General features: G+C 68.9%; 55 protein-coding genes, 2 tRNA genes, 1 other RNA gene and 1 pseudogene (1 of these 59 cut by a window edge). 25 read left to right on the forward strand and 34 right to left on the reverse strand.

All coding sequences use genetic code 11. The features are described from left to right. The 3 genes from A5700_RS06000 to ffs form a co-directional block, all read right to left on the reverse strand. On the reverse strand, positions 1-1234 hold a 1234-nt coding region (locus tag A5700_RS06000; protein WP_068204538.1), incomplete at its 3' end, for a DNA polymerase III subunits gamma/tau. A gap of 51 nt (positions 1235-1285) precedes the next feature. Beyond that, complete coding sequence (locus tag A5700_RS06005; RefSeq protein ID WP_068071433.1) at positions 1286-2581, reverse strand: aminotransferase class I/II-fold pyridoxal phosphate-dependent enzyme; 1296 nt, start codon at positions 2579-2581, stop codon at positions 1286-1288. Between the two features lie 50 nt (positions 2582-2631). Then, positions 2632-2728, reverse strand: an RNA gene (gene ffs / locus A5700_RS06010) — signal recognition particle sRNA small type. Between the two features lie 77 nt (positions 2729-2805). Between ffs and A5700_RS06015 the strand changes: the two genes are divergently transcribed. Then, a tRNA-Ser gene (locus tag A5700_RS06015) sits at positions 2806-2894 on the forward strand. Positions 2895-2950: 56 nt separating this feature from the next. After that, positions 2951-3778: an SPOR domain-containing protein gene (locus A5700_RS06020; RefSeq protein ID WP_068071431.1), complete on the forward strand. Its 828-nt coding sequence runs from the start codon at positions 2951-2953 to the stop codon at positions 3776-3778. Positions 3779-3788: 10 nt separating this feature from the next. Here A5700_RS06020 and A5700_RS06025 read toward each other — a convergent pair whose 3' ends face one another. Both A5700_RS06025 and A5700_RS06030 read right to left on the reverse strand, forming a co-directional pair. After that, entirely contained in the window at positions 3789-4538 is a 750-nt protein-coding gene (locus A5700_RS06025; RefSeq protein ID WP_068071429.1) for an enoyl-CoA hydratase/isomerase family protein, read from the reverse strand. A 5-nt stretch (positions 4539-4543) separates the two neighbouring features. Then, positions 4544-4921 carry a hypothetical protein gene (locus A5700_RS06030; protein WP_068071427.1) on the reverse strand — a complete coding sequence of 126 codons (378 nt, stop codon included), beginning with the start codon at positions 4919-4921 and terminating at the stop codon, positions 4544-4546. Between the two features lie 146 nt (positions 4922-5067). Here A5700_RS06030 and A5700_RS06035 point away from each other — a divergent pair, with 146 nt between their 5' ends. Beyond that, entirely contained in the window at positions 5068-6135 is a 1068-nt protein-coding gene (locus tag A5700_RS06035) for a dihydrodipicolinate reductase (protein ID WP_068071425.1), read from the forward strand. 7 nt (positions 6136-6142) lie between these two features. On the opposite strand, the gene A5700_RS26535 is transcribed toward A5700_RS06035, so the two are convergent. Continuing rightward, positions 6143-6301, reverse strand: a complete 159-nt coding sequence (locus tag A5700_RS26535; protein WP_197502870.1) for a hypothetical protein — start codon at positions 6299-6301, stop codon at positions 6143-6145. 62 nt (positions 6302-6363) lie between these two features. Here A5700_RS26535 and A5700_RS06040 point away from each other — a divergent pair, with 62 nt between their 5' ends. From A5700_RS06040 to A5700_RS06050, 3 genes are read left to right on the forward strand one after another with little or no spacing between them, the layout of a single operon-like run. After that, complete coding sequence (locus A5700_RS06040; RefSeq protein WP_068071423.1) at positions 6364-6537, forward strand: CsbD family protein; 174 nt, start codon at positions 6364-6366, stop codon at positions 6535-6537. Continuing rightward, on the forward strand, positions 6537-7238 hold the full coding sequence (locus tag A5700_RS06045; RefSeq protein ID WP_082960549.1) for a cutinase family protein: 702 nt from the start codon (positions 6537-6539) through the stop codon (positions 7236-7238). The genes A5700_RS06040 and A5700_RS06045 overlap by 1 nt, the downstream gene beginning before the upstream one ends. Before the next feature lie 31 nt (positions 7239-7269). Continuing rightward, positions 7270-8259 carry an NAD-dependent epimerase/dehydratase family protein gene (locus A5700_RS06050; protein ID WP_068071421.1) on the forward strand — a complete coding sequence of 330 codons (990 nt, stop codon included), beginning with the start codon at positions 7270-7272 and terminating at the stop codon, positions 8257-8259. A gap of 3 nt (positions 8260-8262) precedes the next feature. Here the strand turns inward: A5700_RS06050 and A5700_RS06055 are convergent, their stop codons facing one another. Together A5700_RS06055 and A5700_RS06060 are read right to left on the reverse strand one after the other, a co-directional pair. Next, on the reverse strand, positions 8263-8646 hold the full coding sequence (locus A5700_RS06055; RefSeq protein ID WP_068071419.1) for a PPOX class F420-dependent oxidoreductase: 384 nt from the start codon (positions 8644-8646) through the stop codon (positions 8263-8265). Positions 8647-8700: 54 nt separating this feature from the next. Further along, positions 8701-9288 (reverse strand): TetR/AcrR family transcriptional regulator, encoded by a 588-nt coding sequence (locus A5700_RS06060; RefSeq protein WP_068071417.1) that lies wholly within the window; start codon positions 9286-9288, stop codon positions 8701-8703. Between the two features lie 96 nt (positions 9289-9384). On the opposite strand from A5700_RS06060, the gene A5700_RS06065 reads away from it, so the two are divergent. The 5 genes from A5700_RS06065 to A5700_RS06085 all read left to right on the forward strand — a co-directional run bounded on the left by A5700_RS06065 (position 9385) and on the right by A5700_RS06085 (position 13970). Then, positions 9385-9942, forward strand: coding sequence for a PaaI family thioesterase (locus A5700_RS06065; protein WP_068071415.1), 558 nt, complete (start codon positions 9385-9387; stop codon positions 9940-9942). Then, a complete protein-coding gene (locus tag A5700_RS06070; protein WP_068071413.1) occupies positions 9939-10874 on the forward strand; it encodes an NmrA family NAD(P)-binding protein in 936 nt (311 codons plus the stop codon). Before A5700_RS06065 ends, A5700_RS06070 begins: the two co-directional genes overlap by 4 nt. Before the next feature lie 23 nt (positions 10875-10897). Beyond that, positions 10898-11674 carry an SDR family NAD(P)-dependent oxidoreductase gene (locus A5700_RS06075; protein ID WP_068071411.1) on the forward strand — a complete coding sequence of 259 codons (777 nt, stop codon included), beginning with the start codon at positions 10898-10900 and terminating at the stop codon, positions 11672-11674. Positions 11675-11805: 131 nt separating this feature from the next. Beyond that, complete coding sequence (gene lysA / locus A5700_RS06080; protein ID WP_068071409.1) at positions 11806-13140, forward strand: diaminopimelate decarboxylase; 1335 nt, start codon at positions 11806-11808, stop codon at positions 13138-13140. Further along, entirely contained in the window at positions 13140-13970 is an 831-nt protein-coding gene (locus A5700_RS06085; RefSeq protein WP_231973835.1) for a rhomboid-like protein, read from the forward strand. Before lysA ends, A5700_RS06085 begins: the two co-directional genes overlap by 1 nt. Here A5700_RS06085 and A5700_RS06090 read toward each other — a convergent pair. Together A5700_RS06090 and ligD are read right to left on the reverse strand one after the other, a co-directional pair. Next, positions 13960-15927 carry a glycoside hydrolase family 172 protein gene (locus tag A5700_RS06090; RefSeq protein ID WP_231973836.1) on the reverse strand — a complete coding sequence of 656 codons (1968 nt, stop codon included), beginning with the start codon at positions 15925-15927 and terminating at the stop codon, positions 13960-13962. The two genes, A5700_RS06085 and A5700_RS06090, sit on opposite strands and share 11 nt — an antisense overlap. Before the next feature lie 65 nt (positions 15928-15992). After that, positions 15993-17027 carry a non-homologous end-joining DNA ligase gene (ligD, locus tag A5700_RS06095; protein WP_068071407.1) on the reverse strand — a complete coding sequence of 345 codons (1035 nt, stop codon included), beginning with the start codon at positions 17025-17027 and terminating at the stop codon, positions 15993-15995. A gap of 26 nt (positions 17028-17053) precedes the next feature. On the opposite strand from ligD, the gene A5700_RS06100 reads away from it, so the two are divergent. Beyond that, entirely contained in the window at positions 17054-18118 is a 1065-nt protein-coding gene (locus tag A5700_RS06100; RefSeq protein WP_068071405.1) for an ATP-dependent DNA ligase, read from the forward strand. Here the strand turns inward: A5700_RS06100 and A5700_RS27375 are convergent. Both A5700_RS27375 and A5700_RS06105 read right to left on the reverse strand, forming a co-directional pair. Beyond that, positions 18115-18483, reverse strand: a complete 369-nt coding sequence (locus tag A5700_RS27375) for an HNH endonuclease signature motif containing protein (protein WP_369828233.1) — start codon at positions 18481-18483, stop codon at positions 18115-18117. The genes A5700_RS06100 and A5700_RS27375 overlap by 4 nt on opposite strands. Positions 18484-18607: 124 nt before the next feature. Next, a pseudogene (locus A5700_RS06105) lies at positions 18608-19657 on the reverse strand (DUF222 domain-containing protein); the annotation flags it as partial. Between the two features lie 122 nt (positions 19658-19779). On the opposite strand from A5700_RS06105, the gene A5700_RS06110 reads away from it, so the two are divergent. Then, entirely contained in the window at positions 19780-20148 is a 369-nt protein-coding gene (locus A5700_RS06110; RefSeq protein WP_068071403.1) for a hypothetical protein, read from the forward strand. Between the two features lie 32 nt (positions 20149-20180). Here A5700_RS06110 and A5700_RS06115 read toward each other — a convergent pair whose 3' ends face one another. From A5700_RS06115 to A5700_RS06130, 4 genes are read right to left on the reverse strand one after another with little or no spacing between them, the layout of a single operon-like run. Further along, a complete protein-coding gene (locus A5700_RS06115) occupies positions 20181-21446 on the reverse strand; it encodes a cytochrome P450 (RefSeq protein ID WP_068071401.1) in 1266 nt (421 codons plus the stop codon). A gap of 35 nt (positions 21447-21481) precedes the next feature. Next, positions 21482-22387 (reverse strand): haloalkane dehalogenase, encoded by a 906-nt coding sequence (locus tag A5700_RS06120; protein ID WP_068071399.1) that lies wholly within the window; start codon positions 22385-22387, stop codon positions 21482-21484. Position 22388: 1 nt separating this feature from the next. After that, entirely contained in the window at positions 22389-22874 is a 486-nt protein-coding gene (locus A5700_RS06125) for an NUDIX domain-containing protein (RefSeq protein WP_068071397.1), read from the reverse strand. Positions 22875-22880: 6 nt separating this feature from the next. After that, complete coding sequence (locus A5700_RS06130; RefSeq protein ID WP_068071395.1) at positions 22881-24236, reverse strand: wax ester/triacylglycerol synthase family O-acyltransferase; 1356 nt, start codon at positions 24234-24236, stop codon at positions 22881-22883. A 129-nt stretch (positions 24237-24365) separates the two neighbouring features. On the opposite strand from A5700_RS06130, the gene A5700_RS06135 reads away from it, so the two are divergent. The 4 genes from A5700_RS06135 (at position 24366) to A5700_RS06150 (ending at position 28857) form a co-directional block, all read left to right on the forward strand. Continuing rightward, positions 24366-26279, forward strand: coding sequence for an ABC transporter ATP-binding protein/permease (locus tag A5700_RS06135; protein WP_068071393.1), 1914 nt, complete (start codon positions 24366-24368; stop codon positions 26277-26279). Positions 26280-26367: 88 nt separating this feature from the next. Then, positions 26368-27447, forward strand: a complete 1080-nt coding sequence (locus A5700_RS06140; RefSeq protein ID WP_068071391.1) for a dihydrodipicolinate reductase — start codon at positions 26368-26370, stop codon at positions 27445-27447. Positions 27448-27457: 10 nt separating this feature from the next. Continuing rightward, on the forward strand, positions 27458-28231 hold the full coding sequence (locus tag A5700_RS06145) for an SDR family NAD(P)-dependent oxidoreductase (protein ID WP_068071389.1): 774 nt from the start codon (positions 27458-27460) through the stop codon (positions 28229-28231). After that, entirely contained in the window at positions 28228-28857 is a 630-nt protein-coding gene (locus A5700_RS06150) for a TetR/AcrR family transcriptional regulator (protein ID WP_068071387.1), read from the forward strand. The genes A5700_RS06145 and A5700_RS06150 overlap by 4 nt, the downstream gene beginning before the upstream one ends. Before the next feature lie 58 nt (positions 28858-28915). On the opposite strand, the gene A5700_RS06155 is transcribed toward A5700_RS06150, so the two are convergent. The 4 genes from A5700_RS06155 to A5700_RS06170 form a co-directional block, all read right to left on the reverse strand. Then, positions 28916-29920 carry a D-2-hydroxyacid dehydrogenase family protein gene (locus A5700_RS06155; protein ID WP_068071385.1) on the reverse strand — a complete coding sequence of 335 codons (1005 nt, stop codon included), beginning with the start codon at positions 29918-29920 and terminating at the stop codon, positions 28916-28918. A 21-nt stretch (positions 29921-29941) separates the two neighbouring features. Then, on the reverse strand, positions 29942-31402 hold the full coding sequence (locus A5700_RS06160; RefSeq protein ID WP_068071383.1) for an aldehyde dehydrogenase family protein: 1461 nt from the start codon (positions 31400-31402) through the stop codon (positions 29942-29944). Beyond that, positions 31399-32313, reverse strand: coding sequence for a zinc-binding alcohol dehydrogenase family protein (locus A5700_RS06165; RefSeq protein WP_231973834.1), 915 nt, complete (start codon positions 32311-32313; stop codon positions 31399-31401). Before A5700_RS06165 ends, A5700_RS06160 begins: the two co-directional genes overlap by 4 nt. Before the next feature lie 116 nt (positions 32314-32429). After that, positions 32430-33851, reverse strand: coding sequence for a short-chain fatty acyl-CoA regulator family protein (locus A5700_RS06170; protein ID WP_156671099.1), 1422 nt, complete (start codon positions 33849-33851; stop codon positions 32430-32432). A 109-nt stretch (positions 33852-33960) separates the two neighbouring features. Between A5700_RS06170 and prpD the strand changes: the two genes are divergently transcribed. Genes prpD through A5700_RS06190 form a run of 4 tightly spaced genes read left to right on the forward strand, consistent with a single transcriptional unit; the run spans position 33961 to position 40896 of the window. Further along, positions 33961-35469, forward strand: coding sequence for a 2-methylcitrate dehydratase PrpD (gene prpD / locus A5700_RS06175; RefSeq protein ID WP_068071377.1), 1509 nt, complete (start codon positions 33961-33963; stop codon positions 35467-35469). Then, complete coding sequence (gene prpB / locus A5700_RS06180; RefSeq protein ID WP_068071375.1) at positions 35466-36383, forward strand: methylisocitrate lyase; 918 nt, start codon at positions 35466-35468, stop codon at positions 36381-36383. Before prpD ends, prpB begins: the two co-directional genes overlap by 4 nt. Continuing rightward, complete coding sequence (locus A5700_RS06185) at positions 36380-37507, forward strand: bifunctional 2-methylcitrate synthase/citrate synthase (protein WP_068071373.1); 1128 nt, start codon at positions 36380-36382, stop codon at positions 37505-37507. Before prpB ends, A5700_RS06185 begins: the two co-directional genes overlap by 4 nt. Before the next feature lie 5 nt (positions 37508-37512). Next, entirely contained in the window at positions 37513-40896 is a 3384-nt protein-coding gene (locus A5700_RS06190; protein ID WP_068071371.1) for a pyruvate carboxylase, read from the forward strand. Here A5700_RS06190 and A5700_RS06195 read toward each other — a convergent pair. From A5700_RS06195 to A5700_RS06205, 3 genes are read right to left on the reverse strand one after another with little or no spacing between them, the layout of a single operon-like run. Continuing rightward, entirely contained in the window at positions 40893-41804 is a 912-nt protein-coding gene (locus A5700_RS06195) for a CoA ester lyase (RefSeq protein ID WP_068071369.1), read from the reverse strand. The genes A5700_RS06190 and A5700_RS06195 overlap by 4 nt on opposite strands. A 13-nt stretch (positions 41805-41817) precedes the next feature. Next, a complete protein-coding gene (locus A5700_RS06200; protein WP_068071446.1) occupies positions 41818-43002 on the reverse strand; it encodes a CaiB/BaiF CoA-transferase family protein in 1185 nt (394 codons plus the stop codon). Continuing rightward, positions 42995-44368, reverse strand: a complete 1374-nt coding sequence (locus A5700_RS06205; RefSeq protein ID WP_068071367.1) for an LLM class flavin-dependent oxidoreductase — start codon at positions 44366-44368, stop codon at positions 42995-42997. Before A5700_RS06205 ends, A5700_RS06200 begins: the two co-directional genes overlap by 8 nt. Positions 44369-44426: 58 nt before the next feature. Here A5700_RS06205 and A5700_RS06210 point away from each other — a divergent pair, with 58 nt between their 5' ends. After that, complete coding sequence (locus tag A5700_RS06210) at positions 44427-45074, forward strand: GntR family transcriptional regulator (RefSeq protein ID WP_068071365.1); 648 nt, start codon at positions 44427-44429, stop codon at positions 45072-45074. Positions 45075-45080: 6 nt separating this feature from the next. Here A5700_RS06210 and A5700_RS26540 read toward each other — a convergent pair whose 3' ends face one another. From A5700_RS26540 to A5700_RS06240, 7 genes are all read right to left on the reverse strand, one after another. Beyond that, positions 45081-45365: a hypothetical protein gene (locus A5700_RS26540; RefSeq protein ID WP_197502869.1), complete on the reverse strand. Its 285-nt coding sequence runs from the start codon at positions 45363-45365 to the stop codon at positions 45081-45083. A gap of 64 nt (positions 45366-45429) precedes the next feature. After that, entirely contained in the window at positions 45430-46401 is a 972-nt protein-coding gene (locus A5700_RS06215) for an LLM class flavin-dependent oxidoreductase (protein WP_068071363.1), read from the reverse strand. A gap of 10 nt (positions 46402-46411) precedes the next feature. Continuing rightward, positions 46412-46885 (reverse strand): VOC family protein, encoded by a 474-nt coding sequence (locus A5700_RS06220; protein ID WP_068071361.1) that lies wholly within the window; start codon positions 46883-46885, stop codon positions 46412-46414. Positions 46886-46901: 16 nt separating this feature from the next. Next, entirely contained in the window at positions 46902-47651 is a 750-nt protein-coding gene (locus A5700_RS06225; protein ID WP_068071359.1) for an SDR family NAD(P)-dependent oxidoreductase, read from the reverse strand. Next, positions 47648-48904 carry an MBL fold metallo-hydrolase gene (locus tag A5700_RS06230; RefSeq protein WP_068071444.1) on the reverse strand — a complete coding sequence of 419 codons (1257 nt, stop codon included), beginning with the start codon at positions 48902-48904 and terminating at the stop codon, positions 47648-47650. Before A5700_RS06230 ends, A5700_RS06225 begins: the two co-directional genes overlap by 4 nt. A gap of 14 nt (positions 48905-48918) precedes the next feature. Beyond that, on the reverse strand, positions 48919-50187 hold the full coding sequence (locus tag A5700_RS06235; RefSeq protein ID WP_068071357.1) for a sulfotransferase: 1269 nt from the start codon (positions 50185-50187) through the stop codon (positions 48919-48921). 10 nt (positions 50188-50197) lie between these two features. Next, positions 50198-50584: a DUF2237 family protein gene (locus A5700_RS06240; protein ID WP_068071355.1), complete on the reverse strand. Its 387-nt coding sequence runs from the start codon at positions 50582-50584 to the stop codon at positions 50198-50200. A 173-nt stretch (positions 50585-50757) separates the two neighbouring features. Between A5700_RS06240 and A5700_RS06245 the strand changes: the two genes are divergently transcribed. Genes A5700_RS06245 through A5700_RS27380 form a run of 3 tightly spaced genes read left to right on the forward strand, consistent with a single transcriptional unit; the run spans position 50758 to position 54163 of the window. Continuing rightward, positions 50758-51891, forward strand: coding sequence for a cellulase family glycosylhydrolase (locus A5700_RS06245; RefSeq protein ID WP_068071353.1), 1134 nt, complete (start codon positions 50758-50760; stop codon positions 51889-51891). A 60-nt stretch (positions 51892-51951) separates the two neighbouring features. Beyond that, the gene (locus A5700_RS25135; protein ID WP_082960545.1) at positions 51952-53601 is read left to right on the forward strand and encodes a DUF4185 domain-containing protein; all 1650 of its coding nucleotides are present in this window, start codon (positions 51952-51954) and stop codon (positions 53599-53601) included. 40 nt (positions 53602-53641) lie between these two features. Next, on the forward strand, positions 53642-54163 hold the full coding sequence (locus A5700_RS27380; RefSeq protein WP_369828234.1) for a hypothetical protein: 522 nt from the start codon (positions 53642-53644) through the stop codon (positions 54161-54163). A gap of 142 nt (positions 54164-54305) precedes the next feature. Here the strand turns inward: A5700_RS27380 and A5700_RS06250 are convergent, their stop codons facing one another. From A5700_RS06250 to A5700_RS06265, 4 genes are all read right to left on the reverse strand, one after another. Beyond that, positions 54306-54770, reverse strand: coding sequence for a CAP domain-containing protein (locus A5700_RS06250; RefSeq protein ID WP_197502868.1), 465 nt, complete (start codon positions 54768-54770; stop codon positions 54306-54308). A gap of 153 nt (positions 54771-54923) precedes the next feature. Further along, the gene (locus A5700_RS06255) at positions 54924-55739 is read right to left on the reverse strand and encodes a phosphohydrolase (protein WP_156671100.1); all 816 of its coding nucleotides are present in this window, start codon (positions 55737-55739) and stop codon (positions 54924-54926) included. Positions 55740-55901: 162 nt separating this feature from the next. Beyond that, a tRNA-Ser gene (locus tag A5700_RS06260) sits at positions 55902-55991 on the reverse strand. A gap of 29 nt (positions 55992-56020) precedes the next feature. Beyond that, a protein-coding gene (locus A5700_RS06265; protein ID WP_068071351.1) for a nucleoside deaminase crosses the window boundary here: on the reverse strand, positions 56021-56164 show its 3' portion. It continues 315 nt past the right edge of the window; only the last 144 of its 459 coding nucleotides appear in the window; its start codon lies beyond the right edge, outside the window; its stop codon occupies positions 56021-56023.

Below are 56164 nucleotides of genomic sequence, written 5' to 3' on the forward strand. Positions count from 1 at the left end.
GCGCCTCGGCCGCGGGGGCGGCCGGCGTGGCCGCCGGTGCGGGGGCGGGCCGCGCCGGGGCGTCGGAGGCCGGAATCGACAGGTCCAGGCGGGTCTCGATCCGTTCGACGCGCTGCAGCAGCGCCGACTCGGTGTCGCTGGCCGACGGCAGCAGCAGGCGGGCGCAGACGACCTCCAGCAGCAGCCGCGGCGCCGTCGCGCCACGCATCTCCCCCAGCCCGGCCTGCACCACCTCCGCGTAGCGGGTCAGAGTGGCCGGCCCGATGCGGACCGCCTGCTCGCGCATCCGCTCCAGCACGTCCTCGGGCGCGTCGACCACCCCGCGGCTGACCGCGTCGGGCACGGCCTGCAACACGATCAGGTCGCGGAACCGCTCCAGCAGATCGGTGGCGAAGCGCCGCGGGTCGTGGCCCGCGTCGATCACCGACTCCACCGCCCCGAACAGCGCCTGGGCGTCCGCCGCGGCCAGGGCGTCCACCGCGTCGTCGATCAGCGCGACGTCGGTGGCGCCCAGCAGGCCCAACGCCCGCTGATAGGTGACGTGGGAGTTCTCCGCGCCGGCCACCAGCTGGTCCAGCACCGACAGCGTGTCGCGCGGCGAGCCGCCGCCGGCACGGATCACCAGCGGGTACACCGCGTCGTCGACGACGACGCCCTCCTGCTCGCAGATCCGCCCGACCAGCCCCCGCATGGTCTTGGGCGGCAGCAACCGGAACGGGTAATGATGCGTGCGCGACCGGATGGTCGGCAGCACCTTCTCGGGCTCGGTGGTGGCGAAGATGAAGATGAGGTGCTCGGGCGGCTCCTCGACGATCTTGAGCAACGCGTTGAACCCGGCCGTGGTGACCATGTGCGCCTCGTCGACGATGAACACCCGGTACCGCGACTGCGCGGGCGCGTAGAACGCCCGGTCCCGCAGCTCCCGGGTGTCGTCGACGCCGCCGTGGCTGGCGGCGTCGAGCTCCACCACGTCGATGCTGCCGGGCGCGTTCGGCGCCAGCGCCTGACACGAGTCGCACACCCCGCACGGGCTGGCCGTCGGGCCCTGGGCGCAGTTCAGGGACCGGGCCAGGATGCGGGCCGAGGACGTCTTGCCGCAGCCCCGCGGGCCGGAGAACAGGTAGGCGTGATTGATCCGGCCGGCTTCCAGCGCGATCGACAGCGGTTCGGTGACGTGCTCCTGCCCGACCACTTCGGCGAAGGTTGCCGGTCGGTACTTGCGGTAGAGAGCCACGGTGAGCAGGCTACCGGCGCGGCCCGACGACGGCCCGCCGCGCGGCGGTCGTCAGTGCACGCCCGACGCCGACGGCGCCAGCAGCCGCTCGGAGGCTGCCAGCAGCGCGCAGGTGGCCAGCCCGTCGACCGCGTCGCGCAGGTCCGGCAGCGAGGGGAACGTCGGGGCGATCCGGATGTTCTTGTCCTCGGGGTCCTTGCGGTAGGGGAACGACGCGCCCGCCTCGGTGACCGCGATCCCGGCGTCCTTGGCCAGGGCGACGGTGCGCCGGGCGGTGCCGGGCAGCACGTCGAGGCTGATGAAGTAGCCGCCCTTGGGTTCGGTCCAGGAGGCGATCTTCGAGTCGCTCAGCCGCTGCTCCAGGATCTCCGCCGCCAGCGCGAACTTGGGCGCCAGGATCTGCTGGTGGCGCAGCATGTGCAGGCGCACCCCGTCGGCGTCGCGGAAGAAGCGCAGGTGCCGCAGCTGGTTGACCTTGTCCGGGCCGATCGACTTCTTGCCCGCGTACTGCAGGTACCAGGCGATGTTGCCCAGCGAGCCGCCCAGGAAGCTGACGCCGGCCCCGGCGAAGGTGATCTTGGAGGTGGAGGCGAACACGTAGGGCCGGTTCGGGTTGCCGGCCTTGGCGGCCAGCCCCAGGACGTCGACCTGGCGCAGGAAGTCGTGCGTCAGCGTGTGCACGGCGTACGCGTTGTCCCAGAACAACCGGAAGTCGGGGGCCGCGGTCCGCATCTGCACCAGGCGCAGCACCGTGTCCCAGGAGTAGGTGACGCCCGTCGGGTTGCCGAACACGGGCACCGCCCACATGCCCTTGATCGCGGGATCGGCGGCGACCAGCTCCTCGATCAGCCCCACGTCGGGGCCGTCCTCGAGCATCGGCACGGCGATCATCTCGATGCCCATCGTCTCGGTGATCGCGAAGTGGCGGTCGTAGCCGGGGGCGGGGCAGAGGAACTTGACGACCGGTTCGTCCTTCCAGGGCCGCTGCGAGTCCACGCCGCCGTAGAGCATCGAGAACGCGACCAGGTCGTGCATGAGTTCCAGGCTGGAGTTGTTGCCGGCGATCAGGTTCTGCACCGGGATGCCGAGCAGCTCGCCGAAGATGGCGCGCAGCTCGGGCAGTCCGTGCAGGCCGCCGTAGTTACGGGTGTCGGTGCCCTCGCTGTCGCGGTAGGAGTCACCGGGCAGGCTGAGCAGCTGGTTGGACAGGTCGAGCTGGGCCGGCGACGGCTTTCCGCGGGTCAGGTCGAGCGACAGCTTCTTGGCTTGCAGCTCCGCGTAGGCCTGCTCGTTGCGGGCATGTTCGGCGGCAAGCTCGGTAGCTCCGAGGGACTCCAGCGACACCATGGACCCATTCACTCCTCGACCGTGGTTGCGGGGTCAGCGCGGGCCCCAGACGATAGGGGACCCCGCGCACCCGACAGAGCCCATTGACCCTTGCTGCCTTCCGGCCCTGGGGGAGTTCACAGGATAGACGCCGCGCGGGGTCCGGCAACGAGTCTAGTACCCGGTTCCGCGCGACAGGCGAGCGACTGGCAGCAACCGACGTGGCCTCGGTTACCATGGCCCACGGAGGATTCGCCTAGTGGCCTATGGCGCTCGCCTGGAACGCGGGTTGGGTTAACAGCCCTCGCGGGTTCAAATCCCGCATCCTCCGCCAATTGGCCGGGTCGGTCACCTTTAGGCTGACCCGTGCCGATCAGCTTGAGGAGGCTTATGGGGCGCAAGGTCGCCGTCTTTTGGCACGCGTCGTTCTCGATCGCTGCCGGCTTCCTCTACTTCTTGTTCGTGCTGCCCCGCTGGCTCGAGCTGATGGGTGACACCGCGCATTCCCTGGGGACGGCGCTGCGGATCGTCACCGGTGCGGTCATCGCGCTGGCGGCGCTGCCCGTGGTGTTCACGCTGCTGCGCACCCGCAGGCCAGAGTTCGGCACCCCGCAGCTGGCGCTGACGCTGCGGGTGTGGTCGATCGTGGCCCACGTCCTGGCCGGCGTGCTGATCATCGGCACCGCGATCAGCGAGATCTGGCTCAGCCTGAACGCCGCCGGGCGCTACCTGTTCGGGATCTACGGCGCGGCCGCCGCGATCGCCGTGCTGGGCATCTTCGCCTTCTATCTCTCCTTCGTCGCGGAACTTCCGCCGCCGCCACCCAAACCGATCAAGGGGAAGAAGCCGAAGAAGCGTCGGGACAAGAAGCGCCTGGCCGACTTAGACGAAACGGCCGACGACGAAACGGCCGACGACGAAACGGCCGACGACGAGGTGGTTGCCGACGCCGCGGACGTCGACGACAGCGAGACGGAAGCCCAGCCCGAGACGGAAGCCGAGCCCGAGCCCGACACCGTCGTGGCCGACGCCGAGGCGACGCCACCCGCCGAGCCCAAGCAAGAAGCCCCCGACGAAACCCCCGAAGACCCCGAGCCGGCCGACGAGCCCGATGCGGACGTCCCGGCGCGGCTGCGCAACCGGCGCCCCACGGGCAAGGGGTCGCACCGGATGCGTCGCAGGCGCACCCGCAGCGGCGTCGCCCTCGACGAGGACTGAAACCCCTCGATCAGCCCTTGTGCCGCATCCGCGCCACGTAGTCCCCGAGCAGCCGCTGCGTGTGCTCGGCGCCCCACAGCCGGCGGACCTCGTCGTCGGTGACGCCGCGGGCGCGCAGGCGCGCCATCGTCGGCTCCCGCAGCTGGGCCTTGGTGTGCCGATACGCCTCGGCGGGGATGGCGCCGAGGTCGGCCGCCTCGGCCACCGCAGCCTCGAGCAGGTCCTCGGCGACGACGCGGTGCGCAAATCCGGCGGAGATGGCGTCGGCTCCGCGGTAGATCCGGCCGCCGAGCAGCGCGTCCTCGGCGTGCCGCCCGCACGCGTAGCGCAGCACCTCCAACGCGGCCACCGGGAAGGGCACGCCGACGCGCACCTCGGTCGCGCCGATCTGGGCGTCCGGTCCGATCAATCGCCGGTCGCAGGCGCAGGCCAGCACGCAGCCACCCGCGATGGCGGCGCCGTTGATCGCGGCCACGGTCGGGCCCTGGTAGGCGAACACGGCTTCGAAGGCCGCGGACAGCGCGGGCACCAGCCGGTCGGTGTAGTCGGCGCCGCCGTCGACCACGCGGTTCAGGTCCACCCCCGCGCTGAAGACGCGACCCGCCCCGGTGATGACGAGGGGCCCGGCGCCCGAATGCGCCAGCTCGTTCACCGATCGGGCCAGCTCTTCGAGCAGTTCGACGTCGAGGGCGTTGACGCGCCCGGCGGTCAGGGTCAGGATGCGGACGTCGCCGGAGCGTCGGGCCTCGATCATGGTCATGCCCGTCAGCTCGCCGCGACCAGGACGACGGGGATGTCGGTGTTCTCGTCGGTGTGGTAACTGGCGCACACCCGGTGGTAGCCGTCGGCGATCTGCAGGGGGACGCCCTTCGCGAAGTTGCCGCGCACCAGCAGGATCGGCGACAGCGGCTGGCCTTTCTCGATCTTGGCGAGGTCGTCGGCCACGTGGGGATTGCCGACGTCGAGCAAGCCCAGCTGGGCCGCCCGCAAGATGTCCTTGGCCTTCTTGTGCGCGACGGTTCCCGCCTTGAGCTCCTTGATCAGCTTCTTCACCGTCTTGCCGTCGGCGAGCATGGCCAGGTAGTCGGCCGCCGCCGGGAAGTCGTGAGCTTCGGGCTTGCTCAGCCACTGCACGCCTGCCATCGATGATCTCCCTTTCGTGGCGCCTCGACGGCGCTTCCGCGGCGCCGATCACGACGGAGCCTACCGGCGCCGGGGGCGTTTTCGGCCGACATATTGGCCGCCGAATCCACCTATTGGGGCAGACCGAAAACCCCTATGCTGAGCGAGTGCCAAACACCTATCGCGTCGTCCAGTGGAACACCGGAAACGTCGGCAAGAGCTCGCTGAAATCGATCGTCACCAACCCCACCCTCGAGCTCGTCGGGTGCTACGCCTGGTCCCCCGCGAAGGCCGGCCGCGACGCCGGGGAGCTGGTCGGCATCGCCCCGGTCGGCGTCACGGCCACCAACGACGTCGAGGAGCTGCTGGCCCTCAAGCCGGACTGCGTGGTCTACAACCCGATGTGGATCGACGTCGACGAGCTGGTCCGCATCCTGTCCGCGGGGGTCAACGTGGTGACGACGGCGTCGTTCATCACCGGGCACAACCTCGGCGCGGGCCGCGACCGGATCCTCGAGGCGTGCGGCAAGGGCAACGCGACCATCTTCGGGTCCGGCGTCAGCCCGGGCTTCGCCGAGCTGCTGGCCATCGTGTCCGCCATGGTGTGCAACCGGATCGACAAGGTGACGGTCAACGAGGCCGCGGACACCACGTTCTACGACTCGCCGGACACCGAGAAGCCGGTGGGCTTCGGCCAGCCGATCGACAATCCGGAGCTGCCCGCGATGGCGGCCAAGGGCACGGCGATCTTCGGCGAGGCCGTCCGGCTGGTGGGTGACGCGCTGGGCGTCGAGCTCGACGAGGTGCGCTGCGTGGCCGAATTCGCCCAGACGACGGCCGATCTGGAGATGGCCTCCTGGACCATTCCGGCCGGCTGCGTCGCCGGCACCTACATCAGCTGGCAGGGGCTCGTCGGCGACACGGTCCTGATCGACCTCAACGTGCGCTGGCGCAAGGGACAGACGCTCGAGCCCGACTGGAAGATCGACCAGGACGGCTGGGTCATCCAGATCGACGGGCAGCCCACGGTCACGACGAAAGTCGGCTTCCTGCCGCCGCCCTACTTCGAGGCGACCACGCTCGAGGAGTTCATGGACCTCGGTCACATCATGACCGCGGTGCCCGCGCTCAACGCGATCCCGGCAGTCGTCGCCGCGCCGCCCGGCATCGCGACCTACGCCGACCTACCGCTCACCCTCCCGCGGGGGAATGCCCACGTCAGCCGGGCCCGCTGAACGGCGCTCAGGGCGGGCCGTCCGCCGGCGGCTCGTCCGGGCCGGGCGGCCGCTGGGGCGGCGACTCGCCCAGGTACCGGCGCAACCGCAGCAGCTGATTGACCACCATGCCGATGCCCACCAGCATCAGCGCCGCCACTATCACCACCACGACCGCGGTGCTCACACCGTCCATGATGACAGGGCCATGGGTTTGGGCGGCTCCCGTCGCCGGGTAGATACCCCGGCATGAGTGCCGAAGACAAGCTGAAGAACAAGATCGAAGACCTCGGCGGCCGGGCCAAGGAGGCCATCGGTAAGGCCACCGGCGACCACGAGACCAGGGACGAGGGCCGGGCGGACCAGGCGAAGTCCAGCCTCAAGGACGCCGGCGAGAAGGTAAAGGACGCCTTCAAGAAGTAATGGGAACCGTCAAGACGGGGCGCCGGTTGCTGGCGTCCGGTGCCCTCGCGCTCGGACTGGCCGGCACGCTGGTGGCCAGCGTGCCGCCAGCGTCCGCGGACCCGTGCCCGGACGTCGAGGTGGTGTTCGCCCGCGGTTCGGGTGAGCCCCCGGGCGTCGGCGGAATCGGCCAGTCGTTCGTCGACGCGCTGCACAACCGCGTCGGCGGCAGGACCTACGCGGTCTACCCGGTGAACTACCTGGCCAGCACCGACTTCGCCAACAGCAACTTCCCGTCGACGGTCATCGACGGCATCCGCGACGCCAGCTCCCACATCGAGGCGACGGCGGCCAATTGTCCCAACACCCGCGAGGTGCTCGGCGGCTATTCGCAAGGCGCCGCCGTGCTGGGCTACGTCACGGCCGCGACCGTGCCGCCGGGCGTGCCCGCGTCGGCGGTGCCCCCGCCGATGCCCCCGGAGGTGGCCCGGCATGTCGCCGCGGTCACCCTGTTCGGCACCCCGTCGGGTCAGTTCCTGGACAAGTACCACGCGCCCCCTCTCGTCATCGGGCCGTCGTATCAGCCCAAGACCCTCGAGCTATGCGCCCAGGGCGACCCGATCTGCGGCAGCGGGGACGGCAGCGACCCGGCGGCGCACGTCTCCTACGGCCTGAACGGCATGACGAACCAGGCCGCGGACTTTGCCGCGAGCCACCTGTAGGCGCCGCGGACCCGGATAGCAGAATCACACCATGCGCGTTCTGATCACGGGCGGTACCGGATTCGTCGGCGGCTGGACGGCCAAGGCCATCGAGGACGCCGGTCACACCGTCCGGTTCCTCGTCCGCAACCCCAAGAAGCTCGACACCACCGTCGGCACCCTGGGGGTGGACGTCTCGGACTTCGCCGTCGCCGACATCACCGACCGGATGGCGGTGCGCGACGCGCTGCAGGGCTGCGACGCCGTCGTGCACAGCGCCGCGCTGGTCGCCACCGACCCGCGGCAGACCGCCGACATGCTGGCCACCAACATGCAGGGCGCGCAGAACGTGCTGGGCCAGGCCGTCGAGCTCGGGCTGGACCCGATCGTGCACGTCTCGAGCTTCACCGCGTTGTTCCATCCGGGCCTCGAGACCATGACGGCGGATTTGCCGGTCACCGGCGGGGCGGACGGCTACGGGACGTCGAAGGCCCAGGTGGAGATCTACGCCCGCGGGCTGCAGGACGCGGGCGCGCCGGTCAACATCACCTATCCGGGGATGGTGATCGGGCCGCCCGTCGGGGACCAGTTCGGCGAGGCCGGCGAGGGTGTGCGGGCCGCAGTGCAGATGCACGCGATCCCGGGGCGCAGCGCCGGGTGGCTGGTGGTCGACGTGCGCGACCTGGCCGCCCTGCACGCGGCGCTGCTGGAGCCCGGCCGCGGGCCGCGCCGCTACACCGCCGGCGGCCACCGGGTGTCCGCCGGTGAGCTGGCGAACATCCTCGGCCAGGTGGCGGGGACGCCCATGCTGGCGGTGCCGATCCCGGACACCGCGCTGCGCGTCGCCGGGGCGGTGCTGGATCGGGCGGGCCGGTTCCTGCCGTTCGAGACCTCGATCACCTGGGCCGGCATGCAGTACTACACGCAGATGCCCGCCTCCGACGATTCGCCCAGCGAGCGGGAACTCGGCATCACCTACCGGGACCCGCAGCAGACCATGGCCGACACGTTCCAGGCCATTCGCGCGCAGGTCGCCGAGTAGGCGTCAGGCGGGCCGGATCTCCAGGCCGACGTGCACCTTGTCGATGCCGCCGCGCACGATCGAGTGGGCGTAGAACCACCAGGCGTGATACCAGTACCGCTTGAGCACGGCGTTGTAGACCCGCCGGGTCTCCGACTTCGGCAGCACCCGCGCGACGCCTTCGACCTCGTCGCTCTTGGGCTTGCCCAGCGCGGCGCTCTTGGCGAGGGTCACCCGCGGGGTGTTCTTGATCCGCTTGGTCTTCCACGAGCCGTCGTCGGTGATGACCAGGAGCTTGTCGCCGTCGGGCACCCCCCAGATGGGCGTGGGCTTGGGCCGGCCGTCCTTGGTGAAGGTCGTCAACAGCAGGTACTTGGACTTGATGACGTCCGCGAAGGTGATGGCCACGGTCGGTCCTTATCTGTCTGGGTTGCCAGGACCATTTCCCAATAGTTCACATTTTTAATCATTCAGTTCCGCGGCGTCGATCAGCGCGGCGGCGGCCGCCCGGGCGTGCACGGCGGGCGCGGTGTCGTTGAGCGAGGTCGCCAGCGCGGCCGCGCCCTCGAACAGCACGGCGAGCTGCTGGCCGAGCAGATGCGGGTCCGCCGCGCCGGCGTCCTGCGCGACCGCGATCAGCCGGCGGATGAAGTCTCGCTTGTGCGCCCTGACGATCCCGTCGGTGCTGGCCAGCGCCCCGGCCGATTCCACCGCCGCGTTGTGGAACGGGCAGCCGCGCACGACCTCGCCACGGCCCACGTCGAAGATCGCCAGGAGCCGTTCGCGGGGGGACAGCGTGTTGTCGTCGAGGCAGCGCTCGAGCGGCGAGCCACCGCGCTCATCGATGGCGCGCAGGTAGTGGTCCACCAGGTCGTTCTTGGTGGCGAAGTGCTGGTAGAGCGTGCGCTTGGACACGCTGGCCTCGCGGGCGATCAATTCGACGCCGGTCGCGTGAATTCCGTTGCGGTAGAACAGCCGCGCCGCGGCCCGCTCGATGCGCTCCCGCGCGCCCCGCCCGGGCCGGGTCTGCGCTCTGCCGACGTCGCTCATCGGTTCATGCTACACCGTTCGGTTTACAACGGCGGGCGTTGCGATTAGGGTGAGGCCAACCAAGTAAACCGATCAGTTTCATTCGAGAGGAAGCGGATGCGCAGTTCCCCCGAGGCGCGGCCCGGCACCCAAGACGGCTGGGGTGAGCAACAGTCACGGATGCTGACCTGGCACGACCCGATCGCCACCCAGGCCAGCGTCGCGTCGATGTCCGGCCTGTCCTACTGGCGCGCCGTCGCCGACGGCCAGCTGCCGCCCCCGCCGATCGGTGAGCTGATCCGGATGCGGGTCACCGACGTGGAACACGGCCGCATCGCGTTCAGCTGCGAGCCCGACGCGTCGATGTACAACCCGCTGGGAATGGTGCACGGCGGCGTGGTGTGCACCCTGCTCGACACGGTCACGGGCTGCGCGGTGCACACCACCTTGCCCGAGGGGGTCGCCTACACCTCGGTCGAAATCAAGGTCAACTACCTCAAGGCCGTGACCGTGGCGAGCGCTCCGCTGACCGCGGTGGGCACGGTCATCAAAGCCGGCTCGCGCATCGGGTTCGCCGAGGCCACCGCCAGCGACGCGGCCGGGAACCTGGTCGCCACCGCCACCAGCACCCTGTTGATCTTCCAGGCGCCCGGCCGACAGAACGGGTCCCGATGACCGCCCCGATCCTGGTGATCGGCGCGACCGGCCGGCACGGCGGCACCGGCGCGACCGTCGTCGACCAGTTGCTGCGCCGCGGGCATCCGGTGCGCGCCCTGGTGCGGACCGACGACGAACGCGCCGCCGAGCTGCGCCGGCGCGGCGCCGTGACGGTGCTCGGCGACCTGCACGACCGGGCGTCGCTGGTCCCGGCGGCGGCGGACGTGGCCGCCGTCTACTTCACCTACCCCGTTGCGGCCGGCGCGGTTTCGGCCGCCGCGAATCTCGCGTCGGCGCTGCGCGCCGCCGCGCCCGGCGCGCACCTGGTCGTGATGTCGATGGTGGTGTCCTCGGTCGAGAGCCCCAGCAAGCTGGGGCAGGCGCAGGCCGTCGCCGAGGAGGTGTTCGCCTGGGCCGGCCTCGATCCGACCGTGCTGCGGTTCGCCGGACTCTTCCACGAGAACGTCCTGCTGTTGCACGGGGCGACGATCCGGTCGGACCGTTTGATTGCCAACAGTTTTGGTGACAGTCCGGCGCCGTGGATCGGCGGCCAGGACGCCGCCGAGATCACCGTGGCGCACCTGCTCAGCCCGCGGCCGCCGGCCCCGGCCATCAGTTACCCGCCACCGGCCGAGGTGATCACCCACGCGCAGATCGCCCGTGTCATCGCCGAGCACACCGGGCGCGACGTCCGCTACCAGCCGCTGTCGGCCGCGGCGTGGCGCGCTGAACTCGAGCGCGCCGCCGAGTCAGACCCGGCCTCGCCCATCAACGCCGCCATGGCTCAACACATTTCAACGTTGGGCGCCGCGCTGTCGCAACGTTGCGAACCGATGGTCGCACCCGATCCGGACGCGCTGGCCGGCGTGCTCGGCCGGCCGCCGACCCCCTTCGCGGATTTCGTCAAGCGAAACCTGCACCGCTTCCTGCCGTCATCCAGCACGACCTGACACCGTCAACAAAGGAGCACACCATGTCATCGGTATTCATCACCGGAGCCAGCCGCGGCATCGGCCGGGCGCTGGCCACCGAATTCGGGCGCCGCGGGCACCGCGTGGTCGCCACCGCCCGCGACCCGCGCACGCTCGCCGACCTCGACGTCGACGCGCGCCTCGCGCTCGACGTCACCGACGACGCCAGCGTCACCGCCGCCGTCGCGGCCGCCGGCGACGTCGACATCCTCATCTCCAACGCAGGCTTGATCTTCTATGCCGCCGTCGAGGCCACCCCGCTGCCGGAGTTGCAACGCCTGCTCAACCTCAACACCGTCGGCGCGATCCGGGTGGCCCAGGCGGTGTTGCCGGGGATGCGGGCCCGCGGCGGCGGCAAGCTGCTGTTCATGTCCAGCGTGATGGGGCGCCTGGTGTTGCCGCCGGGGGCCGCCTACGCCGCGACGAAGTGGGCGCTGGAGGCGCTGGTCGAGGCGTTGGCCATCGAGGTCGCGCCCCATGGCGTGCAGGCCGCCCTGCTGGAACCCGGCGCGGTGAGCTCCGGGGCGCTCGACGACGTGACCACCTACACCCTGCCCGACGACCCCTACGCCGCGATCCTGCGCAACGGCGGGCCCCGCGCGGGCCTGATGACCCCACAGCGGGTCGCGACCGAGGTGGCCGACGCCGCCGAGCGGCCGGACCTGCCGTTGCGCATCCCGATCGGCGACGCCGCGCGGGCGGTGCTGGCCGCGCGCCGCACGGCTCCCGACGATGCGCCCTTCGACGCGGCGGCCGCCGCGGGCGAATCGGCGGCCTGATCACGGTCCTGACCGGCACCGATCGGGACGGCTCGCGGCGGGCGCAGCGGATCCGTGAAGTTTTGTCTCGAGGGTGTGAAAGCTTCGTTAAGAACGTGGCCGATCCTTCGGCCGGCCCGCACCGTAGAGGGATGACGCTCTTCGAGCTCCTCCCCTCGCTGCGGCACGGGTTGAACCCGCACCTCGACCGCGCGATCTGGCCGTTGAGCTCCTATGTCGACGACGTGGGCCGGCTGTGCGTCGGCGGGGTGGCGACGCCCGAGATCGCCGCCCAAAGCGGCACGCCCTGCTACGTCGTTGACGAAGAGGACTTTCGCGCCCGCATCCGCTGCTACCGCGCCACGCTTCCCGACGTCGAACTGCTGTACGCGGGCACGGCGCTGCTCAGCGTCGACGTGGCCCGCTGGGCCGTCGCCGAGGGCGCCGGGGTCGACGTGTGCTCGGGCGGCGAGCTGGCGATCGCCCTGGCCGCCGGCGTCTCGCCATCGAGGATCATCCTGCACGGCAACGCCAAGACGCCGGGCGAACTGCACGACGCGGTGGCGGCCGGGGTGGGGCGCATCGTCATCGACTCGCCGAACGAGATCGCCCTGCTGGCCGGGTGGCGGCGCCGGCAGAAGGTGCTGGTGCAGGTCATCCCGGACGTCGGCGCCGCGGCGCCCGAGCAGAAGTTCGGCTTCACCCTGGCCGGCGGTCAGGCGACGGCCACGGTCAAGCGCGTCGCCGACCAGCGGTGGCTGCAGCCGGTCGGGCTGCACTGCCAGCTCGGCTCGCAGCTCACCGACGCCGCGCCGTACGGCGCCGCAATCCGGCAGATGGTCGCCACGATGGCCGCGGTGCGCGACCGCCACCAGATCGTGCTCACCGAGCTCAGCCTCGGCGGCGGCCACGCCGTGCCGTACCTGTCCGGCGACCCGGAGTTCAACCTGCGCGAGCTGGGCGCCGTCATCGACGCCGCGCTGGGCGACGCCTGCGCCGACCACGACTATCCCCGGCCGAGGGTGGTCATCGAGCCGGGGCGGGCGATCGCGGCGCGAGCCGGGATCACCCTGTGCCGGGTGGTGACGGTCAAGCGGGGCCCGGGCGGGCGGACCTTCGTCGCTGTCGACGGCGGCGGGATCGATCACCCGCGCGAGGCCGTGCAACACACGAAATACACCGTCGCGCTGGCGAATCGTCATCAGCCTTCGGCGACCGCTCAGGTCACGGTCGTGTGCCGCGACTGCGGCGCCGACGACGAGATCGCGCGCGACGTCCAGTTGCCCGCCGACATCCGTCCGGGTGATCTGCTGGCGATCGCGTGCACCGGCGCCTATCACCACTCGGTGGGATCGAGCCGCAATATGGTCGGTCGACCGCCGCTCGTCGGGGTGTCCGGCGGGCGGTCCCGCGAATTGGTGCGCCGAGAGACCATCAGCGACCTCCTGGCCCGCGACAGCGGCTGGCCGGGATCGGGTGGTGACTGATGGTGTCGCTGGGCGCCGTCCGCGACGCGGCGAGCCGCGGCGCAACCACGCTGCGATTGGACGCGCCCACCCGGGCCTGGGGCGGCGCGGCGTCGCTGCGCGTCACCTCCGCGTACGCGGTCCTGCTGATCGCGGTCTACGCGGGCCTGAACGCCCTGGGTCCGCACGCGCGCCACGTCGCCGTCAGCCGCATGAGCACCAACCTGCACAATCTGGCGCGCGGGCATCTGGGCACCCTGATCGGCAGCGCGTTCGTCGACGACGGCGGTGAGCTGTGCCTGTGGCTGCCGGGGCTGGTATGCCTGCTCGCCCTGGGGGAAATGCTCTGGCGCAGCATGGGTTTGCTGATCACCTTCGCGGTCGGCCACATCGGTGCCACGTTGATCGTGGCGGTGGGGTTGGTCGCGGCGGTCCAGTCGGGGTGGTTGCCGTTCTCGGTTGCCCGGGCCAGCGACGTGGGCATCAGTTACGGCGCGGTCTGCGTCCTGGGCGCCCTGACGGCGTCGCTACCGCCGCGGTGGCGCGCGGCGTGGGTGGGCTGGTGGCTGGGCACCGCGACGCTGGCCGCGGTGGCCGCCGACTTCGACTTCACCGCCGCCGGGCACGTAGTGGCGCTGCTGCTCGGCATGGGCCTGTCGTTCCGGCTGCGCGCGACGACCGCGTGGACGCCGGTCCATCTGGCGTTGCTCGTCGTGGGCGGCACGTTCGGATTCTTCCTCGTCTCGGGGCCGTCCGTGCTGGCGCCGTGCGGCGGGCTGGCGGGTGCCGCGGTCGCGTGGGTCGCCACCCGCAACCGCGTGTCCGCCGGCCCACCGCCGATCAACCCGTGAGTGTCTCGACTCGGTAGCGGCTGGCGGTCCACGGTGGGCCGTCCGCGGCGGGTGTCAGCGTGATGGTGATCCGACTTTTTCCGGCTGTCGCGGCCGGCGGCAGCAGATAGGTGTCGTCCAGCCAGCGGTGCACGGTGTTGCTGCGCGGCTGGAGCCAGTCGCCCACCTGCGCCCCGTCGACGGCGACGCCGGCCGACTGGAAGCCGGCCGCCTGGTCGGACGTGCGGCGCAGCGCCACACCGCGGTTGCCGGGGTCCACCGCGACGTCGAAGCTGATCGGTGCCACCGTGGCGCGCACGAGGCCCGCGACCGGGCGGGTGTCTTCGACGCCCTCGTACTCGCTGACCAGCAACTGGTCACCGGCATCGGTGTCGGTGTAGGCGTGCTGGAACCGGCTGAGCGGATCGGCGGGGTCCACCTCGTCTCCGTCGGCGAGCGTGTCGCCTGGCTGGGTGTAGAGGAAGGCCGTTGAGCTGTAGTCGGGTTGGACCATGTTGCGTTTGCCGTGCTCGATGCCGAACCGCAGCGCGTCGTGGTAGCCGACGGCCTCGGCGAGCATGAGCCGGTAGGCGGCGACGCAGTAGTCGGCGCAGCCCCCGGTCGCGGTGCGCTGGTCCGGCTGGCCGGTGAGGGGATCGCTGAAGTTTGTGCCGTTCTTGAAATACCAGCCACCCTCGTACAGGTCTTCGGTGCCGGTGCCGTACCACTGGGGAGAGGCGGCGCCGTCGGTATAGACGCGTTCGGCACCTTCGAGGAAGTAAGGCGCGTCGTCGCTGAACGCCGTCTTGGTTCGCTGGCCCCGGATGGTGTGGCTGACCCCGACGAACTTGCCGTGCCCCCGCTCGTCGGCGAACACCCAGTCCTGTCCCAAGGTGGTCGCTCCGGCGTGCGAGCGCGCCGTGAAATAGCCGGCGCGGCCGTCGGCCAGGGCGGCGGCCCAGTGGGCGTCGGGCGCCGTCTCGACCTGCGTGCCGACGGCCGTCGCGGGCTCGGAGCCGGTGTTGTCCAGGCTCAGCCGGACGGTATTCGCGAACGGCATCGGCCACCAAGACGACAGCTCGACGCCAGAATCCCGTGGGGCGGCGGCGAACATCAGCGACTGCACGGGGTTTGCACCGAGCCCGGCGCCAAAGAACTCCCCGAGCGGGGAGTCGACCGTGGTGCGGCCGTCGAACTCGATTCGCAACCGCAGGTCCGACAGCAATCGGTCGGTCGGTTCGGGCAGCCGCACGCGCAGCGCCGAGACGGTGCCGGGCCCCGAGGATTCCGCGAGCACCACGCTGGCCCCGGCGGGCACGTCGACCACGCGTTCGCTACGCGCCGCCGCCCTCGACGCCGGTTTGGGGTCGCCGGTTCCCGCGGCGCGCAGGGTGGCGAGCACGTCGAGGGCGGGGTCCGACGGCGAGAAGGTGCTGATCCCCTGGGGGCTGGGGAACTGGCGGTAGTCCACGTGGTAGTACTCCAGATGCGACGTGACGCTGATCCGCATCGAATTGCGGTATGGCATGGGGACTTTGACGTAGACACCGCCCGGCGATTGCGCGGCGTTGGCCACCAACGGCCACACGAACGGCGCGCCCAGCGCGCCGTCGACCAGCGACTGCAGTTCGGTGTCCACGACGGTGCGCCCGTCGAGCTCGATGCGCACGTTTCCCAGGGCGCGCACGTTGCCGCCGTCGCGGGTCAGCCAGATCGAGTCGATCTCGCCGGCGCCGTGATCCTCGGCGATGACGCAGCCGGCGCCCCCCGGCGCCAGGCACCCGCCGTTGCCGTTGTGGTTACCGGTCGAGATGTCGTAGTCGCCGCCGCCGCGATCGAAGCTGGACACCTGCAGCGTCTGCGTGTCCGCGCTGAGGTAGGGCAGCCGGTCCAGTTGCCGGTAGGTCTCCCAGCCGACCAGCCGGTCGGCGAGCCCCGCGGCCCCCGGCTCGGCCACGGCGAGACCGGCGGTACCCACTCCGACGAGCAGGGCCAGCAGCGTCGCGCAGGACGCGGACAGCGCTCGCACCGCCGCGGCACCGCTCACTCATGGTCCTTGTGTTTGAGGTCGGTGTCCTTGCTCGGCTGCACCCGTTTGGGCTCCCCGGGCATCTTCGGATAGTTGGGCGGGTAGGGCATGTCACCGAGCCCGCGTTCGGCGTCGGCGGCGGCCATTTCCAACAGCGGCGCCAGCGATTGGTCAACGTCGTCCATTGCGGCCCAGGGGTTTTCGCGGTCCTTCAACAGGCCGGGAACGGTGGCCATGGTGTAATCGTCGGGTTCGGCGCTCGCCAGCTCGTCCCAGGTGAGCGGGGTGGAGACGGTGGCGATCGCGGTGCGCCGCACCGAGTAGGCCGACGCCATGGTGCGGTCGCGGGCGTTCTGGTTGAAGTCGATGAAGATGCGCTCGCCGCGTTCCTCTTTCCACCAGGACGTGGTGACCGCGTCCGGCGCCCTGCGTTCCACCTCACGCGCCAGGGCGATGCCCGCCCGGCGCACCTCGATGAAGTCCCAGTCGGTGGCGATCCGCAGGAAGACGTGGATGCCGCGGCCGCCGGACGTCTTGGGGTAGCCGACCAGGCCGAGCTCGTCGAGCAGCGGCCGCAGCACGTCCACCGCGACGGCGCGGGCCTGCGGGAAACCGACGCCAGGCTGCGGGTCGAGGTCGATGCGCAGCTCGTCGGGGTGGTCGGTGTCCGGGCACCGCACCTGCCACGGGTGCAGGGTCACGGCCCCCATCTGCGCTGCCCACACGATGGCCGACGGGTGCGTCACCTGCAGGGCGTCGGCCGTGCGCCCTGACGGGAACGTCACGCGGCAGGTCTTCAGGTAGTCGGGGTGATGCTGCGGGACCCGCTTCTGGTAGATCTCCTCGCCGTCGATGCCGTCGGGGAAGCGCTGCAAGTGCGTGGGGCGGTCGCGTAGCGCGTCGAGCATCGGGCCGCCGGCGACGCTCAGGTAGTACTCGACCAGTCGGCGCTTGGTGCCCTTCGACCCCAGTTTGGGGAAGTAGACCTTGTCCGGATTGGTCAGGCGCACCGCGACGCCGTCGACATCGAGCTCCTCTGCCGCAGCCATAGGGTCGATTCCAGCACAATCGGGGTATGGACCTGCCTGTCATGCCGCCGGTGTCGCCGATGCTGGCGAAATCGGTGCGTGCTATCCCGCCGAACGCGTCGTACGAGCCCAAGTGGGACGGCTTCCGGTCCATCTGTTTCCGCGACGGCGACGGCGTCGAGCTGGGCAGCCGCAACGAGCGGCCGATGACGCGCTACTTCCCCGAGTTGGTCGACGCGGTCCGCGCGGAGCTGCCGCCGCGCTGCGTGATCGACGGGGAGATCGTGGTCGCCACCGACCGGGGACTGGATTTCGAGGCGTTGCAGCAGCGCATCCATCCGGCCGACTCGCGGGTGCGCATGTTGGCCGAGAAAACGCCGGCGTCGTTCATCGCCTTCGACCTGCTGGCGCTCGGCGACACCGACTACCTGCGGCGGCCCTTCACCGAGCGCCGGGCGGCGCTCGTCGACGCCCTGCCGGAAACGGGCCGGTCAATCCACGTCACGCCGGCGACCACCGATCTCGACCTCGCGCAACGCTGGTTCGACGAGTTCGAGGGCGCCGGCCTCGACGGGGTCATCGCCAAGCCGCTGGACATCACCTATCAGCCGGACAAGCGGATCATGTTCAAGATCAAGCACGAGCGGACCGCCGATTGCGTGGTCGCCGGCTACCGGGTCCACAAGTCCGGCGGCGAGTCGATCGGCTCGCTGCTGCTCGGGCTGTACCAGGACGACGGCCAGCTGGCGTCGGTCGGCGTGATCGGCGCCTTCCCGATGGCCGAGCGACGCAGGCTCTTTGCCGAATTGCAGCCGTTGGTCACCGATTTCGAAGGTCACCCGTGGAATTGGGCGGCCCACGAGGCGGGTGAACGCACGCCCCGCAAGAACGAGTTCTCCCGCTGGAACGCCGGCAAGGACCTGTCCTTCGTCCCGCTGCGCCCGGAGCGCGTGGTGGAGGTGCGCTACGACCACATGGAGGGCCAACGGTTCCGGCACACCGCGCAGTTCAACCGGTGGCGGCCGGACCGCGACCCGCGCTCCTGCACCTACGAACAGCTCGACCAGCCCGTGACCTTCAGCCTCGCCGACATCGTGCCCGGCCTCGGTTAAAACGGCGGCGGCTCGTTGCGTCGCGCGACGCGTGCCGCGTTGAGCGCCCGTTCGGCGTCGATTCGGCGGGCGCGGTCCTGCCGCCGGGTGCGGCGGCGCGTCGGCATCATGACCCCACGGTTCCCGGCTGGCGGGGAAGCTGTTGCCGCCAAGTGCAATTCGCCCGTCGGCTGACAGAGGGCAGGGTACAGCAGGCGGCTGCCCGGGTGGGTGGTGTAGGTGCGCCCTGACGGTGCGGTCCAGACGACGGTGCCGTCCGGGCACTGCTCGTCGGTCCAGCCCGGCCAGAACGTTTTCAGCAGATGATGTTTTCGGCACAGACATTTCAGGTTGGACGCGTGGGTCGGCCCGATCGGATAGGGCACGGTGTGGTCGATGTCGATGAACTCCGCGGGCGGGGCGATCGCAATCCGGGAAGCGGCACGTCATGTCCCGGCACCGGACGAACCGCTCCAACTCGGCCGACGGCCGGTACCTCGGCTCGGGTGGCGCGTCGCCGGGGTGCCACACCGGGCGGACCTTGGCGCCGCGATGGACCAACTCGGCCACCAGCGCCGGTGGTACCAGGCCGCCGCCGGGAATGACGGCGGACGGCGCAGGGGCGGCCGGAACGTCGGGTTCCGGATCCGGCGCGAGCACCTCACCGAGCACAGTCTCGGGGGTGACGACGATGCGTTCCGAAGGCCGTTCGCCGGACATGTGCGGGTCAGGAGCGACGGCCAGTGCCGACTCGTCGGCCACCACGTGGACGACCACGGCGGCGGACCGCTCGTCGGGGCCCGTACCAATCGGGCAGGTGGCGCTCCCGCATCCGCACGAAAGGTGTTGCGCTCCAACGGCGAGAGCGCCGAGCGCGTCGGCGCGCCGCTGCGCGAGGGTGCGCGGGTCATCGGGGCACACTTGTTCGGCGAGCTGGGTGAGCCGCCGGTCCAACGCGGCGGCGTCGGTCGCATACAGGCGGCCCCACAGGCTTGCGGTTCCCGACGCGTCGTCGGACTGATCGATGACGACCCGGCGGCTGCGCGCGGCGGCGATCGCGCGCAGCACAGCGCCGGGATCGTGTTGGTCGACGATCGCGTCGATGGCTTGCGCGGTCTTGCCAACCGACAGCGGGCCGAAACGCACGGCGGCATCGGCCAGTCGCGCGTCGACGAGCCGCAACGCATCGGGATCCTTGATCAGGTCGGTGTGCCACACGATCGTCGAAGCCAATCGGACGCCGATATCACCGCGAGCCAACAGCGCCGCCACCTGGGGCAGCCGGTTACCGAGCGCGACAGCCAGATACATCTGCGACGACGCCATCGCGTGGCTGATGCCCTGTGCCGCAGCGACTTCCGCGGCCATTGCGTCCCAATTGTCACAGGACCAGTGCGCGCAATCGGTGGGACCGTCGGCGTGGCGACGCACGAACTCCGCCGTTGCCGCCAGCCGGCGCGCGGCGGCGACCGCCTCCGCGCGGGCGCCCGACGCGATCGGCGCCACGACGGCGGCGTCATCGGCACTACCCAGCGCCGCGGTACTCGACAAATCGCACATACGTTCGAAGATAGTCGCCCGTGCCGTCCACACCCACCTCTCGACGGCAATCTGTGGATAACTCCCCGACTGTGCATAACCAGGCGGTTTGGCCGCAGCACCCAGAGGGCACGCCAGAAGACATGTCAGTGACAGCGTTTCAAGACCTCCCGCTGGCCGACCGCGACCGCAAGTGGGACGGCGATGCCGCCGAGAAGCGGGTGCGTAAGTGGGCGGACGCGCAGGACGGGCCCAACCAGAAATACCGAGACGCCCACGTCTGGTACGACGGCGACAAGAAGGACAACTTCACCGCGTACAAGCTGCTCATCGCCGACGTGATCGACGGCGACCTGAAAGCCGTGCCCCGTGGGGTGATGGCCGCCGGGGCCATCATGGACGGCGCCCGCGGCGGTATCGACCTGCCCGACAACGACGTCGACCGCGTCAAGAGCCACCTGGCCAAGTACTACAAGAAAATGGGCGAAACCGCGCCCTGGGAACGGAGCTGACTGCGCCGGGGCCGCCCTGGTAGCGGGGCTGATTACACCGCGATCCGCAGTGCCGCCAACCCGCGCAGCGTCACATTGGTCTTGTAGACCGGGATGCCGTCCAGTCGGGCGTGCGGGAAGCGCGCCGTGACGGCGGACAGCGCCACGCCGGCCTCCAACCGCGCCAGCGGTGCGCCCAGGCAGTAGTGGGCACCGCGCCCAAAACCCAAGTGCCGCAAGCCTGTCCGATCGGGGTCGAAGACATCCGGCCGATCGTATTCAGCCGGATCGCGCTGGGCCGCGGCGGTCAGCAGCATCATGATGTCACCGGCGGGCACAGTGACCTCGCCGACCGTCATGTCGGCCGCCGCCGTCCGAGCGATCATCTGCACCGGCGGGTCATACCGCAGGGTCTCCTCGATGACGGCCGGTGCGCGGCCGGCGTCCGCGCCGAGCGCGGCCCATTGGGACGGTTCGCGCAGCATCGCCAGCACGGCGTTGCCGATGAGGTTGACGGTGGTCTCGTGGCCCGCGACCAGCAGCAGCACGCACGTCGACACGATCTCCTCGGCGCTCAGCTGGTCACCCGACTCCTCCACCGCGATCAACCTCGACATCAGGTCGTCGCCGGGTTGCGACCGGCGCCGCTCGATCAGGCCGCGCAGATAGGAGCGCAGCCACATGCCGGCGTCCATCCGCTCGGCCAGGTTGTCCGACGGCGTCCCGGTGAAGGCCACGAACGGATCCAGCGATTGCGCCAGCAGCGCCGACACCCGGCTGAATTGCGGTTCGTCTTCCAGCGGCACCCCCAGCAGGCGGCAGATGACCGCCACCGGCAGGGGGTAGGCCAGGTCCTCGACGACGTCGAAGTGCCCTCGCTCGGCGATCCGGTCGAGCAATCCGTCGATCAGGGCGGTGATGTCGGGCCGCAGCGCGTTCACCACCTTGGGCGCAAAGGCTTTGCTGACGAGTTGGCGCAGCCGGGTGTGATCGGGCGGGTCGAGGAATAGGAAGCCGGGCGGCGTCTGGGGCGGCACCGCGGCGCCCGCCGCGACCAGCTCGCGGGTTTGCTCCTCGATCTGGCGCCGGGCGGCCGTCGACTTCAGCCGGTCGTTGCTCGATGACGGGTGCCGCAGGGCCTCGTCACAATCTCGGTAGGTCGCGAAGACCGCCAGGTTGCCCTCGGCCAAGCGAAACGAGCCGCGGCCGCGGAACCGGGCGAACAACGGGTAGGGGTCCGCCCGCGACGCGGGGTCCAGCAGTTGCAGCAGCAATCCTTGCGATTCGGCCTGCTCGGGCTCCGTGGGCGCGGTGGGCATGCCGACATTCTGCCCGCAGCCACGCCGCGCCGCCCTCAGCGCCGCAGGAACTCGACGATGTGGCCGGCCAGCTCCGGCCCCGCGTCCTCCTGCACGAAGTGCCCGGCACCGCGGATCACGGGATGCTCGATCCCTTGCGCGCCGCGCATCGTGCGCTGGAAGACCGGGCCCATCGGCCCGGTGATCGGATCGCCGTCGCTGAACGCCACCAGCATTGGCGTCGGGCTGGCCGCCAGGGTCGCCCACGCCGCCTTGTTGGCCAAGGCCGCGGGATCCTCCGGTGACGTCGGCACCAACGCCGGCATGGCGCGGGGGCCGGCGCAGTACTCGTCGGCGGGAAACGGCGCGTCGTAACCCGCGCGAACCTGCGCGCTCATCGGCCGGCGGCACCCGCCCTGCACGAACGCGCCGATGTCGAGCGTCGGCGCCTTCGTGATGGCCTCGCGGAATCGCCACCAGACGTCGGCCATGGGTTGCTCGCCGTCGGGCAGGCCGGTGTTGGCCACGACCAAGCCGGTGAAGCGCTCGGGATGCTCTGCGGCAAGCCGCAATCCGATGAGACCGCCCCAGTCCTGACCGACCAGGGTGACGCCGTGCAGGTCGAGCACGTCGAACGCCACGGCCCGCATCCACTCGACGTGGCGCGCGTAGCTGTGGTCCTCGCGGCGCGCAGGTTTGTCCGAACGGCCGAACCCCACGAGGTCCGGGCAGATGACGCGATGCCCGGCGGCGGCCAGCGCCGGAATCATTCTCCGATACAGGTAGGACCACGTGGGCTCTCCGTGCAACATCAACACGGGCTCGGCGTCGCGCGGGCCGTCTTCGACCCAGGCGACGCGCAGCGTGCCGCCCTCACCGTCCGGCACGTCGCAATAGTGTGGCGCGTAAGCGAAGTCGGGCAGACCGTCGAACCGGTTCTCCGGTGTCCGCAGCGTCAGCATGTCACGTCCCTTCCCGCAAGTGCGCCAAAGCCGGATCAGCCAGCAACCGATCCAGGAAGCCGACCTGGCCCTTCAGCAGCTTGGCGCGCGCCTGCGCCACCGAAAACCATTGCACCTTGTCGACTTCCGGGAACTCGCGCATCCGCCCCGAACCCTTGGGCCATTCGAGTTCGAAGGTGTTGCTCCGGGCGTCGGTGATGTCGAGGTCGCTGCCCACGGCGAAGGCGGTGACCACCTTGCCGCCGGATTGTTTGATGGCCCCCAGGTCGACGCGCGGCCCGGCGGGCACCGGCAGCCCGAGTTCCTCGAGGAACTCCCGTTGCGCGGTCGGCCACGGGTCCTCGCCCTCGGCGTACTCCCCCTTCGGAATCGACCACGCCCCGTCGTCCTTGCGGGCCCAGAACGGGCCGCCCGGATGAGCGATCAACACCTCGAGGATACCGTCGCGCGCCCGGTGTAGGAGCACTCCCGCGCTCAATTTGGGCATCGAATCTCACAGTCCGACAGCATGTTCCAAGTCTTTGAGCGACGATTCCAGGTGCGCGAGCAGCCGCTGCAAATGCGGCACGCTGCGTCGGCAACCCACCAGGCCGAAGTCGAGATTGCGGGCGTTGTTGGCCAGCGTGATGTTAAGGGCCTGGCCGTCCAGCACGATGGACAGCGGGTAGTTGCCGTCCAGCCTGGCGCCGCCGCAGTACATCGGCTGGGTGGGCCCCGGCACGTTCGAGATGATGATGTTGAACGGCGGCGACGTCGAGTTCACCCAGCCCGGGACGGCCGCCAAGGCCAGCGCGGAGGTGTTGACCGCGGACAGCGCCAGCGCCTGAAACCGGGGCAACTGCGAAAACACCGTCTTATTGCTGCGCATCGATTCGTTGATGGTTCGCAATCGTTGCGCTGGATCGTCGGTATCGGTCGCCAGGTTGCACAGGATGGCGCCGACGAGGTTGCCGCCGGCGTCGGCCTCGTCCTCGGTGCGCAGGCTCACCGGAACCATCGCGATCAGCGGCGCGTCCGGTAACGCATTCTGCTCCAACAGGTAATAGCGCAGGGCACCCGAACACATCGCCAGCACCACGTCGTTGACCGTCACCCCCGCCGCCCTCTTGACGGCCTTGATGCGCTCCACCGACCACGACTGCGCCGCGCACCGGCGGGCGCCGCCGATCTTGACGTTCAACATCGTTCGCGGCGCTCCGAAGGGCAGGGTGACCTGCTGCTCGAACAGCGCCGCCCGCGCCAACGACACCGTCGAAGGGCCAAGCGCGACAAGCGATCCCGCGGTGCGGCGCAACGAGGCCAGCGGTGCCGAGGAGCTCCGCGGCCGGGGCCGTTTCGGCAGGGTCCACGGCGCCCGGATCTCGGTGTCGTCGGGGTCGGTCGACAGCGCGCGCTGCATCAACTTCTGCGCCGAGACGCCGTCGATCAGCGCGTGGTGGATCTTGGTGTACACGGCGAACCGGCCGTCTTTGAGACCCTCGATGACGTGCGTCTCCCATAGCGGGCGGTGCCGGTCGAGCAGGGCGCTGTGCCACCGCGACGTCAGCTCCAGCAGTTCGCGGACCCGCCGCGGCGACGGCAGCGCCGAGCGGCGCACGTGATAGTCGACCTCCACGTGCTTGTCGTATGCCCAACCGAGGTTGGCGATTCCACCCACGAACGTCGCCGGGTGTTTGCGGAAGGTCGGTTGAAAATCGTCTTGGGCGGCCAGCCGGTCGTAGAACTCCCGGACGAAGCCGCGGCCGGCGCCCTGCGGCGGCTCGTACAACTGCAGGCCACCGACGTGCATCGGGTGCTCCCGAGACTCTCCGAGGAGAAATATCGCGTCGGTGGGCGCCATCAAGTCCATCCACCCATTACACCCATTTCGGCTGGTTACCGAAAGCACACCGTGGCCGGACACGCGCCGGCCCGCCGCGTCCCCATACTGGGCTCAACAGACGTGCCGCCGATACGCCCCGCGAGGAGCCGGACCGCGATGGAAAAGTTCACCCCGTCGATCGACTGGGATCACGAGCTGGCGTCCTCGACCCTGTGGATCGCCCAAACCTGGACGATCAGCGCCGGGTGCCTCGTGCTCTTCGGGGTCGCCGTCGTTCACCTCACCCGATGGGGCGAGCAGTTCTGGCGCGTGACCGGCCGCTACTTCACCGGCCGGCACAGCGTCCCGGTATGGGTCTTGTTGGGCGCGCTGTTGCTGTCGGTGATGATGGCGGTGCGCATCGAGATCCTGCTCAGTTACTACAGCAACGACCTGTACTCGGGGTTGCAGACCGCGTTTCAAGGCGCCGGTGCGGGCAATAAAGCGGTGCGCGACTCCGGGATTCACGGCTTCTGGGTGGCGGTGTGGATTTTCTGCATCATCGCGACCGTGCACGTGTGCCGGGTGATGGCCGATTTGTATCTGACGCAACGGTTCGTCATCCGGTGGCGGGTGTGGCTCACCGAACGGTTGACCACGGACTGGCTGGACGGCCACGCCTACTACCGCGCCAGATTCATCGACGCGACCATCGACAACCCGGACCAACGCATCCAGCAGGACATCGACATCTTCACCGCCGGAATCGGCGGTGCGGCCAACCACCCGAACGTCGGCACCTCCGGCAAGTTGCTGTTCGGGGCGGTGCACGCGGTGGTCTCGGTGATCTCCTTCGCCGCGATCCTGTGGCGGCTCTCCGGCACCCTGCACCTGTTCGGCATGAGCCTGCCCAAGGCCCTGTTCTGGATCGTGCTCGGGCAGGTGACCATCGCGACGGTGGTCGCGTTCTGGCTGGGCCGCCCGCTGATCGGGTTCAGCTTCCGTAACGAGGCGCTCAACGCCGCCTTTCGCTACGCGCTGGTCCGGCTGCGCGACGCCGCGGAGGCGGTCGGGTTCTACCGCGGGGAGCGGGCCGAACGGACCCAGTTGCTCAACCGCTTCGACGCCACGATCGCGAACTACCGGCGCTACGTGCGGCGCACGATCGGGTTCCTCGGCTGGAACGTGACCGTCACCCAGGTGATCACTCCGCTGCCGTTCATCGTGCAGGCGCCGCGGTTGTTCGCGGGCAGCATCAAGCTGGGCGGGGTCACGCAATCGTCCAGTGCCTTCGGCCATATCGAGGACTCGCTGTCGTTCTTCCGCAACGCCTACGACCGCTTCGCCAGCTACCGCGCCGTCATCATCCGCCTCGACGGCCTGGTGCGGGCCAACGCCGCGGCGCGGCAACTGCCGGAGCTGGCGACGGCGCCCAGCGCCGACGGTGTGGTGGAGCTCGCCGGCGTCGAGGTCCGCACACCGGCCGGCGCGCAACTCATTTCGTCGCTCGACCTGCGCCTGACGCCGGGGGACGCCCTCGTCGTCACAGGCCCGTCCGGCAGCGGGAAGACGTCGCTGCTGCGCGCGCTGGTGCAGCTGTGGCCGTACGCCTCGGGCACGCTGCGCCGCCCCGACGGTAGCCATGAGGTGCTGTTCCTCTCGCAGCTGCCCTACGTCCCACTCGGCTCGCTGCGGGCGGTGGTCTCCTACCCGGCCGTGGCGGGCGACGTCGACGACGCAACGTTGCAGGAGGCGTTGCGCAACGTGGCGCTGCCCAACCTCGTCGCCCGGCTCGACGAGGAGCGGGACTGGGCCAAGGTGCTCTCCCCCGGCGAGCAGCAACGCATCGCGTTCGCGCGCCTCCTGGCGCTCCGGCCCAGGGCGGTCTTCCTGGACGAGGCCACGTCGGCGGTCGACGAGGCGCTGGAGTTCTTGCTGTACAACCTGTTACGCGCCGAGCTGCCCGACGCTGTCGTCGTCAGCGTCAGCCACCGCAGCACCATCGAACAACACCATCACCTGGAGCTGGCGCTGCTGGGCGGGGGCGCCTGGCACCTGCGCGACATCCCCGAACAGATTTCGTCGACCTGACCGCCGTCGTTGACAGTCACTGCCAATGGGTCATACTGTGCCATGCTGGGCGTGACGACGCGCTCTCCCTGACCATTCGGAGGTCGCGATGGCAAGCCCGTCCAAGCTGCGTGTGATCCAGTGGGCGACCGGGGGTGTCGGGCGCGCCGCCATCGAATGCGTGGCTAATCACCCACAGCTCGAATTGGTCGGCTGCTGGGTGCACTCGGCGGACAAGAACGGCCGCGACGTCGGTGAGATCCTCGGCGGCGCACCGCTGGGCGTCACCGCCAGCAACAACGCCGACGAGGTGTTGGCGCTGCCCGCCGACTGCGTCGTCTACAGTCCCTTGATCCCCAACGACGACGAGGTGATCGCGATCTTGCGATCCGGCAAGAACGTCGTCACCCCGGTCGGCTGGGTCTATCCCGACGTGGACAACCCTCGGCACCGCGCGGTCGCCGACGCCGCCGTCGCGGCGGGGGTCACGCTGCACGGCTCGGGCATTCACCCCGGGGGCATCACGGAACGCTTTCCCCTGATGGTCTCGTCGCTGTCGTCGGCGGTCACCCACGTCCGCGCCGAGGAATTCTCCGACATCCGCACCTACAACGCACCAGATGTGGTGCGCCACATCATGGGCTTCGGCGGCACCCCCGAGGAGGCCATGGGTGGGCCGATGGCCGGCCTGCTCGAGGCCGGGTTCAAGCAATCGGTCCGAATGATCGCCGAGCACATGGGTTTTCGGATCGACCCCAACATCAGGACCATTCAGGACGTCGCGGTGGCGACCGCCGACATCGACTACGCGCCCTTCCCGATCACCGCGGGCAAGGTGGCGGCGCGGCGGTTCCGCTGGCAGGCCCTGGTCGACGGCGAGCCGGTCATCACCGCGGCGGTCAACTGGCTGATGGGTGAGGAGAACCTTGATCCCGCCTGGCACTTCGGCGAGCAGGGCGAGCGCTTCGAGGTCGAGATCACCGGCGACCCCACCATCAACCTGACCTTCAAGGGCCTGCAACCGGAGACGATCGCCGAAGGGCTGGTGAAGAACCCGGGCGTCGTGGTCACCGCCAACCACTGTGTCAACGCCATCCCGGATGTCTGCGCCGCCGAACCCGGCATCAAGACCTACCTGGACCTGCCGCTGTTCGCGGGCCGCCCGGCGCCCAAGCTCGCCGCCCAGTGACCGTGGCCCCGTGAGCTACAGCCACCCCGACTCGATGCGCGGGCACGCCGCGATCGTCACCGGCGCCGCGCAGGGCGTCGGCAAGGGTGTGGCCGCCGCCCTGCTCGAACGCGGCGCGTCGGTGCTGGTGGTCGACATTCAGGAGGAACGTCTGGGCGCCACCACCGACGAGCTGCGCGCGGCCGGCCGGGTCGAGCAGCTGGTCACCGACTTGCGCGATCCGGCCAGCGCCGCACGGATCGTCGCCGCGGCGGTGGACGCGTTCGGGGCCGTGCACGGCCTGGTCAACAACGCCATCGCCACCAACGAACCGAAGGCATTCGTCGACATCACCACCGAGGACATCGCGCTGGGCCACGACGTCGGTCCCCGGGCCACCTTTCTGTTGATGCAGGCCGTGCATCCGGTGATGGTCGAGGCGGGTGGCGGGTCGATCGTGAACCTCGGCTCGGGCACCGGCACCGGCGGCGAGCCCAAGTGGGGCGGGTACGCGGCCGCCAAAGAGGCGATCCGCGGATTGTCGAAGGTGGCCGCCCTGGAGTGGGGGCGCGACAACATCCGGGTCAACGTCGTCTGCCCGTTCGCCGAGTCCGAGGGCGTCAAGTTCTGGAAGTCGTTCGCGCCCAAGGAATACGAGAAGGCGGTGAGCCGCGTCCCGATGAAGCGGATCGGTGACGTGCGCACCGACGTGGGCGCGTTGGTGGCGTTCCTGCTCGGATCCGACGCCTCCTTCGTCACCGGGCAGACCATTCACGTCGACGGCGGGATCGGCTGCTTTCGGTGAGCACCGCCGGGCACGAGTCACTGCGGGATCGGCAGCGTGCGCAGATCCGCGCCGAAATCCGGCGGGCGGCGTTCCGGCTGTTCGTCGAACGCGGCTACGAGGCCGTGACCACCGAGGAAATCGCCACCGCGGCAGGGGTTTCCGCACGCACGTTCTTCAGGCACGTCCCGGCGAAGGAGGACCTGCTGCTGGCCCCCGTCCGCCACGGGGGCGCCGTCATCGTCGGCCTCCTCGAGGCTCGCCCGGCCGGCGAGCCGCCGGACGTGGCCCTGATCAACGCGATCATCGCCCGGACCCGCTCGTTCGACCACTCCGACACCGAGGAGTGGCGGAAAGCTCTGCTGGTCTCCGGCGACCTGCTCGACAAGGTCAAGGTGCACACCCCCGCCGACCAGGAACGTGCGACGAAGCTGATCGCCGAGCGGATGGGGTCACGTCCGGGGACCGATCTGCGGCCCGGCTTGCTGGTTCACCTCGCATTCGCCGCCGCGGATTTCGCGTTCCAGCAATGGGTTCGGCAATCCCGCGCCCCGCGGCCGCTGGACGGTTACGTGGCCGAGGCGCTGGACGCGGTCAAAAGCCCGCACTGGAGGCGCTCGCGCCGGATCACGTCGCCGGGCGCGTGAGTGCCCGCCACGGCGACGAAGAGGCCGCGCGGCACCAGCCGTCCCATTACCCAGCGGCTCATGATTCGCGCCGCGCCGCTTCGGGGTTGGCGACGCGAATCGGAGCACCGTCGAGCCAGGCCAGCACCGCCTCCACGGTGTCGGCGTAGAAGGCGGCCAACATCTCTCGTGTGACATAGCCCAGATGCGGCGACAGCGTCACGTTGGGGAGCCGCCGCAGCGGGTGGTCGGCCGGCAGCGGCTCGATGTCGAAGACGTCGAGCCCGGCGGCGGCGATGCGCCGCGACCGCAGCGCGCCGAGCAGCGCGGCCTCGTCGACGATCGGGCCCCGCGAGGTGTTGATCAGGTACGCGTCCGGCTTCATCAGCGCCAGCTCGGACGCGCCGATCAGGCCCCGCGTGCGCTCGGAGAGCACCACGTGCACGGACACCACGTCGGCCCGCTCGAATAGCTCGGCCTTCTCGACCCGTACCGCGCCCACCCGGGCGGCGGCCTGCGCGGTCAGGTTCTGGCTCCAGGCAATGACGTTCATGCCGAAGGCGGCGCCGTACTCGGCCATCCGGGTGCCGATTCGGCCCAGGCCCACGAGCCCGAGCGTCTTTCCCGCCAGCGTCACCCCGGTGCTGGTCTGCCACCCGCCGGCGCGCATCCGGTGGTGCTCTTCGGCCAGGTTGCGCACCGTCGCGAGCAGCAGGCCCCACGCGAATTCCGGGGTGGCGTCGCGCAGCGAGCGGAACCGCGGGTGAGAGAAGTCGGAGTGGGCGACCAGGACGCCGTGCTCGGTGGCGGCGGCCATGTCCAAGTTGGGCAGGGCCTTGCCCACGATCGTGATCAGCCGCAGCTCGGGCAGGCGTTCGATCAGCGTGCGCGGGAAGGCCATTCGCTCGCGCAGCGTGCAGACCACATCGAAGTGCCGGAGGGCCTGCGCGGCGTCGTCCTCGGACAAATGCCGGTCGAACACCGTGAGCTCGGCGCGCGCCCGCACCGGTGACCAGTCGGCCAGCTCGACGGCCACGCCGCCGTAGTCGTCGACGATCGCGACGCGGCGGGTGGGTTCTCCCATGGCCCCTATTGAACCTGGGGCTCAGATTGCGTACTCACGCGGCTCGTGTTGAACGGAGATCCACTGTTCGGTGGTGAATTCGTCGATGGCCCATTGACCGCCGAAACGGCCGATCCCCGAACTTTTTTCGCCACCGAAGGCGGTGTTGGCGTCGTCGTTGACCGGCGAATCGTTGATGTGCGTCATGCCTACGTCGATGCGCCGCGCGAAACGCACCGCCCGTTCGACGTCGCCGCTGAACACCGCCGAGGACAGCCCGTAGGGGGTGTCGTTGGCCAGCCGCAGCGCGTCGGCCTCGTCCTCGGCGCGGATCACCGTCATCACGGGGCCGAACACCTCTTCGCGGGCGGTCGGGGCGTCGTTGCCCGCCGTCAGGACGTGCGGTGGCAGGGCCAGGCCGGTCGGCCCGAAGGGGTCGCCGCCACATAACAGTTCACCGCCGTCCTTCGCCGCCCGCGCCACCTTGTCCTGGATCGAGTCCAGCTGCGATCGGTTGATGATCGGCCCCAGCTGCGTGGCCGGGTCGGACGGGTCGCCAACGCGCAGCAATTTCGCCCGCGCCACAAAGCGTTCGACGAAGTCGTCGTAGATGCCGGCGTCCACGATGATCCGGTTGGCGATCATGCAGATTTGGCCCTGGTGGAAGAACGACCCGAAGATCGCGGCGTCGACCGCGAGCTTGAGGTCGGCGTCGTCGAGGATGACCACCGGCCCGTTGCCCCCGAGTTCGAGGGCGGTCCGCTTGAGCGCCGCCTTCTGGGCGATCCCCTCGCCCACCTTGGTGGACCCGGTGAACGACACCACCTTCGCGGCCGGGTGCTGCACGATGGCGTCGCCGATCTCCGATCCCGACCCGATCAGCACCGACAGCAATCCCGGCGGGAGGCCCGCCTCCTCGTAGATGCGGGCCAGCAGCAGCCCACCGGTGACGGGTGTGTCCCCGGCCGGCTTGAGCACCACAGCGTTGCCGACGGCCAGAGCCGGTGCGACCGACCGATTCGACAGCTGCATGGGGAAATTCCAGGGCGAGATGACGGCGACCACGCCGACGGGCTCCCGGTAGACGCGGCTCTCCTTGCCGGGCACGTCCGACGGCATGATCTTGCCCTCGACGTGGTGCGGCATCGACGCCGCCTCCCAGAGCACGGCCAGCGCCTGGCTCCACTCCAATTCGGCCTTGGCCAGGGTCCCACCGGTCTCGCGCACCAGCCACTCGGTGATCTCGTCCTTGCGCCAGGTCATCACGTCGGCGGCGCGGCGCAATACGCCCGCGCGCCCCGACGGGGGCCGGGCGGCCCACTCGCGTTGCGCGCGCGACGCGGTGTCGTACGCCTCGTCGAGGTCGCCGGCGTCGGCTTGGGCGATCTCGGTCAGCGTCTCCCCGGTCCACGGGTCGGTATCGGCGCGCTTCTCACCGGACGACCCGGTGCGCCAACGGGTTCCAATCGGCATCGACGTGAACGGTCCGTAACGGTCGGTCATGGGGCCACTCCGAGTTTGATATGCGGGCCGGATTCCTGGTCGTGCCAGGCCCGCTGAGCGTCCTCCAGGGAATACCGGCGCGTCTCGACGCTGATCCGTCCCTCGGCGGCGTGTTCGGTGATTTCCCGGTAACCGTCGCGCAGCACGTCGGGTCCCATCGCGTCGTTGAGGTGCCCCACGTGGGTGCGCCCGGTCAACGACCGGAACGGCACCTCGGCGGTCGGTCCCGCGCCTTCGCCGACGGTGATCAGCGTGGCCCCGTTCGCGGTGGCGTCCAGGGCCGCGAGGAACGGCTTGCCATAGACGAGGTCGATCACCACGTCGTAGCCGCCCGCATCGCCGGCCTCGGCCCGCAGGGATTCCGCGTCGTCGTCACCGCCGAGCTGCACCGTGGCGTCCGCGCCGAGGGCGCGCGCCTGTTCCAGGGCGTCCGGGTTGCGGCCCGCACCCACAACCCGGCCCGCGCCAAGCAGTTTGGCCACCTGCACGGCGATGCGGCCGACCACCCCGGTGGCGCCCAGCACCAACACGGACTGGCCGTGTGACACGTCGGCGTGCCGCGTCAGCGGCAACCACGCCGCCAGCCCGGCGATGCCGCATGCCACGGCGAGGTCGTCGTCGACGCCGTCGGGAACGGGAAAGGTCTTCGCCGGGTCGATGCGGCAGCGTTGCGCCCACGACCCGAACGGATCCGGCGGCGCGTTGAAGTACACGCGCTTGCCGCCCAACGTGCCGACCCCTTCCCTGCCGACCACGGACGGAATCACCGGTTGCCCCATCTTCCCCGACGCCAGGATGAGGTCCACCGGGTTGCATCCGGCGAGGGTGACCTCGACGATGTCGCGGCGGGGATCGCCGTCGGGTTCGTCGAAGTCCCGGACCGTCGGGTTCTGCCCCGCCGCTTCTAGCACCGCCGCGCGCATACGACCTCCACGTCCTCCGATGTGCAGCTGACGCAAAGGGTTTCCCCGGACGGCGGATCGAAACGGTCCGCTCAGCCGCGCCTATCCGGCAAGCGAAACGGCCGTCACGAGATGACCGGCGGGTAGGGCAGGTCGGTGCTGCTGTCGGGGTTGACGTACACCGGGTGCCCCAGCGAGGGAAAGGCCCGCTGCGGGCACGCCGGTCGATCGCAGATCTTGCAGCCGGCGCCGATCGGCACGGTGGCCTCGGGGTCCGCGGGGTCGATGCCGACGGAGTAGATCAGCTTGTTCGCGTGCGCGACGTCGCAGCCGAGCCCGATGGCGAAGCTCTTGTCCGGACCCAGGTATCGGCTGGGCTCCGTCGTGGTGGTGCGCGCCACCCAGAAGTAGGTGCGCCCGTCGGGCATCTGCGCCACCTGGGTCAGGAATTGACCCGGGCGGGCAAACGCGTGGTGCACCACCCACAGCGGGCAGTTTCCGCCGACGCGGGAAAAGTGAAAGGCGTTGGCGGACTGGCGCTTTGAGATGTTTCCGGCGCTGTCGGTGCGGACGAAGATGAACGGAATCCCACGCGCACCGGGCCGTTGCAAGGTCGACAGCCGATGACAGATGGTCTCGAAGCCCACCTCGAACCGGCGGGCCAGGTAATCGATGTCGTACCGCGCCCGTTCCGCGGCGCCGAGGAAGGCCCGGTACGGCAGCAGCAGCGCGCCGGCGAAGTAATTGGCGAGCCCGATGCGGGCCACGCCCCGCGCGTCGTCACTGAGCTGGTCGTCGGCGGCGATGATCCCGGCAATCATCCTGTCCTGGGTGAGCAGCGCGATCTGTGTGGCCAGCTGGAAGGCGCGCTGCCCGGGCAGCAACCAGCGGGCCAGATACAGGGTTTGCGATTCGGGGGCGAAGAGGCGCTTGGCGTTGGCGCTCAACACCTGGCCGTCGTCGATCACCACCGTCACGCCGAGTTGCGCGCCGAGCAGCTCGGCAAGTTGTCCGTCGAGCCCACCGATGCGCAAGCGGGCCTTCGCAAACAGCTCTTCGGCCGCGACGTCCAACTCGGCCACGTGATTTTTCCGGTCGTAGAAGAAGTCCCGCACTTCCTCGAACGGCATCGACTGCTGCGGCGGCACCGACAGGTCGAGGTTGGCGCGGCTGTGCAGCGCCTCGAGGTCGGCCGTGGTGTCGTGCAGCCGCCGGTGCAGGTTGACCAGCGTCTGGCCGATCTCCGGCATGCGGGCGACGAGCTCCTCGATCTGCGCATCGGTGGCCGGCGTGTCGGTGAGCACCTCCCTGAGATCCGAGACCAGGCGGGCATCGGAGTCCGGGGCGAAGTATTGCGACGGCAGGTCGAAGCGCTCGGCGAGGGTCAGCAACACCGCCACGGTGATCGGCCGTTGGTCGTTTTCGAGTTGGTTGACGTAGCTGGTCGACAGTCCCAGGACACGCGCCAGCGCCACCTGGGTCAGCCCCTGCTCCTCACGCAACCGCCGCAGCCGCGCTCCGGCGAACGTCTTCGCCACCCGCCTCACGGTACCCGCGGCAGTTTCGCAAACTTCGCAAAACCGCCCCGCACAGGACACAAAAATACGCTTTTGCAGTGCCTTTACCGGCTCGACGCCCGTGCGTACTGTGCGGCTTATGCGCATTCACGACGTTCGGACCCGGCGTAGCGCCGAAAACTTCCCCCGCACCGAGCATCTGGCGTGGAAGGTCGCCGAGGTCGCCGCGGACCCCGTCGAGGTGCCCTCCGACACCGCGGCGATGGTGATCAACCGCATCATCGACAACGCGGCGGTCAGCGCCGCGTCGATCACCCGCCGGCCGGTCACCGCCGCCCGCGCGCAGGCTGTGGCGCACCCCCATTCCGCGGCGGGCGCCAAGGTGTTCGGTGTCGACGGTGATTACTCACCGGAATGGGCGGCCTGGGCCAACGGGGTGGCCGTGCGCGAGTTGGACTTTCACGACACGTTTTTGGCTGCCGAATACTCCCACCCCGGCGACAACATCCCCGCCCTGGTCGCGGTCGCCCAGCACCTCGGGGTCGGCGGTGCCGACCTGATCCGCGGCATCGCCACCGGCTATGAGATCCAGGTCGACCTGGTCAAGGGAATCTGCTTGCACGAGCACAAGATCGACCACGTCGCGCACCTGGGCCCGTCCGTGGCCGCCGGGCTGGGCACCATGCTGCGCCTCGACAAGGAGACGATCTACCAGGCCGTCGGCCAGGCGCTGCACCTGACCACCGCGACCCGGCAGTCCCGCAAGGGCCTGATCTCGAGCTGGAAGGCCTACGCCCCGGCCTGGGCCGGGAAGGTCGCCATCGAAGCCGTCGACCGCGCCATGCGCGGTGAGGGCGCGCCGGCACCCATTTGGGAGGGCGAGGACGGCGTCATCGCCTGGCTGTTGTCGGGCCCCGAGCACACCTATCAGGTGCCGCTGCCCGAACCGGGCGAGCCCAAGCGCGCCATCCTCGACACCTACACCAAGGAGCATTCGGCCGAGTACCAGAGCCAGGCGCTGATCGACCTGGCCCGCAGGCTACGCGACCGGATCGGTGACCTCGAGCAGATCGCGACGATCGCGCTGCACACCAGCCACCACACCCACTACGTGATCGGCACGGGTTCGGGCGACCCGCAGAAGTTCGACCCGGACGCCTCCCGCGAGACCCTGGACCACTCGGTCATGTACATCTTCGCCGTGGCGCTGCAGGACGGCACCTGGCATCACGAGCGTTCCTACGCGCCGGAGCGAGCACACCGGCCCGACACCGTCGAGCTGTGGCGCAAGGTGTCGACCGTCGAGGATCCCGAGTGGACCCGGCGCTACCACTCCAACGACCCGGGCGAGAAGGCGTTCGGCGCCCGTGCCGAGATCACCCTGCGAAGCGGCGAGGTCATTGTCGACGAGATCGCGGTCGCCGACGCACACCCGCTGGGGGCGCGGCCATTCGAGCGCAAGCAATACATCGGGAAGTTCACCGAGCTGGCCGAGGGCGTCGTGTCCGACGGCGAGCAGCGCCGGTTCCTCTCGGCCGTCGAGGCACTGCCGGACCTGCAGGCGGGCGCGTTGGGTGCGCTCAACATCACCGTCGGACCCCTGGTGCTCGACAAGGCGCCGACGATCCCACCGGGGATCTTCGGATGAGTGGACTGATCGGCAGCGCCGTGCCCGCGACCGAGAAACGCGCCCGGTTACGGAGCGGCCTGCAAGGCGGTGTGCTGCAACGGTATCCGGGCGCGTTCTCGCCGCTGGTAGCCAAACTCATCGCCGAGATCGGGTTCGACGGGGTGTACGTGTCCGGCGCGGCACTCTCGGCCGACCTGGGGCTGCCCGACGTCGGCCTGACCACCTTGACGGAGGTTAGCGGGCGCGGGGCGCAGATCGCGTCGGTGACCGACCTGCCCACCCTGATCGACGCGGACACCGGCTTCGGGGAACCGATGAGCGCCGCCCGCACGGTGACGGTGCTCGAAGACGCCGGACTGGCCGGCCTGCACCTGGAGGACCAGGAAAACCCGAAGCGCTGCGGGCATCTCGACGGCAAGGCGGTGGTGCCGGCCGCCGACATGATCAAGCGGTTGCGGGCCGCCGTGGCCGCCCGCCGCGACCCCAACTTCGTCATCTGCGCCCGCACCGATGCCGCCGGCGTGGAAGGCCTGGCGGCCGCGATCGACCGGGCCAAGGCCTACACCGACGCGGGCGCTGACCTGATCTTCACCGAGGCCCTGCGCGGGCCGGCGGAGTTCGAGCGGTTCCGCGACGCGGTCGACACCCCGTTGCTGGCCAATATGACCGAGTTCGGCAAGTCGCCGCTGTTGACCGCCCAGCAGTTGTCCGACATCGGCTACAACGCCGTCATCTACCCGGTGACGACGCTGCGGCTGGCCATGCGCGCCGTCGAGCTGGGATTGCGCGAAATCGCCTCCAGCGGAACGCAATCGGGGATTCTCGACAACATGCAGCACCGAAGCCGGCTCTACGAGCTGCTCCGCTACGCCGACTACAACCAATTCGATTCCGAGATCTACAACTTCGCCCTGCAAGGAGTCACGCCGTGAGCACCGTGGAAGACAACCAACCGCGCGTCTACAAGGGTTTGGCCGGTGTCGTCGTCGACACCACGGCGATCTCCAAGGTGGTCCCGGAGACCAATTCGCTGACCTACCGCGGCTACGCCGTGCAAGACCTCGCCACGCAACGCAGCTTTGAAGAGGTGGCGTACCTGCTCTGGCACGGCGACCTGCCCGACGACCAGCAACTGGCGTTGTTCGCTCAGCGGGAACGCGCCGCGCGCCGGCTGACCCGGTCCCAGCTGTCGCTGCTGGCCAAGCTGCCCGACAACTGTCATCCGATGGACGTGGTGCGCACCTTCATCAGCTCGATGGGAGCCGAAGACCCCGACGAGGACGACAGCAGCGAACAGGCCAACTACGGCAAGGCGCTGCGGATGTTCGCCGCGTTACCCACCATCGTCGCGGCCGATATGCGCCGGCGGCGCGGCCTGGAACCCATCGCCCCGCACAGCCACATGAACTATGCGGAGAACTTCCTGCACATGTGCTTCGGCGACGTCCCCGAGCGGGTCATCGTGGACGCCTTCGAGCAGTCGATGGTGCTCTACGCCGAGCACAGCTTCAACGCCTCAACCTTCGCGGCGCGGGTGGTCACCTCCACGCAGTCCGACATCTACAGCGCGGTGACGGCCGCGATCGGGGCACTCAAGGGGCCGCTGCACGGCGGTGCCAACGAGGCGGTCATGCACGACATGCTCGAGATCGGCAGTGCCGAGCGGGCGTCGGAGTGGTTGCGCGGCAAGCTGTCCCGCAAAGAGAAGGTCATGGGCTTCGGCCACCGGGTGTACAAGAACGGTGACTCGCGGGTGCCCACCATGAAGGCGGCGCTCGAGCGGGTGGCGGCGGTGCGCGACGGGCGCAAGTGGCTCGACATCTACACCGTCCTGGAAAAGGGTATGGCCGAGGCCAACGGCATCAAGCCGAACCTGGATTTCCCCACCGGGCCCGCGTACCACCTCATGGGTTTTGACATCGGCGCGTTCACACCGATATTCGTGATGAGCCGGATTACGGGGTGGACGGCCCACATCATCGAGCAGACCGCGTCCAACGCGTTGATCCGTCCCCTCAGCGAGTATGTCGGACCGCCGCAGCGGCCTCTATCGTAAGTACCGTGTTCGCCAAAGTGTTGGTCGCCAATCGCGGGGAAATCGCGATTCGGGCGTTCCGTGCCGCCTACGAGCTCGAAATCGGGACCGTCGCGGTCTATCCCTACGAGGACCGTAACTCGGTGCACCGGCTCAAGGCCGACGAGTCCTACCAGATCGGCACCGAGGGCCACCCGGTCCGCGCCTACCTGTCGGTCGAGGACATCGTCGCGACGGCCCGGGCGTGCGGGGCGGACGCCATCTACCCCGGCTACGGTTTCCTGTCGGAGAATCCGGACCTGGCGGCGGCGTGCGCCGCGGCCGGCATCACCTTCGTCGGACCGAGCGCCGAGGTGCTGGAGCTGACGGGCAACAAGTCCCGGGCGATCGCGGCGGCGCGGGAGGCCGGCCTGCCGGTGCTGAGCTCCTCGGCGCCCTCGACATCGGTGGAGGAGCTGCTGGCAGCCGCCGAGTCGATGACGTTCCCGGTGTTCGTCAAGGCGGTCGCCGGCGGTGGCGGCCGCGGCATGCGGCGGGTCGCCGATAGCAGCTCGTTGGCCGAAGCCATCGAGGCGGCCAGCCGCGAGGCGGAATCGGCGTTCGGCGATGCCGCGGTGTTCCTCGAGCAGGCCGTGATCAATCCGCGGCACATCGAGGTGCAGATCCTCGCCGACACCCAGGGCAACGTGATCCACCTCTACGAGCGGGATTGCAGTGTGCAGCGGCGGCACCAGAAGGTCATCGAGTTGGCACCCGCGCCCAACCTCGATCCCGCGGTCCGCGAACGCATCTGCGCCGACGCGGTGGCGTTCGCCCGCCACATCGGCTACTCGTGCGCCGGCACGGTGGAGTTCCTGCTGGACGAGAACGGCCGGCACGTGTTCATCGAAATGAACCCCCGCATCCAGGTGGAGCACACGGTTACCGAGGAGATCACCGACGTCGACCTGGTGTCGTCGCAGCTGCGGATCGCCGGCGGGGAGACGCTCGAAGACCTTGACCTGAGCCAGGATTCCATCGTGCCGCACGGCGCCGCGCTGCAGTGCCGCATCACCACCGAGGACCCGGCTAACGGGTTCCGCCCGGACACCGGGCGGATCACGGCCTACCGCACCCCGGGCGGCGCCGGGATACGGCTGGACGGGGGCACCACGCTGGGCGCGGAGATCAGCGCGCACTTCGACTCGATGCTGCTCAAGCTCACCTGCCGGGGCCGCGACTTCCCGACGGCCGTGCGGCGAGCGCGCCGCGCGGTCGCCGAGTTCCGCATCCGCGGTGTGTCCACCAACATCCCGTTCCTGCAAGCGGTTCTCGACGATCCGGACTTTCGCGCCGGCCGCGTGACGACGTCGTTCATCGAGGAACGCCCGCAGTTGCTCACCGCCCGCAGCTCTGCCGACCGCGGCACCAAGATCCTCAACTACCTGGCCGACGTCACCGTCAACAAGCCGCACGGAGAGCGCCCGTCACCGGTCTACCCACACGACAAGTTGCCCGACATCGACCTGTCGGCGGCCCCGCGGGCCGGTTCCAAGCAGCGACTGGCCGAGCTGGGGCCGGAGCGCTTCGCCGCCTGGCTGCGCGAGTCGCGCGGTGTCGGCGTCACGGATACCACGTTCCGCGACGCGCACCAATCCCTGCTGGCCACTCGGGTGCGCACCAGCGGCCTGATGATGGTGGCGCCCTACATCGCGCGGACCATGCCGCAGCTGCTGTCCGTCGAATGTTGGGGTGGCGCAACGTACGACGTCGCCCTGCGGTTTCTCAAGGAGGATCCGTGGGAGCGGCTGGCCGCGCTGCGGGAGGCGATGCCCAACATCTGCCTGCAGATGCTGCTGCGCGGACGCAACACCGTTGGCTACACGCCCTATCCCGAGGTGGTCACGTCGGCCTTTGTCGAGGAGGCGACGGCGACCGGCATCGACATCTTCCGAATCTTCGACGCCCTGAACAACGTCGACTCGATGCGGCCCGCGATCGACGCGGTGCGCGAAACCGGGTCCGCCGTCGCCGAAGTGGCGATGTCCTACACCGGCGACCTGAGCGACCCCGCCGAAACGCTCTACACGCTCGACTACTACCTGAAGCTGGCCGAGCAGATCGTGTCCGCGGGCGCCCACGTCCTTGCCATCAAGGACATGGCCGGGTTGCTGCGCGCCCCCGCCGCCACGACGCTGGTCTCCGCGCTCAAGTCCCGGTTCGACCTGCCGGTGCACGTGCACACCCACGACACGCCGGGCGGGCAGTTGGCCACCTACGTGGCGGCCTGGCACGCCGGGGCCGACGCCGTCGACGGCGCCGCGGCGCCGCTGGCCGGGACCACGAGCCAACCCGCGCTGTCGTCGATCGTGGCGGCCGCCGCACACACCGACCACGACACCGGCCTGTCGCTCACCGCGGTGTGTGACCTGGAGCCCTACTGGGAGGCGCTGCGAAAGGTGTACGCGCCGTTCGAATCCGGGCTGCCGTCACCGACCGGGCGCGTCTACCGCCACGAGATCCCGGGCGGCCAACTGTCCAATCTGCGGCAGCAGGCCATCGCGCTGGGGCTCGGGGATCGCTTCGAGGACGTCGAAGAGGCTTATGCCGGGGCCGACGCGATCCTCGGGCACCTGGTCAAGGTGACCCCGTCGAGCAAGGTGGTCGGCGACCTGGCGCTGGCGCTGGTGGGTGCGGGCATCAGCGCGCAGGACTTCGCCGAGGACCCGGCCCGCTACGACATCCCGGACTCGGTGATCGGTTTCCTGCGCGGTGAGCTCGGCGACCCGCCCGGTGGGTGGCCGGAACCGTTGCGCACCAAGGCGTTGGAGGGCCGCGGGCCGGCGAAGCCGGAGCAGGAGCTGGCGGCCGACGACGAGCGGGCTCTGGCCGTGCCGGGTGCCGATCGGCAGGCGGCGTTGAACCGCCTGCTGTTCCCCGGGCCCACCAAAGAGCTCGACGACCACCGCGAGCAGTTCGGCGACACCTCGAGGCTGAGCGCCAATCAATTCTTCTACGGCCTGCGCCAGGGCGACGAGCATCGGGTCGAGCTGGAACGTGGCGTGGAGTTGCTGATCGGGTTGGAGGCCATCTCCGAGGCCGACGAACGCGGCATGCGCACGGTGATGTGCATCCTCAACGGACAATTGCGCCCGGTCGTGGTGCGCGACCGCAGCATCGCGGCGGACGTCCCGGCCGCGGAGAAGGCCGACCGCGCCAACCCGGACCAGGTCGCCGCCCCCTTCGCCGGTGTCGTCACCGTCACGGTGAGCGTCGGTGACGACGTCGAGGCCGGGCAGACGGTCGCGACGATCGAGGCCATGAAGATGGAGGCGGCCGTGACCGCGCCCAAATCCGGGAAGGTCGCGCGGGTCGCGGTGTCGCAGACCGCCCAAGTCGAGGGCGGCGACCTGTTGGTGGTGCTGGGCTAGCGGTTGCGGCCGACCAGGGCCGCCCGGGCCAGCGTCTGCTGGGCCTGCTTGACGTGCGCCGCGTCGACGAGCACGCCGTTAACCCCGACCGCCCCACGGCCGTTGGCCTCGGCCTCGCGGTAGGCGGCGACGTTGGTTTCGGCGCGGGCGATTTCGTCGGCGGTCGGGGCGTACACCTCGTTGGCGACGGGCACCTGGTCCGGATGGATCGCCCACTTGCCCGTGTAGCCGAGCAGCGACGCGCGTCGGGCGTCGCGTTCGTACCCGGTGAGGTCCCGGTAGTCGGGATAGGGGGCGTCGATCGCGTCGATGCCGGCGATCCGCGCCGCCACGATCACCTTGTTACGCGCATAAGCCCAGAATTCCCCGGGATATTCGCCGAGGGGGGCGAAGTTAGTGTCCACCCGTGCGCCCTGGGACAGCGAGAAGTCGCCGACACCGAAGATCAGCGCGTCCAGCCGCGGGCTGGCCACTGCGATCTCCTCGGCGTTGGCCAGGCCCTCCACCTCCTCGATGAGCGCCTCGAGCCGAATCTGCTTGCTCAGCCCCAGCTTCGCCTCGAGCTGGGTGAGCAGCACGTCCACCCACCAGACGTCGCGCGCCCGGCGGGGTTTCGGGACGATGATGGTGTCCAGGTTCTCGCCGGCCCGGGTCACCACCTCGACGACGTCGTCGTGGCACCACTGGGTGTCGAGTCCGTTGATCCTGATCGCCCGCGCGGTGCGGCCCCAGTCGATCTCGTTGAGCGCGGCGATGGCCTTGGCGCGGGCCGCCTCCTTGAACGCCGGGGCCACCGCGTCCTCGAGGTCCAGGAACACCAGGTCCGCGCCGCAGCCGGCGGCCTTGGCGAACATGTTGTCATTGCTCGCGGGCACCGCGAGCTCGGAGCGGCGGAGCAGGTCGGTCATCGAAGTCCCTCGGTCACAGCACCCCGCGGGCGCGTAGGTCGTCAATCTCGTTGGGCGTCAGGCCGAGTAGTTCGCCATACACCTCGACGTTGTGCTCGCCGAGGTCGGGACCCAAACGCTCGACGGAGCCGGACGCCGCCGAGAACCGCGGGACCGGCGCCTGCACGGTCATGGACCCGAGCTGTTCGTCGTGCACCGAGACGAACACCTGCCGGTGCGCCAGCTGTTCGTCCGCGACGAGGTCGCGGATGTCGTACACGGGTGCGGCGGCGACCTCGTGCGCCTCGAACACGGCCATCGCCTCCGAAAGCGTCTTGGTGGCAACCCATTCGGCGACCACGTTGTCCACCTCCCGGGCCCGTGCCAGGCGGCGTTGCGGGTCGGAGAAGTCGGGGTCGGCCACCAGGTCGTCACGCCCGATTGCCGAGAACACCCGCAACGCCAGCGCGGGCGAACTGCCGGACATGGCCAGCCACCGCCCGTCCGCGGTTTGATAGGTGTTGCGGGGAGCAGAGATGTCCCAACGGTTCCCGGACCGTTCGGGTACCAGACCCAGTTGGTCGTAACCCAGCAGCGTCTGCTCGAGCAGACGGGCGAGCGGGTCGATCAGGTTCACGTCGATCAACTGACCCGGACCGCCGTGCACGTCCCGGTGGTAGAGCGCCATCAACACGGCATAGGTCGCGTTCAGCGAGGCCACACCGTCGGCCAGCATGAACGGCGGCAGCGTCGGTGGCCCACCGGCCTGGCCGGTGATGTGCGCGAAGCCGCTCATCGCCTCCCCGAGCGTGCCGAAGCCCGGGCGCTCGCTTTTGGGGCCCGTCAGCCCGTACCCCGTGATGTGCAGCATCACGATGCGCTCGTTCACGGCGCGCAGGCTCTCATAGTCCAGGCCCCACTTGCGCAGGGTCTGCGGCCGGGTGTTGAAGATGGCGACGTCGGCGTGCTCCACCAGTCGGCGCACCAACGCCTGCCCCTCGGCGCTGCGCAAGTCGAGCGTCACGGCGCGTTTGTTGCGGGACAACGACTTCCACATCAGCCCGACGCCGTCGCGCTGGTTGCCCCAGCCACGAATCGGATCGCCGCTGCGCGGATCCTCGACCTTGATGACATCGGCCCCGAACTCGCCGAGGTAGGTGGCCACCAGGGGGGCCGCCGCCAGGGTGGCGAGGTCGAGCACGCGTACACCGTCAAGCATGCGCACCGGCGGTCACCCTCGTGCTCGTCGGCCGGTCCAGTCCGAGGTGTCCGCGCAGCGTAGTCGACTCGTATTCGGTGCGGAACAAGCCGCGGCGCTGCAGTTCGGGCACCACCATGCGGACGACATCCTCGAAGGCGCCCGGTAAATGCGTTGCGGCCAAGACGAATCCGTCGCACGCACCGCTTTGGAACCAATCGGCCATCTGGTCGGCGACCTGCTCGCCGGTGCCGACGAAGCGGGGGCCCTGCAGCAGGGTGGCGCGATGGTTGGCGAGATCGCGAAGCGTAACCGTGTCCCCACCGATATGGGTGCGCAGGTTTTGCACCAGCCCCCGGATGCCGGACACCGACGCCAACAGTTCATCCGTCACCGGATCGTCGAGATCATGCTGAGCGAAGTCGTAATTCATCAACTCCGACAGCAGCGTCAACGACGCCATCGGATGGACCAGATCGTTGAGGAACAACGCTTCGCGCTCCTTGGCGTGGGCTTCGGACTCGCCGACCACAGCGTAGGCCATGGGGCAGATCCGTACCCTGCCGGGATCGCGTCCGGCGTCGGCGATGCGCTCCTTCTGGTCGGCGTAGTGGCTGCGGGCGATATCGATGCCCGGGTCACCGGTGAAGATCAGTTCCGCCCAGCGTGAGGCGAATTCGCGACCCCGGCCCGACGAGCCTGCCTGGATGATGACCGGCCGGCCCTGCGGGGTTCGCGGCACCGTCAGCGGTCCACGCGCGGAGAAGAAGCGGCCGACGTGGCCCAGCTCGTGCACCTTCGCCGGATCGGCGTATTGACCGGCCACCCGGTCGTGCAGGATGGCGTCGTCCTCCCAGGTGTCCCACAATCCGGTGACCACATCCATGAATTCGTCGGCGCGGTCGTAGCGTTCGTCGTGCCCGAGGTGGGCGTCGACGCCGAAGTTCTGGGCCTCGCTGTCGTTGACGGATGTGACCACGTTCCACGCGGCCCGGCCGCCGGACAGGTGGTCGAGGGTGGCGAAGGTGCGGGCGACGTGAAACGGCGCATAGTACGTGGTCGAATACGTCGCTCCGAGGCCGATTTTCGACGTGGCCTGGGCCAGGACGCCGAGGACGACGCCGAGGTCCAACTTCACCGGGCGGGCCCCGTAATACACCGCGTCGGCGACCGAGCCGCCGTAGACGCCGGGCATGGCCAGGCGGTCGTCGAAGAACATGAGGTCGAAGCAGCCCTCTTCGAGCTGCCGGCCGATCTTGGCGTAGTACGAGGCGTCCAGGTAGCCGTGTTCCGTGGCCGGATGCCGCCACGAGCCGGCATAGACCGAGGTACTGCCCGCCTGCATGAACGCGACCAGGGACATCTTGTCGTTGCGCCGATCAGCCATACCAGAAACGTAACATCTGACATTTCAGATATCAAACGTCAGTTGATACCATGCCGGAATGGCCACGATCGATATCGCCGGGACGGTGCGCGAACGCGCCGCCCGGGAGTTGCGGGACCGCATCCTGACCGGCGCGCTGCCGGCCGGCACTCGGATCGACCTGGACGCCATCACCGAAGAATTCGCTACCAGCAGGACTCCGGTGCGGGAGGCGCTGCTCGAACTGTCCTACGAGGGCTTGGTGCAGGTGGCCCCGCGCAGCGGCGTGACCGTGATCGGCATCAGCCCCGAGGATGTCGTCGACAGCTTCACCATTCTCGGGGTGCTGACCGGGCAGGCCGCGGCCTGGGCGGCCCAGCGCATGGACCCGACCGAACTCGCCACGTTGCGCGAACTAGCCGCGGACGTGGTGGCGCGCTCCGGGGACGCCAGCATCGGCACGGCGAACTGGCAGTTTCACCAAAAGATTCACCGCGCCGCCCATTCGCCGCGGCTCATGACGCAGATCAAGCACGCGGTGCGGGTGGTGCCGAGCAACTTCCTGACCGTGTTCCCGGACCACGAACAACACTCGCTCGACGAGCACGAGCAACTGCTGAATGCGCTCGCCGACAAGGACGTTGAGCGCGCTCGGTCCATCGCCGAACGGCACGTCTTGGACGCGGGTCACTCATTGGCCGAGTGGCTGCAGCGCCGCGACGGCTAACCCGCGCTATCCGCCCCCGCCACCAGCGCCACCACCGGCTCCGCCGCCACCGGCCCCGCCGCCGCCACCGTTGTCGCCGTACACACCACCGCCGGTGCCGCCGCCGGACGGCACCTGGGGTGCGGCCGGTGGCGCCGACTGCGGCGGCGCCGGATTGGACGTCGTCGGCGGTGCGGCCGGTGCCTGACCGCCGGTGGCCGCCGCGCCGACGCCACCGGCCAAACCGAGCCCCAGCGTGACGACGGCGGCTCCGCCCAGGAGCGCCGCCGCGCGTTGTGCTTCTGCCCTCATCGTGATCCCCTATCTCGCTTCGGTTCAGTCCGAGGTACCCGCTATCGGTTCGCGTAATCGCGGGTCATGCCAAGGCGGGTAACACCGAATCGGTGAGCAACTGCAACGACTTCCAGGCCTCGTCGATCGGCATGCCGCCGACGAGAGGGTGCAGCACGAGCGGGCCGTAGTTGTCGGCCGCCCGCACCTCGGCGATCAGTTGGTCGGGGGTCAGGAAGCGGTATCGGCCTGAGTCCCGCACCTGGTCTAAGGTTTCGACTCCGGGCAGGTGCATCAGCGAACGCTGGTCGGTGGACCAGCGGCCGTAAGTCTTTGCCTCCCAGAGGATGTGTTCACCGAGCTCGGCCCAGGCCCGGTCGGGATCCTCGTGCAGGTAGATCATGCCGCGGTTCACCGGGCCCGGCATCAGGATGATCGGCTTCAGGCCGGTCTCCGAGCACAGTTGCCGGTAGTAGGCGGCGACGTCGGGCAGGTGGTCGGCCAGGCTCAGCGGCAACCCGAAACGCGCCGCGCGCCGGGCGGTGGCGGGCACGCCGCCGCCGACGTATAGCGGCGGGTGCGGGCGCGACCAGGTGCCACCGCCGAACGCCGCCTCGGGATCGCGGCCCGACCAGACGGCGAGCACCCGCTCGAGCAGGCCGTCCATCAGCCGACCCCGCTCGCCGAAATCGACGCCCAGCGCTTCGTATTCGACAGGGCGGTAGCCGAGGCCCACCGTCGTGTGCAACCGCCCGCGGCTCATGTTGTCGACCAGCGCGATGTCCTCGGCGAGCCGCACCGGATTCCACAGCGGGCCCAGCGCGCAATCGACGCTGGCGATCAGCGTCGACGTGCGGGCCAAGAGCATCGCCGCGGCCATGATCGGGTTGCAGCTCCAGCCGTGCCCGGTGGCGTGGTGCTCGTCGACGCTGATCGACGTGATACCGCGCGCCTCGCCCCACTGCGCCATCTCCAGCGCGGCTGCCACCAGCTTGTGCTGGTTGCGCGGATCTCCTTGTGGCGAGGCGAAATTGAAACGCAAGACGGTCAGCGGCACGTCGGGACCCCTACTCGGAATCCGCGGCGGACCGCAGAAACGCCGGAAAGTCGGGGAACAGCGCTCGGTCAACGATCTCGATCCGCGTACCGGAGGCATGCACATAGTAGGCGAACAGCGCCGGGCCCGGCGGCGCGGTGTTAGCCGTCGCCTCCAAGGTAAAACCGTTGTCTTGCAACGACCGGGCCGACGCGGCGAGGTCGTCCACAAAGTAACCCAGGTGGTGGATGGCGTTGCCCGGCGCCGCCGTCCAAGGACTGCTAGGTACCTCCTGGATCAGCTCGAGGTGTGGTGCCTGCAGCGAGTAGACGAAGGTGGACGTCAGCTCCACGGTTCCGTCGGCGGTGCGCAGAGGCAGCGTGTAACTCATCGGGCTGGTCCACCGGTATCCGCCCAAGGCACCCAGGTAGGCCATGGCCTCACCGACATCAGGGACGACGATGCCGGTGTGATAGAAATCCTCCGGGCGTAGCGCCAATGTCATTGCCCATCCCCCATTCTCAGATGCAATCCGACGCGCCGTCGACGACGAAGAGCGCACCGCTGGTGTAGCTGCTCTGCTCAGTGCACAGGAAAGCCACGGTCGGGGCGACTTCGTCGGCGGACCCGAGACGGCGCAGCGGGATGTGCGCCAGCTCGGCATCCACCAGTTCCTGGGCGCCGCGCATGGGCGCGGTCATCGGGGTGTCGATGACTCCGGGGGCGACCGCGTTGACCCGGATGCCGTCGCCGGCCCATTTGACGGCGAGGTTCCTGGTGAGACAGATGACGCCGGCCTTGGCGGCGCCGTATCCGGGCACCAGGGTGACGGCGCGCAACGCCGACATCGACGCCAGGTTCACAACGCTGGCGCCGCCGGCCGCGCTGGACGCTTTGAGCGCGCGGTGGAGGCCGACCGTCAGGCGGTACGGTCCGGTGAGGTTGAGGGCCACCGAGGCGTCGAAGCCGTCCGGCCGGGACTCGTCGAGACCGCCGGGAAAGTTGGCGCCCGCATTGTTCACGAGCACGTCGAGGTGGGTGAACCCCCGCGCCAGGGCGTCCACGGAGTCGGAATCGGTGATCCGCAGCTGGCGATAGCTCATGCCATCCAGGTCGCGGTCGTAATCGGTTGCGGCGGGCCGGGTTCCGGTGATGGCGACCTCGGCCCCGGCGTCGCGGAACAGGCGCGCGATGGCGTGCCCGATGCCGCTGGTGCCGCCGGTGACGAGCGCGGTGGTCCCGGTGAAATCGAAGGTGACGCGCGCCGTCATGAGTTCCTGGCCACCTGCTGCTTGAGCCAGGCGCTCTCCCAGAAATTGGTGCTCGCGGCGAGGAGTCTGTCGTGAGCTTCCCGGAGCACGCCTCGCACTTCCGGGTGGTCGGTGGAGACCAGCTCGGCGAGATGGATGGCGTGCAGGGGACGGCCGGCGTCGAGGTGGTCGCGGGCCCGTCGCACCAGGGCGTCCGCGCCGGCCAACTCCACCACATCGGCGGCGACGGCGTCAAACCCGACGGGGTACAGCTCGGTGGTCGACTCGTGGTGGAACCAGCCGGAATAGTTCTCCCAGATGGCGCGCACGTCCCAGGCGACCTTGCCATAGCCCTGTCCCACCTCGCGATCCGCGGGCAAGGTGATCTCGCGCATCAACGTCCGGACGTCCTTGCCGGCGTTCATCCCCGCGACGGTCTGGTCGTGGACGTACTCGAGCGCGTCGCGCAGCCGTGTCAGCTCGGCGTAGATCAGGTCGGCGCCGGCGATGGGCTCGAAGTGGCCGGTCACCAGCAACTCGGCGCCCAGGTCGCGAACCCGCTCCACCGACGCGATGGCCGTCAAGGCGTCGCGATAACGGTCGCCGCGCATGGTCACCAGGTTGGGAATGTGCCCGAACAGCGGGCCGAACGTGTTCCCACACAGGCAGATTCGCTCATCGGGCAACCAGACCACCAGCGAATCGGTGGTTTCACCACCGGGCACCGAGATCAGCTCGAGGCGCCGATCACCGACCCGCAACGTCAGGGTGTCCGCGAAATCGAGGTCCACGACCGGCGCGCTTTGACCGGCCAGTCGGGTGGTGCCGAGCCGGCGCTGGATGGCGCCGATGCCCGCCGCCAGCGTGTCCTTGAACGCGAACGCACTGCGGCTGGCGCGGTACGGGATGAGGCGTTCGTTGTCGTCCCGCCACGTCGTCCAATTCGCTTGCGCTACAACGATAGTATCCGGATCGCGCAGGCTCTCCAGGCCGCCGACATGGTCCACGTGGCCTTGCGTGAAGATCACATAGCGCACCGGCGAGGAGTCCACCGCGTCGAAGTTGGCGCGGTGCACCGGCCCCTCGAAACCCATGCCGGTGTTGACGACCACCCGGCCCTCGCCGGTGGTGAGCAGGTAGGAATTCGACAGTCCGGGCGAACACCACAGCCCCGGCGCGATGCGCTGGGCCTTTTCGGCCGACGCCGGACGCATGGCGTCCGGCGTCGGCCTACCGCGGTAGACCGGTTCACCGCGCGCCGCGTCACTGCCCATCGCCGCTGTCTCCTTCACTCGCTCTCGGGGCGGACGTCGAACCTGTCGAAGTAGTAGCCGAACCGGCCGCGCAATTCGTCGGCGGAGGTGCCGAAGTGCCGTTGCAGGTCGTAGCGGATTCTGCCGTGCTTGCCCCGGGGATTGCTGTGCAGGTAGCGCTGGAAGCGGTCCCGGACGTTGGCGGGAAGGTCCACGCCGCCGCGCCGGTAGAGCTCCTCGAGCACCGGCATCTCGTTGCCGTTGAGGTGGTCAAAGCTGATGTCGATGCTGCGTTCGGCGGGGACCGCGTCGCGGTCGCGCACACAGGCGCCGAGCAGCAGGTCCACCCGGTCGGTCCAATAGGTCAGCAGCCAGTCCGGATCGATGCTGGTGCGCCGCAACCGATCCGAGTACGCCATCATGGTGATCGCCGACTGGACCACCGCGACGGGATCGCGGTGGGTGAATGCCACCAGTGCATCGGGGAAGGTGGCCAGCAGCGGGCGCAGCTGCTCGCAATGCTGGGGGCTCTTGAGCACCCAGGTTCGCGGTCCGCGCAGGAATGTCAGCGCCTGCAGCACCTTCTTGAGGTAGGCGTAGTGCCGGCTCTGGTCCAGGCTCAGGTAGTAGTCGCGCCAATCCGGCACCCGCGCATGCCATTCCAGGACGTAGGCGGCCAGGTCGAGGTCGAGCAGCTCGACCTCTTCCTCGATCGCCTCGGGGAAGCGGTCGTGCATCGCGGCGACCAACGGGGCGCTGGCCATCAGCGCGTCGTGTTCGGCCATGGCGCGCGCGTAGCGCGGGTCGACACCGAAGGCGTCGGGACCCTGCCCGCGGGCGGGGATGGGGTCCTGGCTTTCCCAGTAGGGCAGCGCGCGCCGGCGCGGGTCGGCGGCGATGAGGTTGACGAGGTGGGTGGTGCCCGAGCGGGGCATGCCGACCACGACGAACGGCTTCTCGATGGTGATCGATTCGATTTCGGGGTACCGCTTGAGCAGATCGGTCAGCGATAAACGATTGCGCAGCAGGCGGACCACGCGCTGCCGCAGCGTCGACCGGGTCAGTTGGCGCAAACCCTGGTCGCCTTCGATCGCCGCCACGTGGGCGGTGAGGCGGTCGGTGAAGCCGTCGTGGTCGTCGATGTCCGTTCCGACACCGGCCTGGTGGACCGCCTCGGCGAGCATCTTGTCGAGGTCGAAGTCGACAGGTTTGGCTTCGGTGTATTCCAGGATCTGCCGCTGCAGGTCGGTCAGTACGGGCGAGGTCAGGTCGTCGAGGTCGATGTCGTCAACGGCTGAGCTCACTTCTGGCTGCCTACAGGTTGGCCAGGTCGTCGGGCACGTCGACCTTGTGCTCTTGCAGCGTTTCCAGCGGCACCACCTCGAGCGTGCGCTCGTGCGTAGAGGCCAGCACGACGGGGGCTGCGCAACCGTCCTCGTGCGCGCGCAACCAGTTCAGCGCGGTGACGCACCAGCGGTCGCCGGGCAGCAGCCCCGGAAAGCGGTATTCGGGAACCGGTGTCGACAGGTCGTTGCCGATGGAGCGTTGGTGCTCTAGGAATTCGGCGGTCATGACCGCGCAGATCGTATGCCGGCCGCGGTCCTCCGCCCCAGTCGAGCAGCAGCCGTCGCGGTAGTAACCGGTGAGGGGTTCGCTGCCGCACGGGTCCAGCGGGCCGCCCAGCACGTTTCGATCCAGCACCCGCTCAGTATTGCGCCCCCGGGGGCTTACGTTGAAGTAACTTCGCGATTCGTGTTGCCGGTGTGCGCGCCCGAACCGCCGGGGTGACGGGCGGATAACAATTCTTCACTCAAGGTGACGCGACACCCTGAGCAAATACCGGGGAAACCGCTTGGAAAAACTATGGTCACCCCGTGGAACGTCGAACGGCGCTGAAGCTCCCCCTGCTGCTGGCGGCGGGCGCTGCGTTGGCCAAGGCGCCGCGGGCCGCCGCCGAGGAGGCGGGCCGCTGGTCACCCGACCGCGCCAACCGCTGGTACCAGGCTCAAGGCTTCCTCGTCGGGGCGAACTACATTCCGGCCAACGCGATCAATCAGTTCGAGATGTTCCAGCCCGACACCTTCGACCCGCGGCGCATCGACACCGAGCTCGGCTGGGCCAGGTATTACGGCCACAACACGGCGCGGGTGTTCCTCCACGATCAGCTGTGGACGCAGGATCAGCGCGGGTTTCAGACGCGCCTCGCCCAGTTCGTCGACATCGCCGCGCGGCATCGGATCAAGCCGCTGTTGGTCTTCTTCGACTCCTGCTGGGACCCGCACCCGAAGGGCGGTCGGCAGCGCGCCCCGCGGCCCGGCGTGCACAACTCCGGGTGGGCGCAGAGCCCGGGGGCGGACCGCCTCGGCGATCCCCGCTATGTGCAGGTCATGCACGACTACGTCACGTCCGTGTTGACCCAATTCCGCAGCGACGACCGCATTTTGGGGTGGGACCTGTGGAACGAACCGGACAACCCCGCCCACCAGTACCAGAGCACCGAGAGGAGCGACAAGGAGCAGCTGGTGACCAACCTGCTGCCCCAGGTCTTCCGGTGGGCACGCGCGGTGGATCCCAGCCAACCGCTGACAAGTGGTGTGTGGCATGGGGATTGGGGCGAGCCGAAGGGCCGCACCCCGATCAGCGACATCCAGCTCGCCAATGCCGACGTGGTCACGTTCCACTCGTACGCCGAGCCGGCGGGATTCGAGTCGCGGATCGGCGAGCTGACTCCGCTTGGGCGCCCGATCATTTGCACCGAGTACATGGCGCGGCCGCGGGGCAGCACCGTCGAGAGCATCCTGCCCGTCGCCAAGCGCCACAACGTCGGCGCCATCAACTGGGGCCTGGTGGCCGGAAAAACCCAGACGTACTTTCCCTGGGATTCGTGGGATCACCCGTACAGCGCGGTTCCGAAAGTATGGTTCCACGACCTGTTGCGGCCCGACGGCCGCCCCTTCCAGGACAGCGAAGGTCAAACGGTCCGGAAGTTGGCCGGCAGCCAAGCCTGAGCTGACGCCGTTTAACGGCCCCGTTGCGGTAGTAGGGTTGAACCGCGGAAGGGGGCGGCGATGACTCTGACCAGCTTGAGCGAGCCGGAGCTGATCGCCTCGGCCGGCGGCGACCCGTGGGCGATCAACCAGAGCCTGCAATCGGGTAGGCCCTTTCAGATCTCGCAGTTGGCCAAGGCGTTCCATGCCGCGGGCCGGCACACCGCGGAAGCCGAACTGGTCTTCCAGCTCGCCCGAAAGCGGTTCGATGAGTCGTGGAACCACCAAAACGGTGACAACCCGATCAACGACTCCGCGGAGGTTCAGCGGGTGTCGAAGGCCCTCGGCGACCAGTCCGAGCAGCTGCCCAAGATCGGCGCCGATCTGGAGATCGTCGCGGCAGCCTTGGCGGACGCCCAGAAGCAAGGCGCCGCGGAGATCGCCGGACTGGATCATCGACTGCATGTGCTCGACATGTTCAAACACGCGGCGGAAACGGACCTGGCCGAGGTGAGCATGCCGCCCGAACATGCAGCGAAGCTGCGGAAATTCGCCGACGCTTGCCACGCCGACGCCGTGGACGAGGTTCGCGACGCGTTGAAGCAGATGATCTCTATTCGCAGCGCTTATGCGGATACCTTGCACAAAGCGCAAGGCTCCCTACATAGCGAGGGCTATGACCCGCCACAGGATGTCGGCAACACCATGGATCAGCCGCTGCAAAATTCTGTGAGGGACCTAGGACCTATCGCCGGTACCGGAGCCGTTCCGGGTATTCCTGGCATCGGGGCGGCCGATCTAGGTGAAGTTATCGAGGTTCCCGGACAGCCGGGCAAATATCTTGCGATCTTTGGGGACTCATTCTCGGGCAATAAAGTTGCGGAGGGCCAACACTATCGTTCGGTAGCCGTACCGGTGACTTTCGACCCTGACGGCCGTCCACACTTCGGGGCACCCGCAAATGTCCCCGAAGGCAATCCAACTGGCCATGAGCTCTTCCCCATGCCCGATGAAGCGATCAAGGCGCACATAGAGGACACGCTCCCCGCGGGAACGATCGTGTCCGGTGGAAAAACTTACATGATGGTGACCGGCACCAAGGGGAACCTCCACCCGGCGGCTTCGTGGCTAGTTGAAGTAAATGGCGATCCCGCCAATGGATGGACGATGGTTCCAGGTTCTTACCGTGCTGCTGATGCAGCGCCCACTCAAGTCAGCGGTTATAAGGGTTCGGACGGCAAGGTTTACATCGCCGCCGATTCTTTTGACCGGAGCCGGGGTGTCACCATGTATCGGGCAGATCCTGACAGGGTCGGGGATCGCGGCAGCTGGCAGCCCTGGACGGGGAAGGACTGGGGCGCGCCGACGGATCGGCCCGTACAGGTGACAAACGACCGTTATGGTGAGCTCAGTTTTCGGGAAATCGGCGGCATGCCTGTCTTATCCGGTTTTAACGAAGACGCCCATGGCGGAAGTGTCGAAGTACGAGTCGGGACCAGCCCGACCGAGATCTTCGGTTCAGATGTCAACCCGACGGTGGTCGTGCAGAACGGTGATCGCAACGCTCCGCAATTTTTGCCCCAGCCGTATGGCGGGTATATTCTGCCGGGCTCGACTTTGGAAAACCTTCGAATGTTCGTCAGCCAATGGAACACAGCTAATGGGCCAAATAACAAGCCAATTGGCACACCCTACGACACGCGTGAGTTTCAACTAAACCTTGGTAATTAGTGTACGGTGGTGTGCGGCGATGGGATGGGCAGCGGTGATAATGACCAGACTTCATGTGACTATTTGCGTCGGTGCTATTTCACTCAGCTCACTAGCTGGCTGCACAGCTCATGCTGATACACCCGCGTTTCCCGACCTTAGCCGTTACGCTACCGTTGACCCGAGCGACTATACAATTGATGTTCCCAATCCAGGGCGACCACCACTGTCGACCGTTTACTTCATCACACCCGATGGTGTTGTATGCAACTTTGTGCCGGATCAAGCACAGTGCAGCGGAAACAATTTCCCGTCGGTACCACCCGCGACCACTAAGCCCGGCGCGAGCGGCGCAGCAGTAAATTGGATAGGAACTACTACCGGCCTTAAGCAGACCAATGAAGGAGAGCCGTCGCGAGTAATCGATGGTCGACCTATTAAAACGCTTCCACCGCTGCACGCTATATCTGTAAATAACATCATCTGCGGAGTGGACAATTCAGGTATGACGGCCTGTAAGGATTCGCAAGGCCGTGGCTTTGTACTCTCACCACATGGTTCGGGTTGGCTGCCTCATGTGTGAAGGCAGTAGTTGATATGACGGCTACTCGCCACCGGGCCACAGAAGATCTGCGCGACGACAGCTTCGTTCGCTAATTGTTCTCTCGGCAGCCGGTAGGTGGCAGCCCCTCGCTGAAACGGTCAGGAAGCTCGGGGTCCATGCCTTAAGGCGCCGCGAAGTCACCCACCGCGGTCATTTTGTTGCCATCAAAGGCGGTGGCGAAGCCGCCCGCACCGAATGCGCAGTTTGTGATGATCGCCCGGTGCGGCGGGCTTTGCATCCACGAATCGAGGGCCTGGTTCGGGTTCGCAGCGGTTCCGGTGCCCCAATAGACGATCTCGCCCGTGGCGTGAGTCCTGTAACCCGCCTCGGCGATGCGCGTCTGGGGCGACGAGCCGTCCGATCCGATGTGTCCGCTTAAGCCGCTGTGCAGCATGTCGTCGGCGTGCCGTTGCGCTGCTGCCGTCAGGCGCGCGTCGTCGCGGATCGCACCGCACGGCGAACGCAACCCGTTGATGCCGGTGTACAGCGCTGTGCCCAAACCGTCTGCGCGCGCTTGAATTTCAGGAGCGGCGACCAAGACACAGCAAGCGGATACGACTGCGACGATCTTGATTCTGTCCGTCATAGGGCCTCTTAGCCGAGCGCTGTGCTGTTTTCCGTTAAGCAAGCTAACCATACTGGACCAGGCGGCGTTCCAAATTCGCCATCACGGGAGCCAGTGCTGGGGAGGCGGACACAGTCCTGCTGCCAACGAATAGAGAACCGATTTACAGATGTCTCACGAATCGAATGGCGCCAATCGCACGGCCAAGGGCATCCCGCAGCGAACCAGCAGCGCGAACCGCCCCTGCGGAACGGCCGCCGCCTCGGCGCGAATCATCGTCACCAGTTCACGCTTGAAGTCGCCTCGCGGGTAACGCCTGAGAACCTCAGTGACGTTGCCGGGCGCGACGTCCCACACGCGCAGTCCCGCACCGTCGACCATCGCTCCCCATTGCAGATAACAGCCGAGCGCACCGTCGGTGTCGATTGTGATGCCTGGCGTCGTGTGCACACAGATACCGTCGGCGAGCAGCTGGGCGCGCTCGTCGGCGACGCCCGTGTTATTGGCGCATCCCAGAGTTCGCTCGGCGCTGGCGAGGGTGAAATCCTGGTTCGCCGTTGGGTTGACGATGCCGTAGTCGTGCAGCAGCGCCCCGCAATAGAAGAGTTCGTCGTCGAGTTGACACCCATCGACCGCCGCGAGCGCGTTGCCGTACAGCCAGGTGCGATAGGAGTGCCCCTGCAGGGTCGCCGGCAGTTCCGCGCACGCTTCTTCGGCCTCGCGCGCGAACCTGGAATCGGGCACCTGGAATGCGGCGAGGTCGACGTGCGCTGCCGCCGCGGGAACCGCGCCCAGCGCGAGCTTGACCCTTCCGACGGCATTGGCCCATTGGCCCACCGCCGTCGCTACGACCAGGCGTCGGCGCTCGGCCCGCGACAACTGGCCGCCGGTGCGACGGGTCCAGCTCAGGCCGCCCAACCGGTTCGGATCCGGTGTTCTGGCGGTCATCAGCTCGCCGTCCAGAGGTCGCATTGCGGCGAATAAACGCACGCGGCGGATCGCGAGCTGAAGCCTGCGTCGGCCATCGTGAGAATCTATATCGGGCCCGAGCGCCAGTGGAGTGCGCCCAGAGCGGCACGCAGGCGGCTCTCGGCGTTGGCTTCGGCCCGCTGGGGCAGGACGAGCACACCAGCGCTTTCGCGCTGACGATTTTGGCGGTGGCGGAGGGATTTGAACCCTCGGACGGTTTTAGCCGTCACACGCTTTCGAGGCGTGCTCCTTAGGCCGCTCGGACACGCCACCGCCGAGCAGCTTACCGAACCGATGCCCGCTCACCCCAATCGCTGGTTGGCGAAGAACATCTCCAGTGGCGCAGCGCACTCCGCGGCGAGCACCCCGCCGCGGACCTGCGGGCGGTGGTTGAGCCGACGATCGCGAACCACGTCCCACAGCGAACCCACCGCGCCGGTCTTGGG

The organism is Mycobacterium sp. E1214 (assembly GCF_001666755.1).
Taxonomy (GTDB): Bacteria; Actinomycetota; Actinomycetes; order Mycobacteriales; family Mycobacteriaceae; genus Mycobacterium.

Coding starts and splice junctions, on each gene's coding strand:
- A5700_RS26540 (WP_197502869.1), bottom strand. CDS start 45,365: ATGAGGGCAGAAGCACAACGCGCGGCGGCGCTCCTGGGCGGAGCCGCC.
- A5700_RS27380 (WP_369828234.1), top strand. CDS start 53,642: ATGACCAGACTTCATGTGACTATTTGCGTCGGTGCTATTTCACTCAGC.
- A5700_RS06250 (WP_197502868.1), bottom strand. CDS start 54,770: ATGACGGACAGAATCAAGATCGTCGCAGTCGTATCCGCTTGCTGTGTC.
- A5700_RS06130 (WP_068071395.1), bottom strand. CDS start 24,236: ATGGACTTGATGGCGCCCACCGACGCGATATTTCTCCTCGGAGAGTCT.
- A5700_RS06160 (WP_068071383.1), bottom strand. CDS start 31,402: ATGACCGACCGTTACGGACCGTTCACGTCGATGCCGATTGGAACCCGT.
- A5700_RS06070 (WP_068071413.1), top strand. CDS start 9,939: ATGACCGCCCCGATCCTGGTGATCGGCGCGACCGGCCGGCACGGCGGC.
- A5700_RS06110 (WP_068071403.1), top strand. CDS start 19,780: ATGTCAGTGACAGCGTTTCAAGACCTCCCGCTGGCCGACCGCGACCGC.
- A5700_RS06115 (WP_068071401.1), bottom strand. CDS start 21,446: ATGCCCACCGCGCCCACGGAGCCCGAGCAGGCCGAATCGCAAGGATTG.
- A5700_RS06100 (WP_068071405.1), top strand. CDS start 17,054: ATGGACCTGCCTGTCATGCCGCCGGTGTCGCCGATGCTGGCGAAATCG.
- A5700_RS06210 (WP_068071365.1), top strand. CDS start 44,427: ATGGCCACGATCGATATCGCCGGGACGGTGCGCGAACGCGCCGCCCGG.
- prpD (WP_068071377.1), top strand. CDS start 33,961: ATGCGCATTCACGACGTTCGGACCCGGCGTAGCGCCGAAAACTTCCCC.
- prpB (WP_068071375.1), top strand. CDS start 35,466: ATGAGTGGACTGATCGGCAGCGCCGTGCCCGCGACCGAGAAACGCGCC.
- A5700_RS06060 (WP_068071417.1), bottom strand. CDS start 9,288: ATGAGCGACGTCGGCAGAGCGCAGACCCGGCCCGGGCGGGGCGCGCGG.
- A5700_RS06085 (WP_231973835.1), top strand. CDS start 13,140: ATGGTGTCGCTGGGCGCCGTCCGCGACGCGGCGAGCCGCGGCGCAACC.
- A5700_RS06040 (WP_068071423.1), top strand. CDS start 6,364: ATGAGTGCCGAAGACAAGCTGAAGAACAAGATCGAAGACCTCGGCGGC.
- A5700_RS06225 (WP_068071359.1), bottom strand. CDS start 47,651: ATGACGGCGCGCGTCACCTTCGATTTCACCGGGACCACCGCGCTCGTC.
- A5700_RS06050 (WP_068071421.1), top strand. CDS start 7,270: ATGCGCGTTCTGATCACGGGCGGTACCGGATTCGTCGGCGGCTGGACG.
- A5700_RS25135 (WP_082960545.1), top strand. CDS start 51,952: ATGACTCTGACCAGCTTGAGCGAGCCGGAGCTGATCGCCTCGGCCGGC.
- A5700_RS06195 (WP_068071369.1), bottom strand. CDS start 41,804: ATGACCGACCTGCTCCGCCGCTCCGAGCTCGCGGTGCCCGCGAGCAAT.
- A5700_RS06030 (WP_068071427.1), bottom strand. CDS start 4,921: ATGGCAGGCGTGCAGTGGCTGAGCAAGCCCGAAGCTCACGACTTCCCG.
- A5700_RS06005 (WP_068071433.1), bottom strand. CDS start 2,581: ATGGTGTCGCTGGAGTCCCTCGGAGCTACCGAGCTTGCCGCCGAACAT.
- ligD (WP_068071407.1), bottom strand. CDS start 17,027: ATGGCTGCGGCAGAGGAGCTCGATGTCGACGGCGTCGCGGTGCGCCTG.
- A5700_RS06220 (WP_068071361.1), bottom strand. CDS start 46,885: ATGACATTGGCGCTACGCCCGGAGGATTTCTATCACACCGGCATCGTC.
- A5700_RS06020 (WP_068071431.1), top strand. CDS start 2,951: ATGGGGCGCAAGGTCGCCGTCTTTTGGCACGCGTCGTTCTCGATCGCT.
- A5700_RS06230 (WP_068071444.1), bottom strand. CDS start 48,904: ATGGGCAGTGACGCGGCGCGCGGTGAACCGGTCTACCGCGGTAGGCCG.
- A5700_RS06155 (WP_068071385.1), bottom strand. CDS start 29,920: ATGGGAGAACCCACCCGCCGCGTCGCGATCGTCGACGACTACGGCGGC.
- A5700_RS06045 (WP_082960549.1), top strand. CDS start 6,537: ATGGGAACCGTCAAGACGGGGCGCCGGTTGCTGGCGTCCGGTGCCCTC.
- A5700_RS06065 (WP_068071415.1), top strand. CDS start 9,385: ATGCGCAGTTCCCCCGAGGCGCGGCCCGGCACCCAAGACGGCTGGGGT.
- A5700_RS06075 (WP_068071411.1), top strand. CDS start 10,898: ATGTCATCGGTATTCATCACCGGAGCCAGCCGCGGCATCGGCCGGGCG.
- A5700_RS06135 (WP_068071393.1), top strand. CDS start 24,366: ATGGAAAAGTTCACCCCGTCGATCGACTGGGATCACGAGCTGGCGTCC.
- A5700_RS06025 (WP_068071429.1), bottom strand. CDS start 4,538: ATGACCATGATCGAGGCCCGACGCTCCGGCGACGTCCGCATCCTGACC.
- A5700_RS06120 (WP_068071399.1), bottom strand. CDS start 22,387: ATGCTGACGCTGCGGACACCGGAGAACCGGTTCGACGGTCTGCCCGAC.
- A5700_RS06125 (WP_068071397.1), bottom strand. CDS start 22,874: ATGCCCAAATTGAGCGCGGGAGTGCTCCTACACCGGGCGCGCGACGGT.
- A5700_RS06205 (WP_068071367.1), bottom strand. CDS start 44,368: ATGGCTGATCGGCGCAACGACAAGATGTCCCTGGTCGCGTTCATGCAG.
- lysA (WP_068071409.1), top strand. CDS start 11,806: ATGACGCTCTTCGAGCTCCTCCCCTCGCTGCGGCACGGGTTGAACCCG.
- A5700_RS06140 (WP_068071391.1), top strand. CDS start 26,368: ATGGCAAGCCCGTCCAAGCTGCGTGTGATCCAGTGGGCGACCGGGGGT.
- A5700_RS06200 (WP_068071446.1), bottom strand. CDS start 43,002: ATGCTTGACGGTGTACGCGTGCTCGACCTCGCCACCCTGGCGGCGGCC.